This is a genomic window from Psychrobacter cibarius (assembly GCA_030686115.1).
Classification (GTDB): domain Bacteria; phylum Pseudomonadota; class Gammaproteobacteria; order Pseudomonadales; family Moraxellaceae; genus Psychrobacter; species Psychrobacter cibarius_C.
In genome coordinates this window covers 748,759-806,429 of sequence record CP131612.1, presented here as the reverse complement: position 1 = coordinate 806,429, position 57,671 = coordinate 748,759, and the positions used below count along the sequence as shown (strand labels likewise).

Here is a 57,671-nt window from a genome sequence, read left to right as displayed (position 1 = left end):
TACAGCGAAGTGTGCGTCAACATCAAGCAGATATAGGTATCGCTTTTGATGGCGATGGCGATCGCTTAATGATCGTCGATAATAGCGGTAAAGTTGTCACGCCCGATCACTTGCTATATTTATTAGCGCAAGTGGCGCTGACCGAACACCCTGAAACGCTGTGTTCTAAAGGCCCAGTCCATTTACAACTGCCTTTTCAAATCCTTTTTGATATTAAATGCTCCCATCATCTACCGAATCTCTTGTCTGAGCTTGGCGCAACACCTGTGCTCAGTAAAACGGGCAGCAGCTTTATGCGCCGACAGATGCAGCAGTCTGCTGGTCAAATTGTCTTTGCGGGTGAATTGTCAGGGCATTTCATATTTAACGATAGCCGCTTTATTATCTATGATGATGCCATGTACGCGGCCTTGCGATTGCTGCATTGGCTAGCGGCTTACGATGCTCACGGTAAAAAATCTCTGACTGATATTACAGAGCAATTGCCTGCTATGGTCAGTACGGCGGATCATTATTTGCCGATGCCTAAAACCCTTAAGAAAGACGATGCTATCGTCGTACAGCTGACCAAATTTTGTCAGTATTTACGTCAGCTCGTGGAAGCGACTGTAGCAGAAGATTCTCGTGATCATTGGATAGCTACTAGCCAGCCATCGCTTTGCCGTTGTTCGATGAGTCGGCAATATATGACGTCCAAGCAAGCCAAATGCTTATTGCCAGTGGGGACGAAGCTGAGCTGTATTGATGGCGTGCGTTTGGATTTCGCCCATGGTTTTGGGGTGCTCCGCCAATCAAACACCAGTCACAATCTTACCGCACGCTTTGCTGGTGATAGCATAGAAGACTTACGCGACATCCAAGCAAAATTTGCCGCTTTATGTCGCCCATTTGATAAAAAACTGGCAGAACAAATTGTCGCTATTCCTGCCGAATAGTTTTGATCAAAATAGTTACCGTCAAAGTAGTTGCTGTCAAATAAAAATATGACTTTTTAATACCATAACTTAGGAATTTATAATGACGCTTAATTTAGATGATGCCAAAAACACTGCTGAAGTATTGACCACAGCGCTGCCTTATATCCAGCGCTTTGTCGATAAGCTTATCGTGGTCAAATACGGCGGCAATGCGATGACGGATCCTGCGCTTGAGAGCTCATTTGCCCGCGACATCGTCTTGTTAAAAACCGTTGGCATTCATCCCGTGGTCGTGCATGGCGGTGGTCCACAAGTGGATAACTTATTAAAAGAGTTGGGGCGTCAGTCAGACCGTATCGATGGTATGCGTGTCACCGATAAAAGTACCATGGATATCGTCGAGATGGTCTTGGGTGGTAGCGTCAACAAATCTATTGTTAGCTTAATCAACAAGCACGGTGGCCGCGCTATCGGTTTGACGGGTAAAGATGCCAATTTAATCCTAGCCAAAAAACTGATGATGGAAAAAATTGGCGCAGATGGGATTGCTGTGCCCGTCGATTTAGGGTTTGTCGGTGATGTGGTCAGTGTCAATAAAGACGTGATTAACATGCTCATTGCCTCTGATTTTATTCCCGTCATCGCGCCACTTGGGGTCGATAGCGAAGGCAATACGTACAATATCAATGCCGACTTGGTTGCAGGTAAAGTAGCGGAATTTTTACAAGCTGAAAAGCTCATGCTTCTAACCAATATCAAGGGTGTGCTGGGTCGTGACGGCGAAGTCGTGACTGGACTCACACCAAAGAAAGTCGACAGCCTCATTGAAGACGGCACTATCTCAGGCGGCATGATTCCTAAAATCCAATGTGCACTTGATGCGGTACGTAGCGGCGTAAAAAGCGCGGTGATCGTCGATGGTCGTGTGCCACATGCCACGCTGTTAGAGATTTTTACCAATGAAGGGGTTGGTACATTAATCAGTCGTGATTTAGGTTCATCATTGGCCGAGTAGCAGGAGTAAATCATGGCATTGTGGCTTTGGTGTCTACTTTTTATCTTAGAAAGCCTGTATTGCTGGTGGATTATTGGCTATGGTGGCGCAAAATGGATAGAAGGCTGGAAGTCATTTTTCCTCATTGAGTGGTTTGCACTAGATTGGAATGCTGAACAAATTCGCTTTTACGTCTTGCTTATATGGCTCGCAAGTGTGATTTGGTTTATTCTAGGTGTTATAAAGCCTGAGCTAAGAGGTTCTTAGCTCAGGCTTTATTGATGGTAGCCGTATTCTTTTACGAAAAAACTTTATCAAACTCAGCTTCATCATAACCGCATAGTAATATATTCTTGTTTTTATCAGTCAGCTCACCTTCAACTATCGGACGCTTAATCATACTGGTATTTTCTACGAGCAAGTCAATGGCGTTATCTAGACTAGCATCAGCCGCTTGCTTTTGACTGTCGTCTAGTTTGCGCCATGTCGTACCGCGCTTATTGAGCACCTTATCGATGCCTAATTTATCTACCCAACGCTGAACGCTATCTTTATCGATACCTTGTTTTTTATAATCATGAAAATCATAGCTGACGCCCAACTCATCCAGCTTATTGAACGCCTTTTTCATCGTGCTGCACGACTTGATGCCGTAAATAGTGATGGTCATAAAAACTCCAAATCAATGATCATTATTCTGTTTATTATACCTAAGCCTATGGGTATTTGGTTTATGATAACCAAAACATTAAAAACCCGCTCAAATTTTCAAATTTGTATTCTTCGTCATGCGTAAACGCCCTATCATATCGTCGCAATTTTCGCCAAATTACGCTATGCTATGGCATTGTGAAATTTCACCCAATTTATTCGTATTAATCAATCTCGAGCTAACTATGAGCAATACTGTGACATCTGACCAAGCTGAAAACAATCATTATAACCCACAAGCGATAGAAGCGGCGCAGCAAGCCAAATGGGCAACTGACAAGCGCTTTGAAGTGAGCAATGAGCCAAGCGATAAGCCAAGTCGCTATATGCTGTCGATGTTCCCTTACCCAAGCGGTAAGCTGCATATGGGTCACGTGCGTAACTATACCATCTCTGATGTACTGAGCCGTTACTATCGCCTCAAGGGCTATGAAGTCATGCAGCCTATGGGCTGGGATGGTTTTGGCTTGCCAGCAGAAAACGCGGCGATTGCTAACCAAACGCCACCTGCCAAATGGACGTTTGCCAATATTGACAGCATGCGCGCGCAGCTTAAATTACTGGGTTTGTCTATTGACTGGTCACGTGAATTCGCCACTTGCAGCCCTGAGTATTATCAGTGGGAGCAATGGTTGTTTTTACAGCTATACAAAAAAGGCTTGGTCTACAAAAAACTGTCGACCGTTAACTGGGATCCTGTTGATAATACCGTTTTAGCCAACGAGCAAGTCATCGATGGTAAAGGCTGGCGTAGTGGCGCTGCGGTCGAAAAGCGCGACATTCCGATGTATTACTTTAATATCACTGATTATGCTGACGAATTACTTGATGACTTAGACCAATTAGAAGGTCACTGGCCATCAGAAGTATTGACCATGCAGCGCAACTGGATTGGTCGTAGCGCAGGCATGGAAGTACACTTCCCTTATGAGCTTGCTGGCGAGACCAATACGTTAGATGTGTTCACTACTCGCCCTGATACTTTAATGGGTGTGACTTATGTGGCGGTCGCAGCCGAACATCCGCTAGCGCAGTATGCGGCTGAGCATGATGAAGCCATTGCGCAATTCTGTGCTCTTTGCAAAAAAGGCTCAGTTGCAGAAGCAGACCTAGCTAAAGCTGAAAAAATCGGTATGGCTACTGGTCTTACGGTCACGCATCCACTCACTGGCGAAGAAGTGCCAGTATGGGTTGCCAACTATGTGCTTATGAGCTACGGCTCAGGCGCGGTGATGGCTGTCCCTGCTCATGATGAGCGTGATTATGAATTTGCGATTAAATACAGCTTACCCATTAAACAAGTCATCCATATCCCTGTCGGCTATTTCGATGCGTTAGAGGCAGATGCAAAGGCGAACGATACTGAGATTAATCGTGCTTATACCGAACGCAATACTTTGGTCAATTCAGGCGAATTTGATGGTTTAGACTTTGAGCAAGCATTTGAAGCGATGCTGACCAAACTAGAACCACAAGAGCTTGCTAAGAAAAAAATCCAATACCGTCTCCGTGATTGGGGTGTTTCTCGCCAGCGTTATTGGGGCTGTCCTATCCCAATGGTTAACTGTGAGCATTGCGGTACAGTACCTGTCGAAGAGCAAGATTTGCCCGTTGTCTTACCGACTGATGTCGTTCCTGATGGTCGCGGAAATCCGTTAAAAAACATTCCAGAGTTTGTCAATACGACATGTCCTAAATGCGGTAATCCTGCTGAGCGCGAAACCGATACCTTTGACACCTTTGTGGAGTCAAGCTGGTACTATGCACGCTTTGCAAGCCCAAATGATGCGCAAAGCATGGTCAACAAATCTGCCGCCAATAAGTGGCTGCCTGTCGATCAATACATCGGCGGTGTTGAGCATGCGGTAATGCATCTACTTTATGCACGCTTCTTCCATAAACTGATGCGTGATGAAGACTTGGTGTCAGGAAATGAGCCGTTTGCTAATTTGATGACGCAAGGCATGGTATTGGCAGGGACATTCTATCGCCTAAATGCGGATGGCAGTACCACCTACTATTTTGCAGAAGACATTGATATCGACTATGACGAACGTGGTCAACCGATTAAAGCCATCTTAAAATCTGATGGGCAGCCGGTGACCATTGGCAAAATCGAGAAAATGTCTAAGTCAAAAAACAACGGTGTCGATCCGCAAATTACCATCGATAAATACGGCGCTGATACCGTTCGTCTCTATACGCTCTTCACCGCGCCTGCGGATCAAACGCTAGAATGGTCAGATGATGCGCTCAAAGGCCCTTATAACTTCGTCAAAAAAGTATGGCGTATTGCTACTGAACACATGCAAGCGCTTACTGCCGCGAACCTAAGTATCGAGACGCTGAACAATGACGCTTTGAGCACTGATGGCTTAAGCAAAGAAGCCAAAAACTTACGCCGTAAAACTCATGAAACCATTGCTAAAATCGATAGTGATTTGGGTGATCGTTTGGCATTGAACACGCCTGTATCAAGTTTGATGGAGCTTGCCAACGAGCTGACTGGCTTTAAGGCCAATAGCAAGCAAGACCTACAGGTACAGCATGAGGCATTGACGGATCTGCTGATTATGCTATCCGTATATGCGCCGCACATTGGTGAACATTTACTTGAGCAATTGGGTTTAGAGACCATTACCTTGAATTATCCAGAAGTTGATAAAAGCGCTCTGGTACAAGATATGATCACGATGGTGGTACAGGTCAATGGTAAAATGCGCGGTAAAATGGATGTAGCCCCAAATAGCGATCCAGAACAGCTAAAAGCACAAGCACGTTCAATGGAAAGTGTGGCAAAATTCTTGACTGGCGACATCAAAAAAGAAATCGTCGTCCCTAATAAGCTGGTAAACATCGTGGTGGTAGGCTAGATTTTTTAGGCTCAGTACTTTTTATTAGTTTAATGATTAGTCTGAGCCTTTTTATAATATTAGGATAGCGATTATGTCGTATAAATATCGAGCAGGTCAGTCACCCAAAGCCAGCTTAAGCAAAAAAGACGCTTTTGCCAAAAAATCAAACGGACAAAAACTGGCGGCGGCTTTTCTGACTGCCCTGCCAATGTTTACGCTACTAGGTGCAACGGCAGCTATTAGTGGATGCGGCTTTCAACTGCGTGGCTATGATGCGCCAATGCTGCTTGATGTCGCCAAAACAGCCGTGATTCTAGAAGACAATCGCACCTCATTTCCGCTTAAGCTGCCATTGACAAGACGCCTAAAAACTTTAGGTGTTGAGGTCATTGACAACATGACAGCAGCTGATGTTGCGAACAATAACAAACAAGCAAGTGCTGAACCCATTGCCGCTATCACCATCAATAACGTCCGTTTTAAGCGTTATGAGCTGGTCGGTGTCTTGACAGAGATCCGTTTGGTACTTTCAGCAGATGTCAGCTATCAGACGATGGAAAATGGTAAACCAATTACGCTAAGCAACCCCATCCAAGTCGAGCGTAGCTATCAATATAATGAAGCATCGGTGAGCACTGATGATCAGCAAGGCGATCAAATTCGTGACTGGCTCTATGACAGTTTGGCACGCCGAATTACTGATCAATATGTCGCCATCTCCCTACCAAAGGTCAGCTCTTCTGGAGTCAGACAATCTGTGCAAAGCGGTAATGGCTCAACATCGATTGCGGTGGTGGTGCCAAACCCATAGTTTATAATGCGCAACACATTCCACGTTTATTTTCATCAATCTGTGTACTTATTACCCTATGCAAGATACCTTTATACAAGCCTACCCAAAGCTACTACAGCCTTCCGTTGCAGTCGCGGGCTTGTGGCTGGCGCATGGTGATGAGCCACTACTCAGTCAATGGCTCATCGATGCCTTACGCCCACATTGGCGCGCGCAGAATTACGCGATTAAGCGTATTGAGCTGATATCAGTCAAGAGCTGGCAAGAAGTATTGTCAGAGCTTGGTAGCCAGTCTTTATTTGATGATGCCAGTGCACTCATCGTGACGGGTAATCATAAGCCTGACAAGGCGGTCATCACTGAGCTTGAGCGCTTTGCCGTTGAAGCTCAAACAGGGACGCACAGTCATAGTTTATTATGGCTCACGCCCAAACAAGACAAACGATCGCAAAGCAGTAAGTGGTTTACGCCATTTGCTCAATATGGTCATGTCATTGATTGCAATTTATACAATGAGCAGCAACGACAGCAGCTACTGCAAATACAAGCTCAGCAGTTTGGTTTACGGCTATCGCAAGAGGCGTGGCAGCTGCTTATGTCGCATACTGAGCACCATCTGCTGAGCGCTTATCAGACCTTATGGCGGCTCTCCTATTTATTTGCGCCGCAGCTAGTCGCTAAGAATATTGAGGCTAGTCAACAGACTGAGCACTCTACACAACTTCCAAACAATGTTGCCTTAGACATTAAGGATCTACAAGCCGCGTTGGTCAGTGATGCACAGTTTAGCGTCTTTGATTTATCGGATGCAATGCTTGCCGGTAACAGCACTCAAGTCGCCAAAATCATGTTTCAGCTGAAAGCCACCGACGAGCCAACCACCTTGGTATTATGGGCGGTTAGTAAAGACATGCGGCAAATCATGCAGTTGATGGATGGGCAAGACCCGCAAGCGCTTGGTATCTGGCGTAGCAAACAAGGATTGTACCAGCAAGCTTGCCGTCGCCAGTCAAAAGCGCAAACGGCTGAATGGCCTGCCCTGCTTTATAAATGTGACCAAGCCATCAAAGGACTCGTGCGTCAGCCAGCGTGGGAGTTATTATTGCAGGCAGCGCTTGAGTTGTCAGGTAAGCGGTTGTTTGCCGTTTGATTGGTTGAAAAAATTCAATAACTTATTTAGCCAAGTAATTTTGTTAACTGAATAAGGAGCGTTCTGTAAAATTTCTGCTATATCAACCTCTTTTCTTTTACCCCACTCATCGCTTAATTCAGTCATAAGTTCGATTTGTTTACGAAAGTAAATTATTCTTTGATCCTCACCGATGACAGTGTTTTGCTGTTGATACTCACTCGCTATCATAGAAGTTGTAGTCTCAAAAAACCTATAGATAAAATCATCTACGTCCCTAGAAGACTTTCTAGTGAGTTCGCTACCTCGTTCACATACTACATAATGGTAATAGTCATCACTTATCTCTAAATGTGGTTCCCCGAATCCAGATGGCTTTTTTCTTAAGATCACATCATCAATATTTAGCCCTATTTTTCTACCATAATCATTAACTATATCTTGAACTTGCTGATGATTTAGCATCATAAAATCCTTGTTTCAATATGAATAACTTTACTATCCTAACCTACGTTCAGATTATTATATTTTTTTAAAAAACCACCTTAACCTTTCTTAAACTAATTACCATTCCCTTTTGGACTTCAAGCCTCTACTATATGTACACTTGATTTCATTGTGACTGGATTGTTGTTATGCGCAAAATAAGCAAAAAGTCTGCTATCAAATGGGGTGTCATCGCCTTAATCATCGTAGCATTAGGGGCTTTGGCCTATACTTTTTTAAAACCAGAAGAAGAAAAACCCAGTTATTTAACCGCACTTGTTGAGGTTGGTGATATCGAAAACAATGTTATGGCATCAGGTAAAGTTAAAGCACTTAATACCGTTGATGTCGGTGCACAGGTTTCTGGTGAGGTCACAAACCTCTATGTAGAAGTGGGTGACGAGGTGAAACAAGGCGATTTGATTGCACAGATTGATCAAGTGACTCAGAAGAACAGCCTGAGCAATGAACAAGCCAGTCTTGAGCAAAGCGAAGCCGCGCTACAAAGTGCGCAAGCAGAATCGTTAAGCAAACAAGCTAGTCTAAAAAGTGCCTATGCTGATCTTGCCAGCCGTCAGTCTGAGCTTAAACAAGCACAGTCTGATTTTGCACGCCTGCAAGGACTACTCGCTATCGATGCGATATCACAACAGGATTACGATACACAGGCAACAAAAGTTCAAACAGCGCAGGCAGCGGTCGCCAATGCACGCGCTGCTATTGATACGGCACAAGCCGCCATTGCAACAGCCACTGCAAACATTAATAGCCAACAAGCAGCATTACGAAAGTCTCAAACCAATGTCGCAACGGCTCAAGAAGACCTTAGCTATACAACGATTCGCGCGCCAATATCAGGTACTGTCGTCTCAGTGACCACAGAGCAAGGCACGACGGTCAATGCCAATCAAACAGCCCCGACCATCGTAACTTTAGCAGATTTGTCTACTGTTAGAATCAACGCACAAATCTCCGAAGCCGATGTTATCAATGTCAATGCTGGTATGCCCGCCTACTTTAATATCATCGGTAATCCAGACAAGCAGTATGATGCGACACTGACAGCTATTGAGCCGGCACCCGAGGAAATTAGCAAGACCAGCTCAACCGATTCTGCGATCTACTATGTTGGCTATGTTGAAGTAGCTAACCCTGAGCGATTATTTCGTATTGATATGACCGCCCAGATTTATATCATCATCGATCAAGCCAAAGACGCGTTGCTTGTGCCATCAGCAGCCATACAAGAAAGACCCGCGAGAAATCAAACTGAAGGTCAAGCAAAAACCAGCAAGATTGTACGCGTACTAAGTGATGACGGCACAGTAGAACCTCGCACAGTAGAAGTAGGCATTGATAACCGAGTAAATGCGCAGATTTTAAGTGGTTTAAAAGAAGGTGAGCAGGTTATCATCGGCGAAGGTAGTGCCAATGCTTCAGGTAAAGGTGGTGGTCGTACTCGTATACCTGGTGGTACTCCAAGGATGTAATTAATTCTTTGACTATGTTAACGATGAAAGGGCTTGAGCAACTTAGCCCTTTTCTCACGACACTCACTATCTTTGATTAAAGACATTGCTATGACTATATCTCAATCTGCTAAACAGCCGACCGACAGCACTAGCGCTTCGATAGAAACCAACTCACCGAATAATATCAATACTGCAGCTACCGCTGACAAGCCCATTATGGAGCTGTCGGGTATTATTCGAGAGTTTGCTGCCGGCGAGCAAACCATTCGCGTATTGCACGAGGTTAATTTAACGATTAATCAAGGTGAAATGGTCGCGATTATCGGGCAATCTGGCTCTGGTAAGTCTACACTAATGAATATCTTGGGTTGCTTAGATCAGGCGACAGCAGGTGACTATAAGATTTATGGCCAATCAGCAAACAAACTAGAGGCAGATGAATTGGCTGAGTTACGCCGAGAGCATTTTGGCTTTATCTTTCAGCGCTACCACCTGCTTGGTGACATTAGCGCCAAAGATAACGTTGCCGTCCCTGCCGTATATGCTGGTATGAACACTGAGGCACGAATCAATCGCGCAGAAAAGCTCTTGACCGATCTAGGCCTTGGTGAAAAGGTAAATAATCGTCCTAGCCAGCTCTCAGGCGGCCAACAACAGCGTGTTTCTGTTGCTCGTGCCCTGATGAATGGTGGCGATGTCATCTTAGCAGATGAGCCAACTGGCGCACTAGATAGTAAATCTGGCGAAGATGTGATGACGATATTACATGATCTAAATGCTAAAGGTCATACCATTATCATGGTCACTCATGATCCCAAACTTGCGGCTCAAGCCGAACGGGTTATTGAGTTAAAAGATGGCTACGTCATTGCTGATTATAAAACTGAGCATTATAAACCGACAACTCAACACCCAGAATCTATCCTCGGTGGACATCGTAAAAGTGCCTTCGGAAGCTTTGTGGATCGTTTGCTCGAAGCTTTTAAAATGTCCTTACTTGCCATGCGTGCACACAAGATGCGCACCTTGCTGACCATGTTAGGCATTATCATCGGTATCGCTGCGGTTGTGTCTATCGTTGGTCTTGGTCAAGGCTCTCAGCAGCAAATTCTCGCAAATATTAGCTCGCTAGGAACCAATACTATAACAGTGAATGACGGCTACCCTAGAGGCGACCCGCGACGTAAATATAATGACGACAACCTCACACCAGAAGATGCAGAAGCGGTCAGCAGTCAACCGTATGTTATCAATGTGAGCCCTCAAGTCAATACCAGCTCTAGTGTACGCTATCGCAGCGTGCAGGAAGACTCGACCATCAATGGTGTTGGTGAGTATTATCTAGAGGTCACTGGTGAGACGTTGGCATTAGGTCAAGGTTTCGATTCGCAAAGTATCGACCTTCGCAGTCAAGATATTATTATCGATGACAATGCCAAGAGTGCTTTTTTTGCAGATATAGATAACCCTATCGGAGAAGTCATACTCATCGGTAGTGTGCCTGGACGCGTGGTTGGCGTCCTTGAGGCAAGCGACAGTGGCTTTGGACCAAGTAGCACGACACCCGTCATATATATGCCTTATACTACTGTGATGTCACGTATAACTGGTAGTGCAAATATTGATAGTTTTATAGCACTGTTAGATGATAGTGTCTCATCTAGTGTCGCTGAGTCAGCTATTTCCGACATAATAGAAGGTCGCCATGGTAAAGATGATTTTAATATTATTAACTCAGATTCTATTCGTCAGACCATTGAATCAACGACAGGTACTATGACACTGCTCATCTCATCGGTTGCTGTTATCTCATTGATCGTTGGTGGTATTGGTGTGATGAATATTATGCTAGTATCGGTCACGGAACGCACTAATGAAATTGGTGTACGTATGGCAGTTGGGGCTCGTCAAAACGATATCATGCAGCAGTTTTTGATAGAAGCCGTACTCGTCTGTATTTTAGGCGGCTTATTAGGTATTGGAGTAGCATTTGCTATAGGTGAAATCATTAATAATTTTGCTGGTGATAGCTTTAAAGTGATTTACTCATCAACCTCTATTATTGCTGCCTTTATTTGTTCAACCTTGATTGGCGTTGTCTTCGGCTTTTTACCAGCACGCAATGCAGCCAAGTTAGATCCTGTTGAAGCACTGTCTAGGGACTAAAACGTCGCGACTGACGTTTTAAATAGGCATTTACTGCCATGAAACAGCCACCAATAAGCCAAATTATATAAAAAAACGCATTTTTTCGCATTAATTGCACTTTTTTTATATTACGGGGTTGTAATTGTCCTGATAGTGTATATAATGTGCTCTCACGTTTAGGGATAGAAATTATTTAAACGTTGAAACAAACTTAATGCCTCTTTTAATGTTGATTGACCTAATATTAAAAATTAAGTTTAAAGACATTTTTTAGATGTCTAGTTTTAATAAGTTTGCCTTTAAGGAAATTTATCTTGCAGAGTTAAAAAAGCCATGCTTTTTTTATACACTCTTCAGGGCCGATAGCTCAGTTGGTAGAGCAGTTGACTTTTAATCAATTGGTCCCGCGTTCGAGTCGCGGTCGGCCCACCATATTTAGTATTATGCTTGTTATGTACATTGCCCTATCAGGTATTGGCATAATAAGTAACAAAGTTTAAGAAGCTTTCTTTTAGAAAACTTCACCGAATTTACGAAGTTGTAAATTCACTTGCAGAGTTAAAAAAAGCCATGCTTTTTTATACACTCTTCAGGGCCGATAGCTCAGTTGGTAGAGCAGTTGACTTTTAATCAATTGGTCCCGCGTTCGAGTCGCGGTCGGCCCACCATATTTAGAAAGCCCAGTCATTATATTAATAATGACTGGGCTTTTTTTTGCTTAAAATTTCACTTTATTTTTTACGGTTTCGTTTAAAAATAGTGAAGTCAGTGTCTTTTCGCCACAGTAGCTTATGCTTAATCGTGTCTTTGATCGTCCGTGGATGCCTGGGTGCTTGCGTAATCAGCATATCAAAAGTTTCTGCATCTATTGCCAACTCACATCCATGTGCCATCATGACCATGGATGGTTTCAACGCCTTTATTCTTTGTAGTGACTGAATATAGACTTTAGGATCATAAATAGGAAAAGGCGCCACAAACTTATGACGCAGCTTGATAATGAGGTCGGCCGTATAGACTTGTCCACTTGGTACATGAAGTAGAGACAAGTCACGATCTGTATGTCCGGGTGTTTCCAGCACTTGCCATTCATCAAATTTTGGCACACTATCCCCATCTTTAACGGTCATATCAGGCGTGAGACGGGCAGGATAATACAGGTTTTTAAGGGAGCGACCTTGACGTCTCGCCACATAATGCGCAAGATTTATATCCACAAAATGCATGGCATGCCCACCGATACCGCTATACCATTGACGCTTTTTTTCTGCCGAAACAATGATACAGCCCGTCTCTTTTCTAAATTGATGAGCGCCGCCTGCATGATCAGGATGCATATGGGTCACCACGACGACTTTTAGATCGCTGATTGGTCGCTGTAACGTCGTTCTAATATAATCTAATACCATCGCCACATCAGGGCGGCAACCACCGTCCAGCAGCATAATTTTATCTGGATATACCGCAAGATAAGTACTTTGGATATATCCTTCTAAACGTACAATGTCACATAAACTCATTTGCATTCCCTGCTACATGATTGCTCACTGTTATAGCATCCCTACTATAGGAGACGCTTTTAACGCGCCTTAATAGGATTTAGTATAACGCCCACCATTCAACTTGTAATGACTTTGAGTGAACGCTTGTGGCTATAAATTGCTTTTTTATAAAACTTGCCATCAAAAAAAACCCAGCGCTAAAGCTGAGTTTTCGTTAAATTAGTAAAATTTTAAAAGTATCAGAAGTTTAAACTTAATACTACCTTATGCCAAGTCACGAACCTTTAGTTCACGTTCCCACAGACGAGATTTGGCATTCTCAATAAAGCTATCCAATTCAGCCAGTGGCGTCACGAAACTGTCTTTTTCGATAGGTAGCTTACTTAAGATAAATTCGTCAGTCGCGCCGCAATAAGCAATCGCTTTGCAATGTCCATAAGCATCGTTGAACCAATCTAGTGCTGAGCTGTCTTTTGCTAGCTTCTTAGCTTGCTCTGGCATAATGATACTAACAACAGCGTCAAACATCACTGATGGACCGCCAGCGAGACGCTCATCTGCTTGTATGCGAGTGTCGTCATCTAAGACAACTTCTTTATTGGGCGCAACGATTTTCACGCTAGCACCCTGCACTTTTGCCGCCTCTTCGAACTTTTTGATTTCACTATGCTTAGAGCCTTCTGCGACCAAGATACCAATCAAACGGCCTTTTAAACTCTTAGGCGTTAGACCAATCGTTTGTACTGCTTTCGAAGTTGCCATATCCTGTACAGGAGCAGCAGCATCAGCAGGCTCTGGCAGTTCCATACCTAGCGCTGTTGCCACACGATTTGCCAAGTCTTCATCGATATGCGGCAGATGACTCAGCATACGAGTACGTACATGCGCCGTATCTACTTTACCTAGCTCAAAGGCATAAGCAGAAGCAATGTGCGCTTGCTCAGCTGGTGTTTGGCTACGATAGAACATACGCGGCTGACTGTAGTGATCGGCAAAACTTTCTGCACGCACGCGACCTTTCACACCATCATCCAACTGCTCATGGAATGATTCAAAGCCACGTTTGGCACTTTCGCGCGGTCTAGTCGGATCTAAGCTTTGTGGTTCATAGAGTACACGAGTCTTAGGTACTTGCATCTGCATATGACCATCTTGCTGATTATTAGCAAACGGGCATTTCGGTGCATTGATTGGGATTTGGGCAAAGTTAGGCGAACCTAAGCGTGATAATTGCGTGTCTAGATAACTGAACAAACGACCTTGTAATAATGGATCGTTACTGAAGTCGATACCTGGTGGCAGATGCGATGGGCAGAACGCCACTTGCTCCGTTTCTGCAAAAAAGTTATCGGGATAGCGGTTCAGCACCATTTTACCCACGACTTTCACTGGCACCATCTCTTCTGGAATCAATTTGGTGGCATCTAGATGATCAAACGGGAACTTATCAGCTTCTTCTTCAGTAAATAACTGGACGCCAAACTCCCATTCAGGATAGTCGCCATTATTAATGGCTTCAAATAAATCACGGCGATGATAATCAGAGTCAGCGCCTGAGATTTTTACCGCCTCATCCCACGTGGTTGACTGTACACCTAATACTGGCTTCCAATGGAAACGGACAAAGGTGCTCTTGCCTTCTTTGTTGATTAAACGATAGCTGTGAATACCAAAGCCTTCCATCATGCGTAAACTGCGTGGTAGTGCACGATCACTCATCAGCCAAATTAAATTATGCATGGTCTCAGGACTTAATGACACAAAATCCCAAAACGTATCGTGCGCCGAAGCGGCTTGCGGAAATCCACGATCTGGCTCTGGTTTGACTGCATGAATCAAATCTGGAAATTTCATCGCATCTTGAATAAAGAAAATCGGCATGTTGTTACCAACGATGTCCCAATTGCCTTCTTCGGTATAAATTTTTACGGCAAAACCACGCACATCACGTGGCGTATCTTTTGAGCCTTTGTTACCTGCAACCGTAGAAAAACGGGTAAATAAAGGCGTCTGTTTACCTGTTTCAGTCAAAATTTTCGCCGTGGTATATTTTTCGAGCGACTCAGTGAGTTCAAAATAACCGTGAGCAGCACTACCACGTGCATGAACGATACGCTCAGGAATACGCTCATGGTCAAAATGATGAATCTTTTCACGCAATACAAAGTCCTCTAGCAATGTGGGGCCACGTGCGCCTGCTTTTAGAGAGTTTTGATTGTCAGAGATGACGACACCTTGTTGGGTCGTTAGCACTTTAGTGTCATCCCCTGCGCGCTGGTGAGTCTCACCGCCATTGCCACGTTCCGTATTCATATCTTTAGCGGGGTCAGTATTATCAATATTATTTTTCATTATGCATCCTAGCTAGTAATTAAAAGTAGGCTCTATTTCTTTAGAACCTTTGTATAGAGCTGTCTTTAATATTAGCCAAAAAATATGACTAATTCATGGCACTCCTTGTTGATATTTGGTTAAAGTTTGCAGCCGTGATAAAGCCATAATTTCAGCGTATTTAAAGAGAGCTTCAACGTTGACGATAGATTCTTGTAATGTAGTGATTTTTTAAGGTATGCTCTTAGGAAGCATTAAAACAGTTGATAAATAAAATGGGCATGGTTTTAGCCAACTATTTATCTTTTTTATACGATTATAAGGCGACCTACCATGTTATCAACTTCAAATACTCCGTCCAAAAAACCTTATCACTCATTGCTAATGGGTGCGTCAATCGGACTAATGGTACTGACTTTCAGCCAAACGGCTGCCGCTATTACGACCAAAAATATTACCTATACCGTGGATGATCAAGCATACGAAGGCTATTACGCCAAAGCCGACAAAGCGAATGCGCCTTTTATCTTACTCATTCATGACTGGGATGGATTGACAGACTATGAGCGTAAACGTGCTGATATGTTAGCTACTGAGGGCTACAACGTATTGGCGGCAGACATGTTCGGGCAAGGCGTTCGCCCTACTTCTATTGAAGAAAACAAACGCTTAACTGGGGAGTTATATGATGATCGCAATAAAATGCGCCGCATACTTCAAGGTGCGTTGAATGCTGGACGACTACAAGGTAATGATGTGCGTAAAGGTACTACCATGGGATATTGTTTTGGCGGTACCGTTGCTCTGGAGCTGGCGCGCTCAGGATTTGAGCAAAAAGCATTTGTACCCTTCCATGGTGCCTTTGATATTCCAACGGGTCAAAGTTATGACAAGACAACTGGAGAAATCTTGGTATTCCATGGCTCTGCTGATGAATCTGTCTCTCTAGAGAGCTTCGCAACTTTGGGTAAGACGCTAGAAGCCGCCAACGTACCGCATGAGATGGTGACATACAGTGGTGCACCACATGCCTTTAGCGTGTTCGGCAGTGATAGATATGATGCACGTGCAGATGAGCGCTCGTGGAAACGCTATTTGGATTTTTTAGCAAATGAATATAAATAACTTTAATTTATATCCTATAAGAACAGCGACCCTTAATTATTAACCAGCCTATCTCATTGATAAATGAGTCGATTAAAAGCCAAGGAAGCCAATTATGTTATTGAAGAACGACGTATTGCGTGCGCGTGTTAGATTGTTAGGCGCATTTTTAGGTGAGGCCATTTCTCGCCAATCTGGGGAGGATACCCTACGTACTATCGAAACATTACGCAAAGGCTTTATTCAGGAGCGCCGTGAGCATAATCCAGCACACAAACAGCAGCTGATCGATCTTATTGCCTCATTAGACAATCAAACCTTAAAAAACGTCATTCGCGCATTCTCTATTTACTTTTTCCTTGCCAATTTAACGGAAGAAAACTATCTGCGTGAGCAACGCCGTACTATGCGTGCCCAATCCAATCAAAGCTGGGAGGGCTCCTTTCGCCGCACCTTGTTAGAATGTCGTGAGCGGCAAATCGAACCTGCGCAAATCAAAGAGCTTATTGATCACCTTAAATTTATTCCTGTTTTTACGGCTCATCCTACCGAAGCCCGTAGACGCACCACCATGAATATTTTGCAGACTCTCTATGAGCATACCGATGCCATGAGCGACTATCCCGAAGGCAGCCTAGCCTTTATGCAAGCTAAGCAAAAGACAGCAGAAACCATTGACTTACTGTGGTCATCAGACGAAGTTCGCAGCCGAAAACCTTTGGTTTATGATGAAATAAACAACGGCTTACACTATTTTGATGCCAGCTTATTCACTGCCATTCCCAAAGTATATCGTAATATAAAAGACGCTATCGTCGATATCTATCCTGAGTTAATCGACTACCCTTTACCCGCCTTTGTCAGTTTTGGCTCTTGGATTGGCGGCGATAGAGATGGCAATCCATTCGTCACCCATGAAACCACTGAAATGGCGGTATTGATGCATGCTAATACCGTGCTACGCCATTACCAAGTATTGGTCAGAAAATTGCGTCGTGAGCTGATTCATAGCGATACTATCGTCGATATCGCGCCAGAGATTTATACCCGTATCAAAGACTACAGCACACTCGATCAAAAAGTCTTTTGCTACAATCCTGATGATTACAATAATGAACCGTACCGAAGATTGCTGTCCATTATTCTGGCTAAAATAAAAGCGACTAACCAGCATATCCAAAGCCAAGGCACAGATAAAGAGGCTGCACAAGAGGCTTACTCAACACCGACAGCCTTGTTAGATGATTTACGCCTTATTCGCAAAAGTGTCAATACTCATGACAAAGCACATGGCGAAGGCTTACTGCTTGATACCATTCGCCTAGTCAAAACCTGCGGCTTTCATTTGGCTGCGCTGGATATTCGTCAAGATTCAGGCTATCACGGCGAAGTTATTGCAGATATTTTTGCTAGCGCCTCGAATCTGCCCGACTATCACACCCTCAGCGAAACAGAGCGCCAACAATGGCTAACGCGTTTGCTAGAAAAGCCCGGTGCACCGCTGATTTATACCGACAATTTAAGCGCGCAAACACATGAACAGCTTGCTCTGATGAATTCTGTCGCTAAACTGCGCAAACTGGTCGGCGACGATACTTTTGGTAGCTATGTAATTTCGATGACCAACAACGCCAGTCAGCTATTAGAGGTGCTGCTACTGATGCGTTTTGCAGGCTTATCGGGTATTGATAAGAATGGGCATTTATTTTCTGCCCTACCGGTTGCGCCACTGTTTGAAACCATCGAAGATTTAAAAAATATCGATAAGATTATGCCAATGGTGTTGGACAATCCGCTGTATCGGGAGCTACTTGAGCACTCAGGAAACATTCAAGAGATTATGCTTGGCTACTCAGACTCTTCTAAAGACGGCGGCATTATTACCTCCGCTTGGCAGTTATATAGTGCCCAGCAAACCATCACCGATATCGCCAATCAATATGGTATCACCACCCGCCTGTTCCATGGTCGTGGTGGTTCCGTCAGTCGTGGTGGTGGCTCAACCCATCAAGCCATCGCTGCTCAGCCTGCTGGCACTTTACATGGACAGATCAAATTCACCGAACAAGGCGAAGTACTTTACGCCAAGTATGCCAATCCAGATACTGCCGTATTTGAATTAACCATGGGAATCACGGGGGCGCTAAAAGCCAGCTCGTCACGATTTGTCGAACAACCCAAACAGCTAGATAGCTATGAAGCGTTGTTTGCTGATTTGGCAGATGCAGGCGAACAGCAATATCGAGAGCTGACGGATAATACAGAGGGCTTCTATCAGTTTTATTCTGAGGCCACACCAGTACAAGAGATTTCATTGCTCAATATTGGCTCGCGTCCTGCTCACCGTAAAAAAGGACTACCGAGCAAATCGACGATTCGAGCGATACCGTGGGTATTTGGCTGGTCATTGGCGCGCTTTACCCTTCCCGCTTGGTATGGCGTGGGCAGCGCTTTAGATAGCGTCAAAAAAGACGAAGATTTAATGAAAGAGATGAATAAAAACTGGCCATTTTTCAATGTCTTTATCAGTAATATTGAAATGGCTTTTACCAAATCCGAGATGAATATCGCCCGCGCATACAGTCAACTATGTGCAGATGAAAGCTTACGTGAGCAGGTGATGCAGGCAGTGATTGATGAGCATGAACTGACGCACGCAGGTCTCAACTCCTTGCTAGAGCAGGCGTCTTTACTCTCAAACCAACAAGAATTGGCTCATTCATTGGAATGGCGTAACGCCTATTTAGATCCTATTAACTATATTCAGATTGAGCTACTCAAACGTATGCGCCAGCCTGATAGCGCTAGTGATGATAAATTGGAAAATAATGAGAGACTGGCTGTCGAAGATGCGTTAATTCGTAGTATCAATGCTTTGGCAGCAGGGCTACGCAATACGGGTTAGTATTGATACATACAGGAAGGTAGATATTTACTCAATCAAAATCGTACCAACGCTGAGTTGATTCATAGTGTTATCACAGTGAATCAATTCAGCTTTTTACGTTAATAAAGTTTTTCAAATACTAATATTTGATTGTTAGATGGCATCTCATAACGCCTACTTAACGTTAAATGATATGTATTTGCCAAATCTATAACGTCTTCTAAATGACGGATACCACTATTAGCATCGCGCTGCCGTAAGCTATGGTCAAACTGACGATTGCTTTCACTGCTATAACTGCCCTTTTCGTTAAAGGGTCCATAAACGATGAACTTACCATTGATAGGTAGCATATCGCCGACCAATTCAAATAACTTACTAACTAAAGACCAAGACATAATATGCAAAGTATTGGCGGTAAATACTACATCATAAGGGGCATCAACAGCTTTGTTTATTGGTACTGAATCACGCGACACATCAAAAATAAGCGGCGCATATAGATTGTGCGCAGGATAAGCAGTATGCCAAGCATTGATGGTGGCATGATGAGCCAACACATCACTGGTCTGCCAGTTTACATGCTTCAATCTCGGTGCGAAATACACACTATGCTGACCCGTACCCGACCCAACCTCTAACACGTGCTTAAAGTCTCTTAGCTCTTCTTGTAGAACTGTCAGAATCGGCTGTTTATTATTTTCACACGCTTGAGAAAATGCTATTCCAGCAGGAGCAATCGATTGGCTATTATCTAAATCATCATTCAACACTGCTAATATCCTTATATATCTTCATTACTGTAGCTTTGATATTAATAATGGCGACAAGCAAAGCGTCGAAAAAACTAATAAATACCCGCTTCTACCCCAGCTGCCAGTGTCATCGCTAGCTCTTCGACTTGATCAGTAAAGATTTCTTGCCAATCACCTTGTAAAATCAGCGCCTCTTGCACCCATGACCAGCGCAGTCCTGTGGTAATGGTTTTGAGCGCAAGCTTAGTACCTGTCCCATCATGACCTGCGCGAATATATAGTGCAAACGGCATACCTTGCTTTTTCTCTAAAACCTGATAATAACAGCGATCAAAAAAGTCTTTGGTCAGTCCTGCCATATACGCTAGATTTTCAGTCGTACCTAGCAGCAACGCATCGGCAGCCAATACATCTTCTGGCTGCGTGTCCTGCGGTAATTTTAAAACAACATTGATATCTATATCAGGATGACTAGCGCCATCATACGCCGCATGAGCCATTTTTTTGGTATTAGGCGATGGCGCATGCGCGACAATAAGTAAGGTTTTGCTAGCCATATTAATCACCTTTATAGAGGCTATTAACTTTTGGAATTAATAGTTTTTGGAATCAACAACTCTTAAGATTAATAGCTTTTAGAATCAATAGTTACTTTCTGAATGATATCAGGATGGATGCTTTTCGCAACCGGACAAGTCAGCGCAGTGTTATAGAATATTTTTTGCGTCTTCTCATCTAGCTGTTTATTAAAGGTGATAGCAACATGTACTTCACTAACTCGTCTTGGGTCAGCCGCCATTACTTTGGTCACTTCAGCAGTAGTGCCTGCAATATCGATATTCATATCGCGAGCTTTAATACCAATAATCGTCAGCATACAACTGGCTAAGCTCGTCGCCAATAAATCAGTCGGTGAAAACGCCTCGCCCTTACCTTGATTATCAACTGGTGCATCAGTGATAATCTCGTTATTTGATTGTAGGTGTATCGCTGTAGTACGTAGATCACCTTGGTAAGTTACTTTTGAGGTTGTCATTATTTTCCTTAATACTTATCGTTGTCGGGTTACCGTTTTTTAAAAGGATTTTAAATCTTGTCCTTTCTCAATAGACTCCATATCTTGCATAACCACTCCTTTCGATAATTGTCCTGATTCATCAAAAAAAGGATCTATTAAGACATTAATCTCTTTTTCATTAGCCCACCTCATAAACTTGTCGAAACATTCATCTGAATCAATTATATCAAGTTTATACAAACTATAGGAAAAGCCAATAGTTACCCAGTTTTTTAGGTAAAGCTTTAATTCCATTGGACTAGAAATAAGAAACGCCGTATTATCTACTAATAAAGGGTTGCTACTTTCTTTATTCACCAAAGATATTAAAGGTGCATAAAAATTCTTTATTTTATCGTTAAGTTTCGATATACCTCGAGTATATTGAGTAACTTCAAATTTTACACATTCAATTAATTCTACGGGTTGACTAGAGCTATTTTGAATATCATTATACATTCCTTGGGTTTGACCATCTAACGAATAACAAATAGGATTACCTTTATCTTTTGAATCTTCTATCCAATTATTGAGTTGTTTACATTCGAACTTTGCTCTTTCAGCGTTATAGCGTCCAACACGCCCTCGTTCTTGAACATACTGATAATCTCCATTACTTAAAATAGCCTTAATACAAAGCTGACCGTCTTTAGTAGATCCAGAATTAGAATTCCACAATACATTTTTCACTTGTTGACTGAACTTAGAGGAACCAATCCATACGGCTTGACCCTTATCAAGGCTAAGAAACCATTTTTGGTAATCAAAATCTTGTAACTCAGGATGTTCATCAAAACCAGGGTTACTAGAAGTTCCTAGAACTCTATCAGATACCCTAAGACATCTTTTGTGAATCATACCTGTGTCAAAAGGTAATCCTACTTCTGAAACCTCAATCAACATTGAACTACTAGAAAGTCCACCTTGGCAATGAATACACTTTGAAATTTCCCTATTATTTAATACTTTTTGCCGCACTTTCTCTGAATATACAATTGCTATAGTACTCGAGTCAAAATTAATATCATCATTTAACTCTGAGATGACCATCTTCTTTTCATGAATCCATTCGTTCTCAGTGATAAATCTTACTGCTCCCGAAAGTGTTGAAAATCGTCCATACAAATTGTGCCTAGAACCATCACTCATTTCAAGTTCATGATCATAAAATTTAATTCTAAATTCACCGTTGTCATCAAACCTATACAATTCTAGTAAAGCGATGTCAAACTCAGGTAGGAAAGAATCTACTATTACCACTTCTCTTCCTGAACAAATATTGTATTTATCCGGATCAAATTCTACACTGAACAAAGTTTCGTCGTATTTATCTATTTCATTATCAAAAAGTCCATTACTAATAAAATTATTTAAAATAGAATTTATTCCATCAATATCAATTGACTGTCTATTTTTAGACCAATCTAAAGTCTTTGATATTATATGTCCCCAGAGTAGTTTAGGAGTTGTACATAATCGACTTGAAATTGAGGCCAAAAAAGATTTCTCATATATTCCATTATTTTCGATAGCTATATCAATTACATATATACGACTTATCAAATGTTGAATGACTTTAGTATCATTTAACAACTTGTTTTGTTTTAATGATGTCTTAATACAATTTAAAAAACTTTGATATGTTGATTTTTCAGATATAGATAATGGGTTGTCAGTAGAAGCTTCATTATTAAGTCTTTCTGATGTTGTAATTTTTTTTAGCTCTGAAAGTATTGTTCTGGAAGAATCACTTGATGTAACTATAGCATAACAATCATTTTTATTTTGAGAGGCATAATATTGTCTAACAAACTGATCAATAGTTTTATAAAATTCAGAATCCACTTTTTCAGAGAATGATAGTTTCCTTTTAACTTGCAGATATGTTTTAGAACTTTCGTGAGTGATAACAATATCATCAACAGCATCCTCTGTTTCAAATGCTACTTTGCATATTTTCGTTTTATCATCGCGTTCTAAAATACTAGAGCAGTCTAAATCTAATCCCATCGCTAAAACAAAAAATGCAGCGACTCGTTGTTGAAAGTCAATTCCACTATTCGTAGCTGCTCCTCCACCTGTTCTTCTTGTCATCTTCACATCCTATAGAATTAGTTTTGATCAAAGATAAATAATTTAGAAATTAATATCTATACTACCAGTTTTGATAGATCAAATTAGTAATACAATATAAATAATATTTATTATTTACTTACTATAATCATTTTAAGCAAAAAAATCCCCCGCCTAGATAACTAGTCGGGGGATAATCAGGAATAGAGAGCTGACGATGACCTACTCTCACATGGGCGAACCCACACTACCATTGGCGCAATGATGTTTCACTTCTGAGTTCGGGAAGGGATCAGGTGGTGCCATCATGCTATTGTCGTCAGCAAAGGGGGTTAGATATGAGTCTGATGTTGTTATTATTGACTTCAAATGTTACTTTTTAGTCGACCAACAGTAACCTAACTGAATCAAGGTTAAAGGTGATATCGAAATATTCTCTCGTTTCTATAAGCTTTCGCTTATACAAGATAGATTAATTAGAGCTTTCATACAAACCACTTGGGTGTTGTATGGTCAAGCCAAACGAGCAATTAGTACAGGTTAGCTACATGCATCGCTGCACTTCCACACCCTGCCTATCAACGTCGTAGTCTTCAACGGCTCTTTAGGGAAATCTAATCTTGAGGTGGGCTTCCCGCTTAGATGCTTTCAGCGGTTATCCCATCCGAACGTAGCTACCGGGCAATGCCACTGGCGTGACAACCCGAACACCAGAGGTTCGTCCACTCTGGTCCTCTCGTACTAGGAGCAGATCCTCTCAAATTTCCAACGCCCACGGTAGATAGGGACCGAACTGTCTCACGACGTTCTAAACCCAGCTCGCGTACCTCTTTAAATGGCGAACAGCCATACCCTTAGGACCTGCTTCAGCCCTAGGATGAGATGAGCCGACATCGAGGTGCCAAACACCGCCGTCGATATGAACTCTTGGGCGGTATCAGCCTGTTATCCCCAGAGTACCTTTTATCCGTTGAGCGATGGCCCTTCCATACAGAACCACCGGATCACTAAGACCTACTTTCGTACCTGCTCGACTTGTGGGTCTCGCAGTTAAGCGCGCTTTTGCCTTTATACTCTACGACCGATTTCCGACCGGTCTGAGCGCACCTTCGTACTCCTCCGTTACTCTTTAGGAGGAGACCGCCCCAGTCAAACTACCCACCATACATTGTCCTCGGTATTGTTATACCTGAGTTAGAACCCCAACATGACCAGGGTGGTATTTCAAGATTGGCTCCACCGAGACTAGCGTCTCGGCTTCAAAGCCTCCCACCTATCCTGCACAAGTCAGGTCAAAGTTCAATGTAAAGCTGTAGTAAAGGTTCACGGGGTCTTTCCGTCTAGCCGCGGGTACACAGCATCTTCACTGCGATTTCGATTTCACTGAGTCTCTGCTGGAGACAGCGCTGCCATCATTATGTCATTCGTGCAGGTCGGAACTTACCCGACAAGGAATTTCGCTACCTTAGGACCGTTATAGTTACGGCCGCCGTTTACTGGGGCTTCGATCAAGAGCTTCGCTTACGCTAACCCCATCAATTAACCTTCCAGCACCGGGCAGACATCACACCCTATACGTCCACTTTCGTGTTTGCAGAGTGCTGTGTTTTTAATAAACAGTTGCAGCAGCCTGGTATCTGCGACTGCCAACAGCTCAAGGAGCGTGTCCTATCACCATCAGCAGCGTACCTTCTCCCGAAGTTACGGTACCATTTTGCCTAGTTCCTTCAGCAGAGTTCTCTCAAGCGCCTTGGTATTCTCTACCTGATCACCTGTGTCGGTTTAGGGTACGATTCGTTTATAACTATTGCTTAGAAGCTTTTCCTGGAAGCATGGTATTTGCCACTTCACTGTACAAGTACAGCTTGCTATCAGATCTCAGCCATATAACAACCCGGATTTACCTAAGTTGTAAGCCTACATCCTTTCACCTGGACAACCAACGCCAGGCTGACATAACCTTCTCCGTCCCTCCATCGCATTATAAACAAGTATCGGAATATTAACCGATTTCCCATCGACTACGCCTTTCGGCCTCGCCTTAGGGGTCGACTCACCCAGCCCCGATTAACGTTGGACTGGAACCCTTGATCTTCCGGCGTGCGAGCTTTTCACTCGCATTATCGTTACTCACGTCAGCATTCGCTCTTGTGATACCTCCAGCATGCCTTACGACACACCTTCACAGGCTTACACAACGCTCCCCTACCACTTGAAAACAAATTCAAATCCGCAGCTTCGGCTCCTAGTTTGAGCCCCGTTACATCTTCCGCGCGGGCCGACTCGACTAGTGAGCTATTACGCTTTCTTTAAAGGATGGCTGCTTCTAAGCCAACCTCCTAGCTGTCTATGCCTTCCCACCTCGTTTCCCACTTAACTAGGAATTTGGGGCCTTAGCTGGCGGTCTGGGTTGTTTCCCTCTCCACAATGGACGTTAGCACCCACTGTGTGTCTCCCGGATATCACTCATCGGTATTCGGAGTTTGCATCGGTTTGGTAAGTCGGTATGACCCCCTAGCCGAAACAGTGCTCTACCCCCAATGGTGTTCGTCCGAGGCGCTACCTAAATAGCTTTCGGGGAGAACCAGCTATCACCGAGTTTGATTAGCCTTTCACCCCTATCCACAAGTCATCCCCTGGCTTTTCAACGACAGTGGGTTCGGTCCTCCGGTGCCTGTTACGGCACTTTCAACCTGCTCATGGATAGATCACTCGGTTTCGGGTCTATACCCTGCAACTATGGCGCCCTATTAAGACTCGGTTTCCCTACGGCTCCCCTAAACGGTTAACCTTGCTACAGAATATAAGTCGCTGACCCATTATACAAAAGGTACGCGGTCACCCTAATAAATTAAGGCTCCCACTGCTTGTACGCACACGGTTTCAGGTTCTATTTCACTCCCCTCACAGGGGTTCTTTTCGCCTTTCCCTCACGGTACTGGTTCACTATCGGTCAGTCAGGAGTATTTAGCCTTGGAGGATGGTCCCCCCATCTTCAAACAGGATTTCTCGTGCCCCGCTCTACTTAATATGTTAACGCTAATGTTTCGAATACAGGACTATCACCTACTACGGTCAGCTTTCCCACGCTGTTCTTCTACATTAGCATTAATCGGCTTCTCCCCGTTCGCTCGCCGCTACTAGGGGAATCTCATTTGATGTCTATTCCTAAGGGTACTGAGATGTTTCACTTCCCCTCGTTCGCTTCTTGTACAAGTACAAGATACCTACCTTATGGTAGGTGGGTTTCCCCATTCAGAAATCTCCGGATCACAGGATATTGCCGCCTCCCCGAAGCTTATCGCAGGCTGTCACGTCTTTCATCGCCTCTGACTGCCAAGGCATCCACCATGTGCGCTTCATTACTTGACCATACAACCCCAAGTAGTCTAACTTATAAATAAGTGTTGACTTCAAAGTGTCATAAGATCTAATTATGATAACGATATCACCTATGTTTATACGCTTGATTCAGTTCTCTTTACTTTTTTTAGTAATCAACCCCTGGGATAACAACTGATGTCGTTAAGAGGTTGATTACTAAGGTTAAGAAGTGCGCGTGAACACGCTCTTCCTAACCCAGACTCATATCTATGTTTTTAAATAGTCTCTATGCTCTCGTCGAGTCACAGATTCTGTATAAAACAGAAAGAAGTAATCAGTTAAAATCACTTGTTTCTATTTATACTATTAGCACTTAAAGCTTATTCGTCTATAGTGGTGGAGCCAAACGGAGTCGAACCGTTGACCTCCTGCGTGCAAGGCAGGCGCTCTACCAACTGAGCTATGGCCCCATTATAAAATGGTGGGTCTAAGTGGACTTGAACCACTGACCCCCGCGTTATCAACACGGTGCTCTAACCAGCTGAGCTACAGACCCAATTACGCTTGTTAAAACGTAAGCTTAAACTAAAGAACAACTTGTTGTGAATTCTTGCTGACCGAATGCCATCTATAAGGAGGTGATCCAGCCGCAGGTTCCCCTACGGCTACCTTGTTACGACTTCACCCCAGTCATCAACCACACCGTGGTGAACGCTCCCCCGAAGGTTAAGCTATCCACTTCTGGTGCAATCAACTCCCATGGTGTGACGGGCGGTGTGTACAAGGCCCGGGAACGTATTCACCGCGGCATTCTGATCCGCGATTACTAGCGATTCCTACTTCATGGAGTCGAGTTGCAGACTCCAATCTGGACTACGATAGGCTTTTTGAGATTCGCATCACATCGCTGTGTAGCTGCCCTCTGTACCTACCATTGTAGCACGTGTGTAGCCCTGGTCGTAAGGGCCATGATGACTTGACGTCGTCCCCGCCTTCCTCCAGTTTGTCACTGGCAGTATCCTTAGAGTTCCCGGCTTAACCCGCTGGTAACTAAGGACAAGGGTTGCGCTCGTTGCGGGACTTAACCCAACATCTCACGACACGAGCTGACGACAGCCATGCAGCACCTGTATTCTAATTCCCGAAGGCACTCCCGCATCTCTGCAGGATTCTAGATATGTCAAGACCAGGTAAGGTTCTTCGCGTTGCATCGAATTAAACCACATGCTCCACCGCTTGTGCGGGCCCCCGTCAATTCATTTGAGTTTTAACCTTGCGGCCGTACTCCCCAGGCGGTCTACTTATTGCGTTAGCTGCGTCACTAAGTCCTCAAGGGACCCAACGACTAGTAGACATCGTTTACGGCGTGGACTACCAGGGTATCTAATCCTGTTTGCTACCCACGCTTTCGAGCCTCAGTGTCAGTATTATGCCAGAAGGCTGCCTTCGCCATCGGTATTCCTCCAGATCTCTACGCATTTCACCGCTACACCTGGAATTCTACCTTCCTCTCACATACTCTAGCTCTACAGTTTCAGATGCAGTTCCCAGGTTAAGCCCGGGGATTTCACATCTGACTTATAGAGCCACCTACGCTCCCTTTACGCCCAGTAATTCCGATTAACGCTTGCACCCTCTGTATTACCGCGGCTGCTGGCACAGAGTTAGCCGGTGCTTATTCTGCAGCTAATGTCATCGTCCATGGGTATTAACCATGGAGTCTTCTTCACTGCTTAAAGTGCTTTACAACCAAAAGGCCTTCTTCACACACGCGGCATGGCTGGATCAGGGTTTCCCCCATTGTCCAATATTCCCCACTGCTGCCTCCCGTAGGAGTCCGGGCCGTGTCTCAGTCCCGGTGTGGCTGATCATCCTCTCAGACCAGCTACAGATCGTCGCCATGGTAGGCCTTTACCCCACCATCTAGCTAATCCGACTTAGGCTCATCTAATAGCGAGAGCAGTAAACTGCCCCCTTTCTCCCGTAGGTCGTATGCGGTATTAATACGAGTTTCCCCGTGCTATCCCCCACTACTAGGTAGATTCCTAAGTATTACTCACCCGTCCGCCGCTCGTCAGCGAGAAGCAAGCTTCTCCTGTTACCGCTCGACTTGCATGTGTTAAGCCTGCCGCCAGCGTTCAATCTGAGCCATGATCAAACTCTTCAGTTTAATCTTGCTATGAAGCTCTTTAAAGAAGCTTCTAAACTTGGCTCATCTAATCTGGCAAAATCGCTAAAAATTATGTTCGTAATGAATTAACTTTGAGTTTTTCTGCTGTCTTAAATGATAATTTTTATAGTTAGAATGAACTCCGAAAAGGAGTTAAAACCAACTTTATTTTTTAGCATTCTGAATCAGCAAAAATCCACACAAGTTGTTCTTTAGTTATGCTTTTAAATAGTGCTCAATCACTGTCGTCCAGTAACTGATATATAGGGTAATTCTATTGCTATTTAGCCTTAATCCCTTACGGGTCAAGCTATCTAGCGAGCCGACTATCTTATCATAATGATTTGATTTGTCAAGTGAATTGGGTTATTTATATGTATCTTACATATAAGCTTCCAGCTCGTCTTGATGAGGGCGTATTATAGAGGGTTTGAATCTTTAGTCAAGGGCTATTTTAGCTTAATATTGAATAATCTTGGATATTAGACTAAATTGGCAGAATGGCGACGCTACTTTTGCTTTAACTGGGTAGTAGTGTATGTTTATTTGCGCTGGGCTGAGGTAAGCTCTTAAATAAGCATGCTTATTTCATCTCAATCATGTGGGTTTCTTTAACGAGCCGTTATCAATGATCATTAGCTAAAAAATTAGTTGGTCCTTCTTTATCTTATCGTGATGAATACACTGATAGCTGGTTTGATATATAAAGCGTATAAAAAAAGGAACTTACCCTACGGTAAATTCCTTAATATGACACGAACAGTCAATTCTAAAAATTTGCTTTTGCTTTAATCGTCGTAACAATACCCGACAGTGCATAGATAATACCAATAGCTAAAATACCGACAGGTATGTCATAGAGCACAATACTCATGACCAATACACCGATTATTAGAACCACAAAAGGTACTTTCTTTTTATCAAACTCTTTAAAGCTATAGTATTTGACGTTACTAACCATCAGTAAACCACAAATCACCACCCAAGCGGCGAATAAGAACATGACCGCCGTATCGTACTGACCAATCCATTCATTATGGTCGACAGCGACCATAACCGCTGCCGTTACTAATATAGCAGCAAGTGGACTGGCCAAACCGACAAAGTATTTTTTATCAACAATACCGACCTGAACGTTAAAACGTGCCAGACGGAAGGCAGCACAGGCAGTAAAGACAAACGCACAGCCCAAGCCAATGCGACCTAACGGCTGCAACGCAAAACTATAAACTAAGATCGCTGGTGCAACACCAAAAGCCAGCATATCGGCAAGCGAATCATATTGCTCGCCAAACGGGCTTTGCGCATTAAGCATACGCGCCACTCGCCCATCAGCACCGTCGAGAATAGCGGACAAAAAGATGGCTAAAGAAGCTTTGTAGAACTCGCCTTGCGTACTGGCTAAAATCGAATAAAAGCCAGATAGCAGTGACAAGGTTGTAATTAGGTTTGGCGCTAAATAGACACCGCGACTGACTACTCGCTGCCCTTCAGCAACTTCTGCTTCAATCACTTCAAAGGTCAAGCCATCATAACTCTCATTATCCGCTAAGCGAATATTGAAATCATGCTCATCAACAAAGGGCGGCTGGGCGGCTGCGCTGTCTTGTAACAATCCATCATTTAGAGGCGGATGATTTGATTCGTCTTTAGGTGATTGCACGTTAGTCATCTCAATATCCTTATTTGCCGGCATAGTTATTCACTAACATGGTTATTCGCCGACTAGCCAGCGTACATTGGTTGCGCTATCAGGCGTTAAATCTGGCGCGTCAGCCACTTTTAATGCAGGCTGTAAGAAGCGTAATATCTCACGTGCATGATTATCAAATTGCCAAGGTGGATTGATGACCAGTAAACCTGTACCGTTAAGACCAACCGCCACATCATTTGGATAAATATTCAGCTCACAAACCAACTGGCGGCGCATTTCGGTACGCTTCAGTTTTTTGTAAAACAATTCAACGGCTTCAACGTTCTTAATAGGGAACCAAAGCGCGTAAGTGCCTTGTGGCCATTTATTATAAGCAGCAACGAGTAAATTTATAAGGCGGGTAAAATCTTTGTGCTCTTGCTCATAAGGCGGATCAAGAAAAATCAGACCGCGCTTTTCTTTTGGTGGAATAACGGCGGTAATACCTTCAAAGGCATCACGATGCTGTATACCAATGGGTAACTTGTGCAACTGATAGTTTAGCGCATCATATTCGCTAGCTTTGGCTTCAAAAGCTTCACCACGCACGCACGCATCTGGATTTTTCTCGATATGATGGGCAACCCACCAAGGAGAACCAGGGTAGACTTTATTGTCATAAGTGAAACGCGCTTGCTTAATGCCTTCCATATAATCTTTGACGGCAGCGGGTGCCTTGTCGGTATTGGCATTTAGTAACGCTTGGATACCACCTTTGGCCTCACCTGTCTTGCGCGCTTCTTCACTGCTCAGTGAATACAGTCCGCGACCACCATAAGCATCAAGCACATAAAAAGGTTTGTTTTTTTGCCCCAATTGATTAAGGAGTTGTACCAATAAAATGTGTTTAACCACATCAGCAAAGTTACCAGCGTGGTAGGCGTGTTTATAGTTCATAATCTCAAAAGTTTAAATAAGAAAAATTACATCTATGGTAGCATAGGCAGAGTAAAAGATAACGATGGTTTTGGTAAAAAGGCATTGATTGGCTATGTATTGCTAGCTAACTGACCATAGTGAGACGAAATGACAGAGATTATTAGCAATCTTGATGTGACAAAGTTGATGATTGATCATCCGATAGGAGAAGATAATCCACCATTATTATTTCCTCATAGCGACGACCCAAGCCAAAAACTGCTGACTCAGCGCGTATTACACCAGTCTGATTTTGATATTAGTTGGCAAGATAAGCTGACTGATACACAACTGGATACATTCGTTGATGATGGGTGGATCGTTATTGATGAGGTCTTTGAAACGAAAGCGCTGTTAGCCTTGCAAGCAGAGAGTGGTTTTATTGACTATCGTGATGCAGAGCTGACAGCTGGGATTCGTGTTAGTGATATTCGCGGTGATCGCATCCGCTGGATTACAGAAAATTTCTTTGCAGGTTATTATTATTTGCAAAGTATCAATGCGCTTGCCGCCTTATTTAATCGCAGTTTATTTGCCGGTATTCGCCACAGTGAAGCGCATTATGCTTGCTATCCGGTGGGTTTTGGCTACCAATGGCATAGTGACAATCCAGCTGGGCGTGATGAACGCGTTATCTCTGCGGTGTTTTATCTCAATGATGAATGGGAACCAACTGACGGCGGCGCACTAGAAATCATTGATAAACATGGCGTTCATCATAACGTCATGCCTGTCGCCAATAGATTGGTGATATTTGAAAGTGACCTAAAACATCAAGTGCAAATTGCCCAGCGGCAGCGTTATTCTATCGCCACTTGGATGCGCCGCGATGGTTTGGTGCCTTTTGTTGAAGACAATATTTAAAACGCATTAGCAAGTAACAAGCAACGACTGATTTTATCGTGGCTGCCAATTTTAAAAAATTATCATCTTAATTTATAATAAAAAGGTTTATTCATGTCGGACTTTACTAAACAAACCATCCATCAACAACAAAACCATCAGCAGCAAACGCTAGATTTAAGTATTGCGCTACTTGAACGCCCTTCAGTCACACCAGATGATGATGGCTGCCAAGATATCTTGTCAGAACGATTATCACAAGCTGGGTTTGACTGCGAATTTATGTATTTTGGCGATAGAGATCAAAGCGGCGAACATGCAGAAGTTAAAAATCTATGGGCGCGCCGTGGCACCACTGATCCAGTTATCTGTTTTGCTGGTCATACCGACGTCGTGCCAACAGGTGATGAGAACAATTGGACGTATCCGCCATTTACGCCAACCATCGCTGATGGTTATCTATGGGCTCGCGGTGCGGCTGACATGAAAACGGGGATTGCGGCTTTTACCGTCGCTGCCGAGCGTTTCGTCGCTAATTATCCTGAGCACAATGGTTCAATTGCTTTTTTAATCACCTCGGATGAAGAAGGCCCGTCTATTAATGGCACGGTCAAAGTCATTGAGACCTTAGAAGCCCGCAATGAAAAAATCACCTATTGCTTGGTTGGCGAACCATCGAGCACAGATACGCTCGGCGATATCATTAAAAACGGTCGCCGCGGCTCATTGGGTGCGGAACTTACGGTCACTGGCAAACAAGGTCATGTTGCTTACCCGCATTTAGCTTGCAACCCTATTCATGCAACGATGGCAGCTTTGGCGGAACTGACTGCCGCTACTTGGGATAATGGCAATGACTACTTCCCTGCGACTTCCCTGCAAATCTCTAATATCAATAGCGGTACAGGCGCCACCAACGTCATTCCTGAGACGTTAAGAGTTATCTTCAATTTCCGCTTTTCTACGGAAACGACTGAAGATGAGCTAAAAGCAAAAACGCATGCTATGTTTGACAAGCATTTTACTAATAGTAAGGCCAGTTATGATATCCATTGGAAATTATCTGGTCAGCCGTTTTTGACCCCTGAAGGTAAGTTGGTTTCTGCCTGTCAAAAAGCGATCAAAAAGGTAACTGATACTGACACGACACTATCTACATCAGGTGGTACTTCTGACGGACGCTTTATCGCGCCGACTGGTGCACAAGTGGTTGAGTTGGGTGTGCGTAATGCCACGATTCATCAGGTTGATGAAAAGGTAGAAGTCGATGACCTAGGTAAACTTGCGCAGATTTATGAAGGGATTTTAGAGAATTTACTGTTAGATTAATCATTCGTTGAAGTAAGCAAAAAAAGCGCCAAGTCTGATAGCAGACTTGGCGCTTTTTTATTATTTTGACTAGGGCGTGTTGAACATTCATAATTTCAGCCAGATATAGGCACAAGCGAGAGCCACTGTGTTCTCATAACTTTGTTTGAGCTTATCAAATCTAGTTGCAACCGCCCTGTAGTTTTTTAACTTAGCAAAAGCATTTTCTACTAAGTGCCGAGCCTTGTACAAGTGCCAGTCCATATGGTTATTGGTGAACTTAGTATTCTGTTTTCTAGGAATATTATTGAAGCAACCCGCTTGTTCAATATGGTCTCGCAGCGGATCAGAATCATAGCCCTTATCGGCACATAGCATGTCTGTACCACTTAAATTAATCTTATCCACTAAATCTGGTGCTACCTTTACATCGTGAGTCGTGCCATCTGATAAGATAAAAGTAATAGGATTACCGTGAGCATCAACCGCTAAATGAATCTTGGTGGCGCGTCCTGCCACACTTTTACTAATGGCTTGTTCCACCTCATTGCTACCATTACTGTGCTGATGCGCTTTAATGTGTGTGCCATCGATAAATACCCATTCACAGTCTGAGTCTTTAATTAATAAAGCGAACAGTGCAATCAGTTTATTGCTACGAAACCAGCGCTGATAAGCCTTGTAGACGGTATTAGGCTTACCAAAGTAAGGTGGCAGATCACGCCAAGGACAGCCAACACGCATACGATATAATACGCCTTCGACTGTTTGTCTAAGATTTCCTTTGTCATAGATATTAAGTTCTAGTAATATAGGTCTTAGTCTTGTCCAGTGTTGATCTTTGAGCATTGTACGAGGCATAGCAAACGAGGTCTTTTTTGTGTGAGAACTTAAAGACTAACCGTTTGCTATTTTTTTGCCATCGTTTTATTCCCAATGTTCAACACGCCCTAATTTATTCAATACTAATTTTACTCAATACCAATATAGAGATCAACTTGACCATACTCTAGATTACCACCGATATAACGCTCAAAATCGACATCAAAAGTTCGTGTATGTTCACAGCTGCGATCATTAAAATAGGTCCAAGCCTTTTCCCAAGCATTCATCACCGTGTATGGCATTCTACCCTGCTCAGAGAATACCAAATACTTTCCTGCAGGAATATCTACTGTTACTAGGTTTGCAGCCTTAGATATATTTTCACTGTCTGATGGCTCTTGCTCACTGGCTACTTTCCAACTGGCAACCACGTCAAAAGCGCCGACCAAATCATCGCTCTCATAGTTATGGTAGACACCATAAATGTCTTCGCCTTTAGGCAAATCATTGGCATGGTTTTGGTAAAACTTTTGCCATAAACGACCCAGTTTAGCCGTGTCTTCGCTAATCTCAGCGTTATTGGTCGTACGAACGCTAATACCTTTACAAGTTATTGCTTCAGGCAACTCTTTAATTTGTGACGTCATGATCTGTAAGTCCTATATATTTATTCAGTTTTCTATTTGAGATGGTATTAAAAATAGCGCTTCAGGATATAAATCTAATCTGCTTCATCAATCCAATTCATTTGAATCGCTTCCAAGATGCCTTCGTTTGATTTTTGTGGATCATCATCAAAACCTTCAAGCTCAGTCACCCAGCGATGTAAATCAGTAAAACGGATGTACTGTGGATCGGTCTCTGGAAACTTTTCATACAGCTCAATAGCGATATCTAAGCTGTCTGTCCATTTTAATTTTTGCGGGGTCATGATGGCTCCTCAACTTTTAATCATTTTTAGACACGTCATCAAATCAATGGTCAATTTGACTGGTAATTTGATTGGCAACTTAATAACCGCTATCCTACCAAAATTCGCCTGCTGATTATAGACAAGTTCGTTATGCAGCATTTGTTGTTTTACTCGTTTCAGCAGATTTAATCGCCACTTGATGCTCATTCCAAGAATCAATGACCTCATTCAACCGCTCGCCTATCATATCCAATATCTCTGGCGCGCATTTGCCTTTTTTATTGGTCAATACAAACTTAGTCATACCAACGCCCATCAGCTGGTTTTTTACAAAAAAGCGCGTTTCAAAATAAACGTATTTTTTATCCCAGCCAACAAGCGTGCTACTTACCGTCATCTTATCTAAAAATTTAATTTCTTTTAGATAAACCATCTCTTGCATGGCGATAACCCAATTCAAGGGCTTAATACCTTTTTGATGACAGTGTGCCATCAGCCAACGAGTAACGTTCAGCTCAATAAAGGACAAATAACGATAATTAGGCAGATGATTTCGAAAGCCCATATCATGCGGCAACACTCGATAATGGCGAACAGTGGGTGCAATCAAGAGCTCAATACTAAGGCGCTCGCTTACTGATTGCTGCTTAAGTTGTTGTTTTAGCAAACTGACCATAATAAAAAAACGTATCAACATATTCATAAATAACTCTCTTAACGCTTATTTTGTGTAAATTTATTGGGTATAAATTATTGTATATAATATATAAACAGTGACTGGCTATAAATGCAGCGTACCTTAACGCAAAAAAGCCACCTAAGTGACTTTTTTATTTAAAAGCGGATATTTAATTATATTTAAAAACTAACTTTAAAGATTAATGACCTGCACCATTGATACTACGTACCATCTCTTCGACCATTTTCTTGGCATCACCAAAGATCATCATGGTTTTATCCATGTAGAACAGACTATTATCAAGCCCTGCATAACCTGTATTCATTGAGCGCTTGATGACCATAACGGTTTGAGCTTTAGTGACTTCTAGAATCGGCATACCAAAGATTGGCGACGATGGATCATCTTTTGCAGAGGGGTTGACCACATCATTTGCACCGATTACCAAGACGACATCTGTACTGGCGAAGTCTGAGTTGATCTCATCCATTTCTAAAATATCATCATAAGGTACGTCCGCTTCAGCCAATAGCACGTTCATGTGACCTGGCATACGACCCGCCACTGGATGAATGGCAAAGCGTACATTCACACCTTCTTCTTTTAGCAGCTCATACAACTCTTTTACCGCGTTCTGTGCACGACCTTGCGCCATACCGTAACCCGGAACAATAACCACACTACTGGCATTGGCCATTAAGAACCCAGCATCTTCTGCTGAGCCTGCTTTATAGTTCTTTGGTGCGCCATCATCAGCGCCTGCTGCTACGGCTCCTGTACCCATACCGCCAAACAAGACGTTGAGTAATGAGCGGTTCATGGCTTTACACATGATATAAGATAAAATCGCGCCTGATGAACCGACGAGCGACCCTGCGATAATGAGCATCGAGTTGCCGAGGGTGAAACCAATACCTGCTGCCGCCCAACCTGAGAACGAGTTCAATAGTGAGACAACCACTGGCATATCACCGCCACCGATTGGCGCAATCCACATCCAACCAAATATCACGGCAATCACTGCCATCGCATAAAACGCTGGTAATGAGTCAGTGACGAAATAGACGCCACCGAAAGCAATCATCGCAATGAATAATAATGCTTGGACGGGTTTTACCCAACCCCCAACCAATGTTTTAGCCCAGCTTTTTGCGGCTAATTTACCAAAGGCAAAGACCGAGGCTGAGAAAGTAATCGCACCGATGAAACAACCGATAAATAGCTCTACACGGGCAACGGCACCATGCTGCTGTTCAGTATGCAATACGGTTGCCAGTGCAATGGCGACCGCTGCCAAACCGACGAACGAATGCATCAAGGCAACGGTTTCTGGCATTTGTGTCATCGCGACTGTTTTCGCTTTCCACATGCCGACGAGGGCACCCAAAATCATCGCACCGATAATTAACCAAAGGACAGGGCCTTCTGCTAAGAAGAATGTCGTGACGACCGCAATCGCCATCGCTACCATACCAAAGCGGTTACCACGGATAGCGGTCTTTGGGCTGGATAAACCACGTAACGTTAATACAAAGAGGATAGCGCCTACTAAATAAAACCAATCAGCATTTGCCGCAATCATTGTTGAGAAGTCGTTCATGCGTCGCCTCCAGTTTCAAGAGCGGGTGCTTTTTTCACTTTCGGTTTGAACATCGCAAGCATACGTTCGGTCACGGCAAAGCCACCGAAGATATTGATACTGGCTAAAAATACGGCAAAAGCACCAAGGATACTGGTCGGTGTAAAGATAGAACCATCAATGGTGACGGTCTGTAGCATGGCACCAACGATGACAATACTTGATAGTGCATTGGTGACGGCCATCAATGGTGTGTGCAGTGCAGGCGTTACGCCCCAAACCACGTAATATCCGACAAAAATAGCGAGTACAAATACGGTAAAAATCGCTACAAATGGTGTGCTACTCATGGCCGCAGCAGCTGGCGCTGCCGCTAAAATAGTGGCAATCATCTAATCCTCCTAAAAATTTATTCGTTACTGGCAAATGTGTGGTGACAACGTTAGTGGTGACAAAGTTGTAATGACAGGCTGTAAAAACTTAGCCCGTTAAAACTAGCGTTTGGCCAGTCGTACCTGACCCTCATGTGTCACTGCCAGTGCGCCTTGAATCTCGTCTTCCATGTCTAATTTAAGTGCCAAATTAGCTGATGCGTCACTTGCTGAAGCGTCATCGCTAGCAGGCGCAATTAAGGTCGCGATAAAGTTAACCAAATTGTTGGCATACAAATCTGAAGACTGCGCGGCGAGCATCGATGGGATGTTGGCGGCACCAACGATACGCACACCATTGTCTGTAGTGATGGTTTCGTTAGGCACACTGCCTTCGACGTTGCCACCTGTGCCAGCAGCCATATCTATCAGCACAGAACCTGCCTTCATTTTAGCAAGGGTTGCACCGTGCACCAAACGCGGTGCGTTACGACCCGGAATCTGTGCAGTAGTAATGACAATGTCCGCATTGCTCAAGGCTTTATCTACAACAGCGGCTTGATCTTTGACATATTGCTCGGATGGCGCCCACGCATAACCACCAGTAGACTTGGCAGTCTCAGCCTCCTCTGCACTCATCGGCACATCCAGCCATTTACCACCCAATGACTCTACTTGCTCACGAGCTGTCGGACGTAAATCACTCGCTTCTACCACTGCACCTAAACGCTTGGCTGTCGCAATCGCTTGCAAGCCAGCAACCCCAACGCCTAAGATGACCACTTTAGCAGGCTTAACTGTACCGGCTGAGGTCATAAACATCGGGAAAGGACGTGAGTATTCATTTGCCGCGAGCAATACTGCTTTGTAACCAGCAAGGTTGGCTTGCGATGACAAGACATCCATATTCTGTGCGCGTGACAATGTGCGAGGTAAAAGTTCCATCGCAAAGGCAGTGACACCTTTGGTCGCATAAGTGTCGAGCTGAGTATTACGATATGGGTCGAGCATGCCAATGACAATCTGACCTGACGTTAAGCCTTCAATAGCTGCAGCAGGTAAGTCATTGACGGTGGTAATAATTCGAGACTGTGTAATGACCTCGGCGCTGCTGCTGGCAATATCGGCACCTGCAGCCTGATACAACTCATCCGCATAATATGCCGCTTGACCTGCACCTGACTGAATGACGACTTCAAACCCAAGCTTACGCAATTTTTTGATTGCGTCTGGGGTTATCGCTACACGGCTCTCGCTCGCGATATCTGCACTGATTACACCGATTTTCATACCGTCTCCTTACTTACGTCTAATGACTATACTTACGTCTCACGACTACCTTTAACACCCTCAACGCACATTTAAAAAGCACAGGGGACGAAAAAATCTTTGGTCATGGTTGGTTAACACTTAAGACCAAAGACTATCAATTTAATAAATGATGACTACTTTGCCATCATGCCTTTTTATTATAGAGACATCATCTGCCAACTTTCATTGCCTAATGATGACCCACAAGTAAAATAAAAAGTTAGGCATTTACACCATCTGCATAACTTTTATTGTTATATTAAAAATTTTTCCTTTTCAATTAAACGCTAAACTTGACAAGCTATCGGCTTATATTACTCAAATATCTGTCCTTTTTAAGGGTAACGTTAAAAAACACGAAGTAACGACGGGTAGGTCAAGATACAATGCTGCATATCGTATAATAAGAAAACTTGATACATAAATAGAATACCCATTGACTCACTATAATAAGGAATGACGATGTATTTTTTACTTTCTCCTGCCAAATCTTTAAATGAGAAAGATGCGGTGCCAGTGAACTTAGACAAATATTATAGTCAGCCAGAGCTCATCGAACATGCGCAAGCATTGATGAAAAACTTAAAATCAAAAGAACCTATTGATTTACAAGAACTGATGGGCATCTCTGATGATCTGGCACAGCTCAATGCCAAGCGCAATCAAGAGTGGCGTTGGAGCAACGATAAGCCATTTACTTTAGACAATGCCAAACCTGCAGGTTATTTATTCGATGGCGATGTTTACACTGGACTTGATATGTATCATATGGATAAAGACACCGCCATTTATGTCAATAAGCATCTGGGTATCTTGTCTGGATTATATGGCGTATTGAAACCGTTCGATTTGATTCAGCCCTATCGTTTAGAGATGGGTACCAAACTGAAAAATGAACGTGGCGATAACCTTTATGAGTTTTGGGGCGAGGAAGTAACTGCCATTATTAATGCACGTATGGCAGATAGTGATGATAAGATTTTGATTAATCTGGCGTCAAATGAATATTTCAAAGTGGTAAAGAAAAAAGCGCTAAATGCGGAAGTTATCACGCCACGATTTGAAGATGAAAAGAATGGTCAATACAAAGTGATTAGCTTCTATGCCAAAAAAGCACGCGGACTGATGATGAAGTATGCTGCTGATAATAAGCTAACCAATGCTGAGCAGCTAAAGCAGTTTGATTTGGCGGGATATTATTACTGTGAAGAGGCTTCTGATGATAAAACGTGGACGTTTAGACGGGATGCAGCCAGTCAGTAGTTTTAAAAAAATATCTAATTTGTATAAATAAACCCCGATAAGCTGAGCCTATCGGGGTTTTTCGACAGAATATTATCACCAGTTGCCGTAAAGATTCTTAATGATTATACGGTAAAACGCAATTTATCTCTTGAAACATCAAGCACGACAGTTTGATCATATACGTTATAGGTATGGAGACGATCGATATCGTTTTCCCAATTGGGTTCGATATAACGCACAAAGGTTTCTTTGTAAGATGTCGGTGTCAACTCTTCTACCAGATACAAAGCCACTCTACGTCCATACCTAATAGTGCCATCTTGAGCCGTACGAAACAGCTGACCATTTTTTCGGAATAATGCACCTGCTAATCGTGATCCACGCACATCAATTTTTAAAGGCGCCGAGGGATGAATGCTCCAGTTATCTGACTCCAACTTATCAGACGTATAAATATGCAATTCTAAATCCATCGTAAGGACTGAAATTGAACCATGCGTGGTAAAAAGATACCATAAGCCATTGTGCTCAATAACGGCACTATCTGCTGCCTGAACCCCAGACACCAACTCATGAACTTTTTCCCACTTCTGCGGAAAATCCGTCGCTTTTAATAGGTTAATACAATTGGTCTTGGCGGCTTCTGGAATCATATATACAGCGTTTTCATGCTCGAATACATTAGGAAAGCTTAAATGAGAGCTAATACCTAAATCGACTGTTCCAGAATTGATAACTTGATAGTGCTCATCCAGTTCTATCCACTCTATGCGGCCGATACCTTCTTTATAATTTAAGCTCTCAAAAAATATATAACGCCTTGAATCTCGCTCAATATAAAAAGGGTCAGCCCAAAAACATCCTTTTTCAGGCAATAGCTCAGTGTATGTTTGCATCGACTGATCAATAGAACCAATCAAAATACTCCAGTTATTGTGATAAAGACTCTTATAGAAAGTCTTTATCGTATAGTTTTTAAAAAAACTCATCAAATGCCGTATGGCAGTCAGTTGTTGGGGTTCTTCATAAATTGCATCGTTAAGCATTAAATTCGTCGAATCTCCACTTTTGACGCCAATTTTATTTTTATGGAAATACCAATACAATATCGATGCTGCGACACTATTTAATTTATGCTCGGTTAAATTATAGTCCCAGTAAAATAAAGAGCCATACCCTCTCCCAACGACTTTATCACCATTAAGACGCTCATTTAACAGATGTAGCGTGACTACGCTATTCTCCCATTGTTCGGCAAACTGCCAATACAATGCTGATCCGCGTCTTTGTTTGGTTTCATCGCCGTAACGAAATAAGAGAATACCTTTTTTTGAAACACTCAGAATTCTCCCTGCTAAGGTTCGAAAACCAAATTTGACCAGATAATCTAGATTGGCGGCTTCAAGTTTCTCAATCACTGAATCCTCAATCTCATCATAAATTTTATCCTGATTTACTATTGATATTACGATGGGCATCGTACCATTAGCCACCAAGTCATGAATAGAATAACGCTTGGTATTACTCTTATTTCGAGAAAGAAAAGAAAATAACTTTTGATTAATGGAAGGAATAACTTTGGATAGACGAGACATGTGAGATGCTTGTATTTTATCCCGTTGGACAGCAATACAAACCTCAACCTTGCCTTCATCGACGAGAGATTTTAATGGTTTGAACTTATACCATGCCAATGTTTCCTCTTCTACAAGAATCCCAAGCCTAATTTTTTTCATCATCATCACCTTGAATTGCACAAGAGTTTGTGGCTGGGCAGCCATAACACATATCCAATTATCCTTTGATAAAGTATCAGTCCATTGATTACATTTATTAATTATATTTAAATAATAACATATATAGAAAAACTTTATATATTCAATACTTTTGATAATGTCAGGTCGATTTTGTTGATCTAATTGGCATTTTACTTGTTGAAATCTTTAGAAATGCATCAAAGACCATGAGTAAATAGTAGGTAGAGTGTCACCACTAAGTCTGTGAAACAGCAACACCCTCACTATGTCTGTCAATTGGAAACCTTTCCAAGCATAAAACACTTATCCAGCACTATCAAATAAATGTATATAAAACCGTGAATACCTCATATACCAATGAGTAGCGCTATAAAAATTAGGCAAAAAAAAGCCCTGCTATCTTCCGATAACAGAGCTTCTAATGATCAAATAAACTTTATGACAAAATCATACTTCTAGCGAAAAGCGATTTATGGATTGACTAAAGCAGTACGACTAGGCGACCAAGTGAAGATTGTACTAATAGTACATCGAGCGAGGTTAACAACGTCGTACAAATTTAGTCGAGGCATAAATTACATCATGCCGCCCATTCCACCCATACCGCCCATTCCACCAGCACCGCCCATGCCAGCCATACCGTCATCACCTTGTGGCAAATCAGTAATCATGACTTCGGTCGTTAGCATTAAGCCTGCAACAGATGCTGCGTTTTCTAGCGCTGAACGAGCTACTTTAGCTGGATCAAGAATACCCATCTCTAGCATATCGCCGTATTCGCTAGAAGCTGCGTTGTAACCGTAGTTACCGCTGCCACTCTTCACTTCGTTGACCACAACTGATGCTTCTTCGCCAGCGTTGGTTACGATTTGACGTAATGGTGCTTCCATTGCGCGACGTAAGATATTGATACCCGCGTTTTGGTCATCGTTATCGCCACGTAGCTCAGACAATGCATTCATTGCACGAACTAAGGCAACACCACCACCAGGTACAACGCCTTCTTCAACCGCGGCACGAGTCGCATGTAGCGCATCGTCAACACGGTCTTTCTTCTCTTTCATTTCAGTTTCAGTCGCAGCGCCAACTTTGATAACGGCAACGCCGCCAGCCAGTTTAGCCATACGCTCTTGAAGCTTTTCTTTGTCGTAGTCAGACGTTGATTCTTCAACTTGACGTTTAATAGATTCAACGCGATTTTCGATGTCAGCAGAGTTACCAGCGCCATCAACGATCACGGTGTTTTCTTTACCGACAGTAACTTTTTTAGCCGTACCCAGTTGCTCAAGAGTAGCAGTCTCTAAACTTAGACCAATCTCTTCAGAAATTACAGTACCGCCCGTTAGCGTTGCGATATCTTCAAGCATGGCTTTACGACGATCGCCGAAACCTGGTGCTTTAACCGCACAAGTTTTCAAGCCGCCACGCATGTTGTTGACAACCAATGTTGCCAATGCTTCGTTTTCTACGTCTTCAGCGATGATTAGCAATGGCTTGCTCTGCTGCATCACTTGTTCAAGTAATGGCACGATTTCACGAATATTGCTGATTTTTTTATCAACCAACAAGATATATGGGTTTTCAAACTCAGCGGTTAAGCTGTCTTGCTTATTCGCAAAGTATGGGCTGATATAACCACGGTCAAACTGCATACCTTCGACAACTTCTAAGGTATCTTCGAAGCTTGAACCTTCTTCAACAGTGATAACGCCTTGCTTACCGACTTTTTCCATCGCTTGAGCAATTAGCTCACCGATTTTGGTGTCTGAGTTGGCAGAGATAGAGCCCACTTGAGCAATCGCTTTTGAATCGTCAGCTGGTGTAGCTAGCAAATGAATTTGCTCAACAGCAGCGCGAACCGCTTTATCGATACCGCGTTTTAGATCCATTGGGTTCATGCCAGCGGCAACTGATTTCATGCCTTCTTGCAAGATAGATTGCGCCAATACAGTCGCAGTCGTCGTACCATCACCAGCGACATCATTTGTGCGGCTAGCCACTTCACGGACCAATTGAGCGCCCATGTTTTCGAATTTGTTTTCAAGCTCGATTTCTTTGGCAACCGAAACACCATCTTTAGTGATGGTAGGCGCGCCAAATGATTTATCGATAACCACGTTACGACCTTTAGGGCCCAATGTCACTCGTACTGCATTTGCTAGGATGTTTACGCCATCCATCATTTGTTTACGGGCATCAATGCCGAATTTTACGTCTTTTGCCATGTTAAATTACTCCACTATTATAAGTATGAGAATGCAATTAAATGTTTCAATAATTTTTAAATAATATTGTCAAAATGCGCTGAGTATAAAAACACTCAAAAAGGACTAGCCTTCTAACACACCCAATACATCAGATTCTTTCATAATCAATAGTTCTTCGCCGTCAACTTTTACGGTTTGACCAGCATATTGACCGAACAAGACTTTGTCGCCAGTTTTTACATCTAACGCGCGAGTTTCGCCGTTGTCACGAATCTGACCATTACCAGTTGCTAGCACTTCACCTTGTGACGGCTTTTCTTGAGCAGAACCAGGAAGCAAGATACCACCAGCCGTTTTTGTTTCTTCTTCTATGCGGCGGACAACGATGCGATCATGTAAAGGACGAATATTCATCAATATGTCTCCAATAATTTGGTTATTTGCAGTAAGGGTTTATTTGAATTAATGGTCTCAATACCAATATCTATAGGCATTACTGCTTAAAACAGTATTCTAAAGATAAGCTTTGAGCTTGTATCAAAAAGTGGGGGCAAAGTGAGTTAGCTTCAAGTGTAAAGCCCAAAAATTTACAAGAATTTTGCATATCGTGGATTATTTAGTTGGTAATGACGTTTATGAACAGTCATTTGATTGGATTGCACCGTATTAAAGGCCTTAGCACGATTTTAAAAGCAGTCATATGAGTGCTAAATTTCAACACTGATAAGTTACCGCATATCATTTACAACTGACCGATTAACTTACTCCTACTTACTCAACTCACGCAAGTGACGCCTGATGATATCGCGCTCGATGCCAGCAACCTTGGCTACAATAGCAACACCACAGGGACAGCTGGCACTCTTGAAAAGATAGCAGGACATGACCATTATAGTCCTTGAGAAAATAACAATAGTTATAAGCAATGCCATAAATAACAATTAAGGAATGTCCATGAGTTTTTTATCAAACGATCAAAAGTCATTAACAACCGATACTAATAATACTAAACGTAGCAAGTCTAAGTTTTTAACCGCCCTAACCACTGGGGCCAGTATTGCTACGATTGGAGCGATAAGTATGACTGCACCAACCCTTGCCAGCGCAAAGAATATCGAACCTTCAAGCGCCAACTACAGCTTTACGGTTGAAGACAAATATAAAGGCACGGCTACTCGCACGCTTAACAAATCAGGCAATACTTGGAAATATAATGTCAATGCTCGGGTGGCAGGTGTTGCAAGTGCTTCGCAAAACAGCACTTTTACCATCAACGGTAATAATGTCATTCCGACTCAAGCCAGCACCACTTATAAGCTATTAGGCGTTGGTCGCACGCATAAATTAGACTTCAATCCAAGCAGTAAAAAGGTGGTGAGTAACTATAAAGGCAAATCGACGACCATGAACATGGCACAACAAGCTTTTGATGATTTAAGTTTGGAAGTGCAAATTCGCCAAGATTTATTGAACGGTAAATTCTCTGGCAACTATTACATGGCGAAAAAAGACAAAATAGAGAAAACCCCTTTCAAAAAATCTGGTAACACCAAGATTACCGTTCCAGCTGGTACATTTGATACCGTACGTGTCGACCGTATCCACGATGACAATAGTCGTTCTACCAGTTTTTGGCTGGCACCAAGCTTAGATTACCTACCAGTAAAAGTTAGCCAAATTAATGATGGCAAAAAGATGGATTTAGAATTAACCAAAGTAAATTAAGCTTTTTATTAAATAAACAGAAATAGCATAAAAAAGCGGCACTCTAAATAGAGCGCCGCTTTTTTTTGTCTTAAACTTCGCTAAATCAACTAACGCGGCTGCTTAACGACGTTGTTCATTGAAGGAAGACGCTTTAGTAGAATAAATAACCAAATATTGATTGCCAGTAATAAGACAAAATCAAACAAATAAACCACTATCTCTGCCCAGCTGCTGCCGTAAACGCGGGTAAACAGAACCACACCACTCGCCCCCAAATAAACCAAGGTAAGCATACTGCCTATCAATAGCACATATGGCGAACGACCCCGTAGTATCGCGGGCGTCAAAATAAATGCTGGCACTAGCCATAATGCTTGCCAAGCGATACCGCCAATGACATCAGGACTACTGGGATTAAAAACATTGATAAAAATAGGTAGCCCAAGCAGTCTATAGACCAGCCAAATCAGCCAAGTCACCATCAAGCGCTGACGAATGGGCGTAATTGGCTTTTTAAGTTTAGCAGCTTTGGCAGATTTTTTGGCTGGTGCGCTTATCTCACTATCGGAGCGGTTTGTGACCATTAGATATATTTATTTCCTAATTAATAGCGTTATATAAGACGTTGCATGCTATAAAAATCCGCTTAGCGTGTCCAGTTAGCTTGCGCCAATGCAGTAGCACTAATAGCCAAGCGACGACCTTGGGCGATAGCCAACTCGCGCTCATCTGCTGAGATAGGTTGATCATGCAACGCCCCACTCACGTGGCTGGCACCATAAGGCGAGCCACCACGATGAGTACGATTAAGCGCAGGCTCAGCATAAGGCACACCAACAAGGATCATGCCGTGATGCATCAACGGCAACATCATGGTCAGCAATGTCGTCTCTTGACCGCCATGCATCGAGCCAGTGGCAGTAAATACAGCAGCAGGTTTGTTCTGTAAATTACCTGCCAGCCAAATAGTGACCGTATTATCCCAAAAATATTTCATGGGAGCAGCCATATTACCGAAGTGCGTCGGGCTACCAAGCGCCAAACCCATACAGTCTTTTAGATCGTCCATAGTGCAATACAAGTCACCTTCATCAGGTATTGCAGGCTTGCTCGATGTGGTCTCGGGTGCAACCGTTGGTACAGTACGGATACGGGCTGTCATACCAGCATCCTCAATACCTTGAGCGATAGCATAAGCCAATGTCTTAGTCGTACCGTAATTTGAATAATAGAGCACCAAAACATAAGGGGCGGTCTGACTCATTAGCAATACTTCCTCATAAAACCATTAATGTTATTGTTGATTCTAATCACCTACAACCGCTTCTATGCAGTCTATTTCTTTAGCATAAAACCTCATTGATTATGTAGCTATAGTCGATTCAATTTAAAAATAGTACTAGTACAAGGCAACCGAGTGTAGATGTATATTAAATACCTCAAGCGAGGTTAACGCTGTAATAATTTTATAGTGGAATGACTATATACATAATCTGTGACAGATAACGCAATATAGGCATATATTATGCCCCAGTCATTCACCGACATGCAAACAGCCTTGGTACACATTGTCGCTAATAACCTGCTAGAAAGGTTGCTGCTGTGCATTTTGACACAATTAAACCGCAGATGGTAACAGCATATCTTTGTTACACTACTGTCACTCAAACACCTGCTAAATGGTCGATATGGAAAATTTATCAAAAAAAATCCCGTTTTTACATCAACGCTGGTTTCAATTTTTACGATTCTTGACTCGGCACTTTTTTGAAGACAATTGCCAGCAAAAAGCGGCATCGCTGACCTACACGACTATGTTGTCAATTGTACCCGTCCTAACCGTCCTATTGATGATCCTATCTTCTGTCCCCGCACTTGCATCCGTTAGAGCACAGATATATGAAGTGATTTATAGTAACTTGCTACCACAATCAAGCATGCAGGTCAGTGAGTACATCAATAGCTTTGCTGAAAAATCCTCAAATCTAACCATCATTGGGGCGATGGTGTTACTTTTTACGACCATTATGACGTTAACAACCATCGAGCGCGCATTTAACCAAATCTGGCGGGTAGAAAATCGCTCTGGCGGTATGAAAAGTATGCTGCGCTACTGGACCATCGTCACGTTAGGACCGTTAGTACTGGGTACGGCATTTCTTGCTTCAAGCGCGGTACAAAGCTTGAGTTTTTTAAATCGACAAATTGCTGGTTATGGCATTGACTGGTCTTTTTGGGTACAAGCCGTATCCATTGGTATCACTGTCGCAGGCTTTATTGGTATGTACTGGTTCATCCCAAAAGCACGCGTACCCGCGAAAAATGCAGCCATTGCTGGTCTCTTCGTCGCTATCGTATTCGAGCTGATGAAGCACCTGTTTGGTACAGTAATGGCAAATTTCACCAGTTATGAAGCGATTTACGGGGCTTTTGCGGCACTGCCCATCTTCTTATTATGGATATATTTGTCTTGGAATTTAATTCTATTAGGTGTTGAGATTAGCTATACCTTGACGATTTTTGAGACTAAAGAGGTCTATCCACGCCACCCGCTCCTAAGTTTGCTCGATATGCTAAACCTCGTTTATACCCATCATTTAAAAGGCGAAGCGGTAAGCGAACAAGCGCTACGTAACGTGCTAGGACGCAAAGAGCTACCAAAATGGTATACCTATATTAATTATCTGCAAGACAGCAATCTAATCACCATGACTGAAGATAATGATTATGTGCTCAAGAGAGATTTGAGCAAAATGACATTATGGGATTTTTATCGCACGCTACCTTACCCCTTGCCTATCAAAGATGAGCTAGATGAGATGGGGCCAGAGGATCAAAAACCTTGGCTTAGCTTGCTAGTCAACCGTTTTGAAAATACGGAAGCTTATGCCAAGCAACAGTTAGATCTACCGTTAAATGCTATTTTTGCCAATAGTGAGCCACGTAAGAAAGCTGATTCTAATGGGAAAGGCATCAAAGGCGGTCAATCAAATTTATTTAGAAAAACCTCGGCGACCACTGCAGCATTAGACAAGAATGAGCCGATCAAAGACACCCCACACTTTGACCCAATAGCTTATGATAAAGACAGTGATATTGAATGCGATGAGCGGGACAATGAGATTCTTATTCCTAAAGATTTGAATGACTCTCAAATTAAAACCAATGGTAATCTCTTTAATTATAAAGACGATATCATTACTGAATCAGATAACCCAAAGACGAATTAAGAAAAGCGTTAGTAACGAATGAGGCATATTGAATAATAAAAATTAGTTTTCACTAGAGGTTGTAATATAACTTATTATTATACATCGAACAAAAGTCGTACGAGATGCTAACACAGCTGTTATATTGCCTTAAACTATTATTAGGGCAATAAATTGAAAAACACAATAGCATTTCCAGTAAAAGCGCTAAGCATTTGTGTCGTATCCATTATGCTTTCTGCTTGTGGTGAAGGTGATGGCAGCACATCATCACTTGTACCACCAACCGTTAATCTACCAGTAGAAACGCCGCCTGTTAAACCACCCGTCACTACGCCTGTTAAGCCGCCAGTAACGAGTATTCCTGCAACACCGCTTGAGCCTAGCACGCCTGTTAAGCCACCGGTAACTACGCCTATTAAACCACCAGTAACGAGTATTCCTGCAACGCCACTTGTGCCAGCTACGCCTATTAAACCACCAGTAACGAGTATTCCTGCAACGCCACTTGTGCCAGCTACGCCTATTAAGCCACCAGCAACGAGTATTCCTGCTACGCCAATTGGGCCTAGCACGCCTGTTAAGCCACCGGTAACTACGCCTATTAAACCACCAGTAACGAGTATTCCTGCAACGCCAATTGGGCCTAGCACGCCTGTTAAGCCACCGGTAACTACGCCTATTAAACCACCAGTAACGAGTATTCCTGCAACGCCACTTGTGCCAGCTACGCCTATTAAGCCACCAGTAACGAGTATTCCTGCAACGCCACTTGTGCCAGCTACGCCTATTAAGCCACCAGCAACGAGTATTCCTGCTACGCCAATTGGGCCAAGCACGCCTATTAAGCCGCCAGTAACGAGTATTCCTGCTACGCCGCTTGAGCCAAGTACGCCTGTTAAACCACCGGTAACGAGTATTCCTGCTACGCCGCTTGAGCCTAGCACGCCTGTTAAACCACCAGTAACGAGTATTCCTGCTACGCCACTTGAACCAAGTACGCCTATTAAATATCCAGAACCAAAAAAGGATATTGCTGATTTTTATTTATTAGGGTTTTTTGACCACGATGGTAGAGCGGGAGAAATTCGTGCTATTCGTCCAGACTTGGTTGGCGATTTTCAAGCGATGATACAGTTTGGGCAGAATCATACCGTTGATCCACAGGGTAACGAAGCAAAAAACATGCCGCGCCTGACGGCAGAAAAAGAGGCGCTATTATTGGTGACGCCTACGCTTGAAATGGGTGATATTAATAAATTAGCGGCTGAAATTTACAAAGACGGGGTTTTATTACGAACTATCAATTTAGCCGATCCGACTCAAATCCCAGACACGGATCAGACTAACACTGACCAACGTCCTCGCGTTGCTTACAGTAAGCGCGCATGGTCAACCAAACTCAACTGGGATGAGGTACAAGGTGGTCTCAAAATTCGCATTGTGGATGACCAAAATCGTAGCGGTGAATTGTCAGAAGATAACATAGATTTTGCCGCCCCTGGTGAGTTGGTATTGACCAATATCCGTCTGGGCATGTTAACGGATGCACCTCAATCTTGGGGTCATTATATGCTACGCGATCCAGAAAGAGCGGGTTCAGACTACTTCCAAACCATTCCAGCAGCACAAATGACCGTTGCTAGCTATGATGACATGAAGCTCGAACGAGTAATGGTCGCCAATGGCACTATTTATGATTCAGTCAGTGACTCAAATGATGCTGGCGTTTATGCTGGTGATATGCGCGAAAACACCGCGAAATCAACCTTTGGTGTTGGCATTAATTTAGCCAATTGGGGCGTCACCAGTGCTTCAATGCAAAGTCAAGAGCAACCGCAATTGACCCAGAACGTCAATGCGCATCACGCTCGCGGTAAATATAAGAATGGTGAATATAACCACGGCTTAAGCGGCGGTAATGGTATGTTGACCCTAATCGACTCTCAAGGTAATGAGTTCAGCCACGAAATCGGTCATCATTATGGCTTGGGTCATTATCCTGGTGAACAGAACGGCGATTTCTTTTGGGCCGAGCATCATTCCAATAGTGGCTGGGGCTATAATGGCATCAGAAACAAAATGCGCAGCAACTTAGACTGGCCACGACAGGTCGAGGGTGATGGCCTCACTGGTAAACCTCTTTTCTTAGCCACCTATGGCTATGGTCGCGATGCGATGTCTGGTGGATCACAGAGTGGCGCTTATTCAAACTATACTCACTATACGGGTTATAGTACAAAAATTAAGATCCAGCCAGCATTTGATAAAGCAGTATTTGACGCTGATTCACCAACTGGCTATAAGAAATGGAATGCCGATCTCAGAAAGATGGAAGTCATCCAGCCTAAGGTATGGCAAGGTTCTAAAAACGTTTGGTACAACAGTACCGACGGTAATTACTTAAAACCACGCTTACAAGGCGTGCCAGTCTTTACCATTTTAGGCGGTTATGACCCTGTCGCGCAAAAGGGTATTATTTATCCAGAAGCACGTGGTAACTGGGGCAACGTTTTTGAGTTACCGACACCGAATAACTCACTTGAATCAGCAAGCTGCTGGTTAAGCGTTACTTATAGTAATAACACGATTAATGATATTGCGTTGGCTCCTAATCGAATGAATGGTAATGCTAATAAATTCCATATCAATTTAGCCATCGCTGAAGATCCGAAAAAAGTAGATTTATACTGTAAAAAAGCCAATGAAGCACAAGTACAGCTCTCAACCATTGATATTCGTCAATATAATGATACGATTAAACCCGCGGTTACCTTTGGTAAAGAACAGGGCTATACGGCACTAAGAAAGATAGAATTGCCAATCTTAGAGCAGAAACTTCTTGCTCAAGCAGAACATTCGACTATTAGTTTAGACGCCAACGGTCAGTTATTATATGATTCTTACAAAGAGTATCGTGATGAGCTTAGCCCTTTAGCACTCCAAACATTAGAGCGTTATGAGAAGCAGCAAGAAACTCTAAATCGTCTCAACCGCTGGGTCAATGTCTATCGTACGGATTTAATCAAAAAAGAGCCTGAAGCACTTACCGAATTTCAAAAGTTTGTTGTAGATTTAGAGCTACAAGATGATAAACCTTTAGATAATGTGACTACTATCCGTAATGGCAACAACTGCCTTAAAGTTGAAACTCTAGAAGGTGGTAAGTTAAATAGCTTTATTAGTGGCCCAAGTGGCTGTACTGGTGACGACTCTGAACAGTGGATTTACGATCTTAAAGGTAAAATTCACAGCAAAATGGCATTAGATCAGTGCTTAACAGAACAAGGTTCTTGGGTGGTTTTGGGTGCTTGTAGCTTGGACTCGCCAGCGCAAGTTTGGGAGATGAACGGTACTGACCAAATCAAACAAGGTGGCAAATGCTTTGATTTGCGTACTGGTAATTTAGTAGATAATCGCGGAAGCTTAATTACTTACAATTGTAGTGGTGGCTGGAATCAGAAGTGGGCGACGTTAACCAAAAACCCAAGCTTTATCTTAGCAACCACTGGTAATAATCTACCGTTAATCGTAGATAGTCTGCAAAAACAGCCAGTATCGACGGATGATATGCAAACGCGTTCATTAAGTATGGACAGTAAAGAAGAGCCATCAGTGCTAGCAAAAGTAAGCACTGCGATAAGCACTTGGATTGACAATCTAGTCAATTAACAAAACAATCCATCATGCTAAAAATAAGCTCCTATGATAGGGGCTTATTTTTTACTAAATTTTTGTGCGCAATCTGTTATATGATAAGCTAATTTACTTTTAAGCGTTTTTATTCGTCAAATAAAATCCTAGCTTAGTAATAAAAAATGGGTCACTTTTTAGGTCATTTGTGGAGCATATAATATTGAATAAACACCCTGAAAGTGGCTGGTTTAACCCTGCATTGCTGACAATAACGCACAGACTAAAGCAGTTCGCCCAGTTATGGTCGCTACAGACACTGACCGATATGCCTGATCGACTAAGAAACCTATGGCAGCAGCTTATTGGCTCTTATTGGTTTATTCCGACTGCGTGCGTCATTGCAGGTATATTGCTAGCGCCTTTATTGGTCACTATCGATCAACACTTTGACCGCGAAACCGTCAGAGAGATTACCTTTGCTTTTACCGGTGACGACGATGCTGCGCGCGCCATCATGACTGCCATCGCAGGCGCAGTACTGGGCGTGGCAGGCACAACCTTTTCCATTACAATCGCCGTGCTGTCGATGGCCTCTTCGCAATTTGGCCCACGGCTGTTGCGCAATTTTTTAACCGATACACCCAATCAATTTGTGTTGGGGGCGTTCATTGGCACGTTTAGTTATAGTTTATTGGTGTTAAAATCCATCCATAAATATGACGTGGCTTTTGGTGTGCCACAGCTCGCAGTGACTTTTGCGATTATCATGGCAATTATATGTGCGCTGTTGCTGGTGTACTTTGTACAGCATATGGTACATGCCATTCAAGCTTCCCATGTGATTCAAAACGCCAGCAATGATGCGATTAATAATATTCACTATTGGTATCGTGATCATTGCGATATTCAGCATCAACGCGATATAGAACATCATGACATTGAACAGTTTCATCATTGGTCAGCGGTGCCCATCTATCCACCAAGCTCAGGTTATGTTCAACAATTTTACCTTGAGTCACTGATTACACTGACACAAGACTATGGCGGCGTGGTGCAAATGCGTATCAATCTTGGTGATTATGTCACTGATAAAAACGTCATCGGCTACTTTTACCAGCGTCCAGCAGATCATCCAAACAATCGACAAAAAACAGCGACGCCATCTTTAGCTGTTGTACCGCGTGCCCCTGACGGGCTTTTTTGGCAACGCTTTGCAGGCTGTATACGTATCGAACAACGACTGGCTCATTCTAACGATATTGCTTATAGCTTGGGACAAATGACTGAAATCGCCGTACGAGCATTGTCTCCAGGTATCAATGATCCAAAAACAGCGGTCAACTGCGTACAATCACTGACCAGTTGCTTAAGTATTATGATGCGTCGTCAGCCGCCCAGTCCCTATCATTTTTATACACCGGCACAAAACGATGATTCATCGAAAGCCGAAGTTAAACAGCGACGCTTGGCTATATTAGCCATAGTTACTCATACTCCCAAAATATCTGATTTTATCAATACATCACTAGGCGAGATACGTCGGTATGCAGCAGCAGATTTGATGGTCTTAAAAGCGCTATGTCAGGCGATGGTCAATCTAAGTTATGCTCGCGTAAATAACGCACAGCAGCAAACCCTATTGCATGAGATAAAAATGATTGAGCGCGCAGGAGAAGAAAACCTAAGCTATCAAGAGCTGATAGATGACTTGAGCGCGATGTGCCAACAAGCCCAACAGTTCATACTTAGCAACGATGCTCATCATCAGTATTTTAACTATGTTAGCGCGTTTGACACCCATATTCGCCAAGCATTACAAACGCAATCAAAATAAAAAGACAAACGATAACTAAACTAAAATCAAACCTATTTAGTGTATGTAAGCGCTAAGCTTATGACAATTTTAAACTCACTTGAGAATTTTTTCATGGCCCCTACCAGTAGCCTAACCATACTTGAAATCAGCGCGATATTCTTATCAATCACAGCCCTATTAACTTACGTTAACCATCGTTTTATTGGTCTACCGACCACGATTGGCGTGATGGTTATCTCCATTTTATTATCTATTGGCGCGATATTTTTGGGATTTTTGGGATTTGATCAGCTGATTGATTATGAAGTAAGCTTGTTAGAGCAGCTTGATTTTACCGAAGTCTTATTAGATGGCATGCTCTCTATGCTGTTATTTGCAGGGGCGCTGCACGTCAATATCAGCGATTTAAAACGTTATAAACTGCCTATTGGCATCCTTGCTTGCGTCGGTACCATCGTCTCTGCGATGCTTATCGCCACGGCGCTTTATTTTATGCTGCCGCTGCTTGGTTTCGGTTTGCCGTTTCTTTGGTGTTTGCTATTCGGTGCTCTAATATCACCGACCGACCCCATTGCCGTGATGGGCATCCTTTCATCGGCTGGCGCGCCAAAAAGTATAGAAACGGTCATCGCAGGCGAGTCGTTATTTAACGATGGTATCGGCGTTGTCATCTTTGTATTGCTGCTAGGGATTTTATCCAGTGGTGATATCCCAACCGCCAATTATGTGGCGCATACTCTAGCGGTTGAAGCTGGTGGCGGCATTATTTTTGGCTTAGTACTTGGGGCGATTCTGTATTACATGCTGAAAAGTATCGATAGCTATCAAGAAGAAGTGTTGTTAACGCTTGCTGGTGTGATAGGTGGTTATGCACTCGCCAGCCATTGGCATTTATCAGGACCACTCGCCATGGTGATGATGGGGTTGATGGTTGGGAATCGCGGACGAGCATTGGCGATGAGCGATAAAACGCGGCATTATATTGATTTATTTTGGGAATTAATCGATGAAATTCTCAATGCTATTTTATTCGTACTCATCGGTTTAGAAGTAGTGATGATTGCGTATTCGGGTAATTTATTTATCGCCGCTGGTTTGACAATTGTCATTGCCCTACTTGCGCGTTTTATCGTTGTAGGTATGACGACCAAAACCTTTCATCGTCAGCTCGATTTACCGACTGGTGCATGGAAAGTGCTGACATGGGGCGGATTACGTGGTGGTATTTCGGTTGCCTTAGTGTTGCAGCTGCCGCTGGGAACCGAACGCGATATCTTGCTGGCACTCACTTATGCAGTGGTGATATTCTCTATCTTGGTGCAAGGTTTGAGTATTGGTAAAGTCGCCAAAAGCATTCGCACTGATAAAAGTACAGCAAAACCATAATTTGTAACCAGTTTTAAGCCAATCGTTTTAGCAAAAGAAAGCCAGCATAAGAGAGTATCTTATGCTGGCTTTTTCATACACATTCAGTTTTTTTATAACCGCTATATAAGCCTTTTTTATATCAAGCCTTTACGCTTCATATTACGATAGACCACGACCACGATAAGAAGGTTCGAGACTAATATCCCAAGCTTAAACCAATCAAATGGACTAACGATTAGATAGTAAAGCTCAATAGGAATAAACACCCCATAACCCAGCACACCAAACCAATACGCCCATGTTTTATCTTGCCATAAGCCATAAGCCTCAAGGAAACGCAGACTGGCGTAAGCAAAGATTAATAACAAGAATAATGACCAGTTTTTACTTGCCTGCTGGGCAATCCGTACTGCACTGTCAACTTGCGGTGCCAGTAGCTGTCCAAAAGTCTGTTGCCAAGAATCAGTCGCCGTCGTTAGCCAATGGTCAAGATCAGTATGCCATGACCATAAAGCCCCTGCCCCTAATAGTGCACCGACCCCTTTAACCACCTCATAGATTGCCACCGCTTTGATAGATTCACTGGCAGTACTGTGCGACTTGATGGTTTGGTTGTGCAAGTGATGATCGCTATCCTTCGAGGATGGTTGCAGACTATCATCCTGCCTAGGCAAATTAGCCAAAGAAAGTCTCCACAACGCAGCCTTGCAACTGCTGATTAAAGAATGGGGTGTTTTTACCATTGGACAGCATGGATTGTGCGGTCACTTGCCACTCTAACTTAGGATCCACCAGTACTGCGCCGCCGATTTTTTCATATTGCTCACTAATACCAGCGATTTTCGCCGGATTGAGACAGATTTTATCGACAAGTTGCTCTAAGGTTAACACCTCATCATTGACTAGCTGACAAGCCAGCGCCATAAAGGTATCAAAATTTGAGATGCCTGGTGTGCTCTCAGCAAATGGGGCTTTTTTAGCGGTACTGTTCAATGGTTCATGATGGCTACATATCGCATCAATGGTGCCATCTTTTAGACCACGGCGGATGGCTTGCTGATCGGTATTACTACGCAGGGGTGGTAATACATAGGCTTGGGCGTTAAAACCCTCTAAATTATCATCGGTCAAATACAACTGATGCATCGCCACATCACAAGTCACGGGCAGACCTTTATCTTTTGCCCAGCGCATCAATTCGATTGAAGATTTACAGGATAATTGACTAAAGTGAGCAGCGATGCCTGTTTCTTCAACCATCAGCAACTGCGTTGACAAGGCAACCGTTTCAGCGATCCAAGGAATCCCTTGCAAGCCGTGATATGACGCGATATAACCTTCATGCGCCACGCCATCACCAGATAGACTTGGCTCATCAGGATAAAAAAATACTTTCATATTAAAAGTCGCGGCGTATTCCAGTGTACGCAGTAATACTAAATCATTGCGAAAAGGGCGGCGCGCATTAGAAACGGCTATACAACCGCCTTTTTTAAGCCCAGCGATATTTGATGGGCGCTCACCTTCTAAACCAGCAGTCAACGCACCTAAAATATGCAAATATATGCCGCCATCACC

General features: G+C 43.1%; 42 protein-coding genes, 4 tRNA genes and 3 rRNA genes (2 of these 49 only partly in view). 20 read left to right on the top strand and 29 right to left on the bottom strand.

Translation table 11 applies throughout. From position 1 onward, the window contains the following. The 3 genes from Q6344_03475 to Q6344_03465 form a co-directional block, all read left to right on the top strand. Window positions 1-935 carry the 3' portion of a phosphomannomutase/phosphoglucomutase gene (locus tag Q6344_03475; protein ID WLG14412.1) on the top strand. 844 nt of this gene lie to the left of the window's left edge, so the window shows 935 of its 1,779 coding nt (coding positions 845-1,779); its start codon lies beyond the left edge, outside the window; its stop codon occupies window positions 933-935. 82 nt (window positions 936-1,017) lie between these two features. After that, a complete protein-coding gene (argB, locus tag Q6344_03470) occupies window positions 1,018-1,932 on the top strand; it encodes an acetylglutamate kinase (GenBank protein WLG14411.1) in 915 nt (304 codons plus the stop codon). 12 nt (window positions 1,933-1,944) lie between these two features. Continuing rightward, window positions 1,945-2,178 (top strand): hypothetical protein, encoded by a 234-nt coding sequence (locus Q6344_03465; GenBank protein ID WLG14410.1) that lies wholly within the window; start codon window positions 1,945-1,947, stop codon window positions 2,176-2,178. Between the two features lie 31 nt (window positions 2,179-2,209). Here the strand turns inward: Q6344_03465 and Q6344_03460 are convergent, their stop codons facing one another. Next, window positions 2,210-2,581, bottom strand: a complete 372-nt coding sequence (locus Q6344_03460; protein ID WLG14409.1) for a Spx/MgsR family RNA polymerase-binding regulatory protein — start codon at window positions 2,579-2,581, stop codon at window positions 2,210-2,212. Window positions 2,582-2,807: 226 nt separating this feature from the next. Here Q6344_03460 and leuS point away from each other — a divergent pair, with 226 nt between their 5' ends. The 3 genes from leuS to Q6344_03445 all read left to right on the top strand — a co-directional run bounded on the left by leuS (window position 2,808) and on the right by Q6344_03445 (window position 7,420). Further along, a complete protein-coding gene (leuS, locus tag Q6344_03455; protein WLG14408.1) occupies window positions 2,808-5,495 on the top strand; it encodes a leucine--tRNA ligase in 2,688 nt (895 codons plus the stop codon). A gap of 73 nt (window positions 5,496-5,568) precedes the next feature. After that, the gene (locus Q6344_03450) at window positions 5,569-6,288 is read left to right on the top strand and encodes a hypothetical protein (GenBank protein WLG14407.1); all 720 of its coding nucleotides are present in this window, start codon (window positions 5,569-5,571) and stop codon (window positions 6,286-6,288) included. Between the two features lie 58 nt (window positions 6,289-6,346). Beyond that, window positions 6,347-7,420, top strand: coding sequence for a DNA polymerase III subunit delta (locus tag Q6344_03445; protein WLG14406.1), 1,074 nt, complete (start codon window positions 6,347-6,349; stop codon window positions 7,418-7,420). Here the strand turns inward: Q6344_03445 and Q6344_03440 are convergent. Further along, window positions 7,394-7,867, bottom strand: coding sequence for an Imm63 family immunity protein (locus tag Q6344_03440; GenBank protein ID WLG14405.1), 474 nt, complete (start codon window positions 7,865-7,867; stop codon window positions 7,394-7,396). The two genes, Q6344_03445 and Q6344_03440, sit on opposite strands and share 27 nt — an antisense overlap. A gap of 167 nt (window positions 7,868-8,034) precedes the next feature. On the opposite strand from Q6344_03440, the gene Q6344_03435 reads away from it, so the two are divergent. From Q6344_03435 to Q6344_03420, 4 genes are all read left to right on the top strand, one after another. Further along, entirely contained in the window at window positions 8,035-9,375 is a 1,341-nt protein-coding gene (locus tag Q6344_03435; protein WLG14404.1) for an efflux RND transporter periplasmic adaptor subunit, read from the top strand. 198 nt (window positions 9,376-9,573) lie between these two features. Then, window positions 9,574-11,523 carry a MacB family efflux pump subunit gene (locus tag Q6344_03430; GenBank protein WLG15133.1) on the top strand — a complete coding sequence of 650 codons (1,950 nt, stop codon included), beginning with the start codon at window positions 9,574-9,576 and terminating at the stop codon, window positions 11,521-11,523. A 338-nt stretch (window positions 11,524-11,861) separates the two neighbouring features. Continuing rightward, window positions 11,862-11,937, top strand: a tRNA-Lys gene (locus Q6344_03425). Window positions 11,938-12,097: 160 nt separating this feature from the next. Beyond that, window positions 12,098-12,173 (top strand) — tRNA-Lys (locus Q6344_03420). 63 nt (window positions 12,174-12,236) lie between these two features. On the opposite strand, the gene Q6344_03415 is transcribed toward Q6344_03420, so the two are convergent. Further along, window positions 12,237-13,025, bottom strand: coding sequence for an MBL fold metallo-hydrolase (locus Q6344_03415; GenBank protein WLG14403.1), 789 nt, complete (start codon window positions 13,023-13,025; stop codon window positions 12,237-12,239). Between the two features lie 246 nt (window positions 13,026-13,271). Further along, complete coding sequence (locus Q6344_03410; GenBank protein WLG14402.1) at window positions 13,272-15,359, bottom strand: catalase; 2,088 nt, start codon at window positions 15,357-15,359, stop codon at window positions 13,272-13,274. Window positions 15,360-15,671: 312 nt separating this feature from the next. Here Q6344_03410 and Q6344_03405 point away from each other — a divergent pair, with 312 nt between their 5' ends. Beyond that, window positions 15,672-16,463: a dienelactone hydrolase family protein gene (locus tag Q6344_03405; GenBank protein ID WLG14401.1), complete on the top strand. Its 792-nt coding sequence runs from the start codon at window positions 15,672-15,674 to the stop codon at window positions 16,461-16,463. A gap of 94 nt (window positions 16,464-16,557) precedes the next feature. Next, on the top strand, window positions 16,558-19,347 hold the full coding sequence (gene ppc, locus Q6344_03400; GenBank protein ID WLG14400.1) for a phosphoenolpyruvate carboxylase: 2,790 nt from the start codon (window positions 16,558-16,560) through the stop codon (window positions 19,345-19,347). Between the two features lie 101 nt (window positions 19,348-19,448). Here the strand turns inward: ppc and Q6344_03395 are convergent, their stop codons facing one another. From Q6344_03395 to rlmJ, 11 genes are all read right to left on the bottom strand, one after another. Next, the gene (locus Q6344_03395; GenBank protein WLG14399.1) at window positions 19,449-20,102 is read right to left on the bottom strand and encodes a DUF938 domain-containing protein; all 654 of its coding nucleotides are present in this window, start codon (window positions 20,100-20,102) and stop codon (window positions 19,449-19,451) included. A gap of 74 nt (window positions 20,103-20,176) precedes the next feature. Then, on the bottom strand, window positions 20,177-20,641 hold the full coding sequence (locus tag Q6344_03390) for a flavodoxin family protein (protein ID WLG14398.1): 465 nt from the start codon (window positions 20,639-20,641) through the stop codon (window positions 20,177-20,179). A 68-nt stretch (window positions 20,642-20,709) separates the two neighbouring features. After that, complete coding sequence (locus Q6344_03385; protein ID WLG14397.1) at window positions 20,710-21,120, bottom strand: OsmC family protein; 411 nt, start codon at window positions 21,118-21,120, stop codon at window positions 20,710-20,712. A 39-nt stretch (window positions 21,121-21,159) separates the two neighbouring features. Then, window positions 21,160-23,235, bottom strand: coding sequence for a hypothetical protein (locus Q6344_03380; GenBank protein ID WLG14396.1), 2,076 nt, complete (start codon window positions 23,233-23,235; stop codon window positions 21,160-21,162). A gap of 188 nt (window positions 23,236-23,423) precedes the next feature. Beyond that, window positions 23,424-23,538: ribosomal RNA gene (gene rrf, locus Q6344_03375) — 5S ribosomal RNA — on the bottom strand. Window positions 23,539-23,723: 185 nt separating this feature from the next. Further along, window positions 23,724-26,586 (bottom strand): 23S ribosomal RNA (locus Q6344_03370). A gap of 346 nt (window positions 26,587-26,932) precedes the next feature. Continuing rightward, window positions 26,933-27,008: transfer RNA gene (locus Q6344_03365), tRNA-Ala, on the bottom strand. Between the two features lie 9 nt (window positions 27,009-27,017). After that, window positions 27,018-27,094: transfer RNA gene (locus Q6344_03360), tRNA-Ile, on the bottom strand. Window positions 27,095-27,169: 75 nt separating this feature from the next. Then, window positions 27,170-28,708: ribosomal RNA gene (locus Q6344_03355) — 16S ribosomal RNA — on the bottom strand. The 16S, 23S and 5S rRNA genes sit together here with 2 tRNA genes alongside, the layout of an rRNA operon. 769 nt (window positions 28,709-29,477) lie before the next feature. Next, window positions 29,478-30,380 (bottom strand): CDP-diacylglycerol--serine O-phosphatidyltransferase, encoded by a 903-nt coding sequence (pssA, locus tag Q6344_03350; GenBank protein WLG14395.1) that lies wholly within the window; start codon window positions 30,378-30,380, stop codon window positions 29,478-29,480. Between the two features lie 42 nt (window positions 30,381-30,422). Then, window positions 30,423-31,298, bottom strand: a complete 876-nt coding sequence (gene rlmJ, locus Q6344_03345; GenBank protein WLG14394.1) for a 23S rRNA (adenine(2030)-N(6))-methyltransferase RlmJ — start codon at window positions 31,296-31,298, stop codon at window positions 30,423-30,425. Between the two features lie 129 nt (window positions 31,299-31,427). Here rlmJ and Q6344_03340 point away from each other — a divergent pair, with 129 nt between their 5' ends. Both Q6344_03340 and dapE read left to right on the top strand, forming a co-directional pair. Next, window positions 31,428-32,183, top strand: a complete 756-nt coding sequence (locus Q6344_03340; protein WLG14393.1) for a 2OG-Fe(II) oxygenase — start codon at window positions 31,428-31,430, stop codon at window positions 32,181-32,183. A gap of 93 nt (window positions 32,184-32,276) precedes the next feature. Next, on the top strand, window positions 32,277-33,491 hold the full coding sequence (dapE, locus tag Q6344_03335) for a succinyl-diaminopimelate desuccinylase (GenBank protein WLG14392.1): 1,215 nt from the start codon (window positions 32,277-32,279) through the stop codon (window positions 33,489-33,491). Window positions 33,492-33,578: 87 nt separating this feature from the next. Here the strand turns inward: dapE and Q6344_03330 are convergent, their stop codons facing one another. From Q6344_03330 to Q6344_03300, 7 genes are all read right to left on the bottom strand, one after another. Further along, entirely contained in the window at window positions 33,579-34,331 is a 753-nt protein-coding gene (locus tag Q6344_03330) for an IS5 family transposase (protein ID WLG14391.1), read from the bottom strand. A gap of 110 nt (window positions 34,332-34,441) precedes the next feature. Next, complete coding sequence (locus Q6344_03325; protein WLG14390.1) at window positions 34,442-34,942, bottom strand: GyrI-like domain-containing protein; 501 nt, start codon at window positions 34,940-34,942, stop codon at window positions 34,442-34,444. 74 nt (window positions 34,943-35,016) lie between these two features. After that, window positions 35,017-35,226 carry a Fe-S cluster assembly protein IscX gene (iscX, locus tag Q6344_03320; protein ID WLG14389.1) on the bottom strand — a complete coding sequence of 70 codons (210 nt, stop codon included), beginning with the start codon at window positions 35,224-35,226 and terminating at the stop codon, window positions 35,017-35,019. 130 nt (window positions 35,227-35,356) lie between these two features. Continuing rightward, entirely contained in the window at window positions 35,357-35,911 is a 555-nt protein-coding gene (locus Q6344_03315; GenBank protein ID WLG14388.1) for an acyl-CoA thioesterase, read from the bottom strand. Between the two features lie 175 nt (window positions 35,912-36,086). Then, window positions 36,087-37,469: an NAD(P)(+) transhydrogenase (Re/Si-specific) subunit beta gene (locus Q6344_03310; protein ID WLG15132.1), complete on the bottom strand. Its 1,383-nt coding sequence runs from the start codon at window positions 37,467-37,469 to the stop codon at window positions 36,087-36,089. Window positions 37,470-37,483: 14 nt separating this feature from the next. Continuing rightward, window positions 37,484-37,816 (bottom strand): proton-translocating transhydrogenase family protein, encoded by a 333-nt coding sequence (locus tag Q6344_03305; protein WLG15131.1) that lies wholly within the window; start codon window positions 37,814-37,816, stop codon window positions 37,484-37,486. Between the two features lie 144 nt (window positions 37,817-37,960). Continuing rightward, window positions 37,961-39,127 (bottom strand): NAD(P) transhydrogenase subunit alpha, encoded by a 1,167-nt coding sequence (locus Q6344_03300; GenBank protein WLG14387.1) that lies wholly within the window; start codon window positions 39,125-39,127, stop codon window positions 37,961-37,963. 483 nt (window positions 39,128-39,610) lie between these two features. Here Q6344_03300 and yaaA point away from each other — a divergent pair, with 483 nt between their 5' ends. After that, window positions 39,611-40,411, top strand: coding sequence for a peroxide stress protein YaaA (gene yaaA / locus Q6344_03295; GenBank protein WLG14386.1), 801 nt, complete (start codon window positions 39,611-39,613; stop codon window positions 40,409-40,411). Between the two features lie 104 nt (window positions 40,412-40,515). Here the strand turns inward: yaaA and Q6344_03290 are convergent, their stop codons facing one another. The 3 genes from Q6344_03290 to Q6344_03280 all read right to left on the bottom strand — a co-directional run bounded on the left by Q6344_03290 (window position 40,516) and on the right by Q6344_03280 (window position 44,771). Continuing rightward, the gene (locus Q6344_03290) at window positions 40,516-42,174 is read right to left on the bottom strand and encodes a hypothetical protein (protein WLG14385.1); all 1,659 of its coding nucleotides are present in this window, start codon (window positions 42,172-42,174) and stop codon (window positions 40,516-40,518) included. A gap of 551 nt (window positions 42,175-42,725) precedes the next feature. After that, entirely contained in the window at window positions 42,726-44,375 is a 1,650-nt protein-coding gene (gene groL / locus Q6344_03285; GenBank protein ID WLG14384.1) for a chaperonin GroEL, read from the bottom strand. A gap of 105 nt (window positions 44,376-44,480) precedes the next feature. Continuing rightward, window positions 44,481-44,771, bottom strand: a complete 291-nt coding sequence (locus Q6344_03280) for a co-chaperone GroES (GenBank protein WLG14383.1) — start codon at window positions 44,769-44,771, stop codon at window positions 44,481-44,483. A gap of 540 nt (window positions 44,772-45,311) precedes the next feature. On the opposite strand from Q6344_03280, the gene Q6344_03275 reads away from it, so the two are divergent. Then, entirely contained in the window at window positions 45,312-46,082 is a 771-nt protein-coding gene (locus Q6344_03275; GenBank protein WLG14382.1) for a DUF3108 domain-containing protein, read from the top strand. Between the two features lie 89 nt (window positions 46,083-46,171). Here the strand turns inward: Q6344_03275 and Q6344_03270 are convergent, their stop codons facing one another. Both Q6344_03270 and wrbA read right to left on the bottom strand, forming a co-directional pair. Continuing rightward, entirely contained in the window at window positions 46,172-46,648 is a 477-nt protein-coding gene (locus Q6344_03270; GenBank protein WLG14381.1) for a hypothetical protein, read from the bottom strand. 62 nt (window positions 46,649-46,710) lie between these two features. Then, the gene (wrbA, locus tag Q6344_03265; protein WLG14380.1) at window positions 46,711-47,328 is read right to left on the bottom strand and encodes an NAD(P)H:quinone oxidoreductase; all 618 of its coding nucleotides are present in this window, start codon (window positions 47,326-47,328) and stop codon (window positions 46,711-46,713) included. A 424-nt stretch (window positions 47,329-47,752) separates the two neighbouring features. Here wrbA and Q6344_03260 point away from each other — a divergent pair, with 424 nt between their 5' ends. The 4 genes from Q6344_03260 (at window position 47,753) to Q6344_03245 (ending at window position 56,111) form a co-directional block, all read left to right on the top strand. Then, window positions 47,753-49,294: a YihY family inner membrane protein gene (locus Q6344_03260; GenBank protein ID WLG14379.1), complete on the top strand. Its 1,542-nt coding sequence runs from the start codon at window positions 47,753-47,755 to the stop codon at window positions 49,292-49,294. Window positions 49,295-49,447: 153 nt separating this feature from the next. Continuing rightward, window positions 49,448-52,945 carry a M66 family metalloprotease gene (locus Q6344_03255; GenBank protein WLG14378.1) on the top strand — a complete coding sequence of 1,166 codons (3,498 nt, stop codon included), beginning with the start codon at window positions 49,448-49,450 and terminating at the stop codon, window positions 52,943-52,945. Window positions 52,946-53,129: 184 nt separating this feature from the next. Continuing rightward, entirely contained in the window at window positions 53,130-54,743 is a 1,614-nt protein-coding gene (locus Q6344_03250; GenBank protein ID WLG14377.1) for a DUF2254 domain-containing protein, read from the top strand. Window positions 54,744-54,836: 93 nt separating this feature from the next. After that, on the top strand, window positions 54,837-56,111 hold the full coding sequence (locus Q6344_03245; protein ID WLG14376.1) for a sodium:proton antiporter: 1,275 nt from the start codon (window positions 54,837-54,839) through the stop codon (window positions 56,109-56,111). Window positions 56,112-56,227: 116 nt separating this feature from the next. Here Q6344_03245 and Q6344_03240 read toward each other — a convergent pair whose 3' ends face one another. Together Q6344_03240 and Q6344_03235 are read right to left on the bottom strand one after the other, a co-directional pair. Then, window positions 56,228-56,776, bottom strand: coding sequence for a DUF2127 domain-containing protein (locus Q6344_03240; protein WLG14375.1), 549 nt, complete (start codon window positions 56,774-56,776; stop codon window positions 56,228-56,230). Further along, window positions 56,769-57,671 carry the 3' portion of a dihydroorotase gene (locus Q6344_03235; protein ID WLG15130.1) on the bottom strand. It continues 279 nt past the right edge of the window, so only the last 903 of its 1,182 coding nucleotides appear in the window; its start codon lies beyond the right edge, outside the window; the stop codon is at window positions 56,769-56,771. Before Q6344_03235 ends, Q6344_03240 begins: the two co-directional genes overlap by 8 nt.

Coding starts and splice junctions, on each gene's coding strand:
- argB (WLG14411.1), top strand. CDS start 1,018: ATGACGCTTAATTTAGATGATGCCAAAAACACTGCTGAAGTATTGACC.
- Q6344_03465 (WLG14410.1), top strand. CDS start 1,945: ATGGCATTGTGGCTTTGGTGTCTACTTTTTATCTTAGAAAGCCTGTAT.
- Q6344_03460 (WLG14409.1), bottom strand. CDS start 2,581: ATGACCATCACTATTTACGGCATCAAGTCGTGCAGCACGATGAAAAAG.
- leuS (WLG14408.1), top strand. CDS start 2,808: ATGAGCAATACTGTGACATCTGACCAAGCTGAAAACAATCATTATAAC.
- Q6344_03450 (WLG14407.1), top strand. CDS start 5,569: ATGTCGTATAAATATCGAGCAGGTCAGTCACCCAAAGCCAGCTTAAGC.
- Q6344_03445 (WLG14406.1), top strand. CDS start 6,347: ATGCAAGATACCTTTATACAAGCCTACCCAAAGCTACTACAGCCTTCC.
- Q6344_03440 (WLG14405.1), bottom strand. CDS start 7,867: ATGATGCTAAATCATCAGCAAGTTCAAGATATAGTTAATGATTATGGT.
- Q6344_03435 (WLG14404.1), top strand. CDS start 8,035: ATGCGCAAAATAAGCAAAAAGTCTGCTATCAAATGGGGTGTCATCGCC.
- Q6344_03430 (WLG15133.1), top strand. CDS start 9,574: ATGGAGCTGTCGGGTATTATTCGAGAGTTTGCTGCCGGCGAGCAAACC.
- Q6344_03415 (WLG14403.1), bottom strand. CDS start 13,025: ATGAGTTTATGTGACATTGTACGTTTAGAAGGATATATCCAAAGTACT.
- Q6344_03410 (WLG14402.1), bottom strand. CDS start 15,359: ATGAAAAATAATATTGATAATACTGACCCCGCTAAAGATATGAATACG.
- Q6344_03405 (WLG14401.1), top strand. CDS start 15,672: ATGTTATCAACTTCAAATACTCCGTCCAAAAAACCTTATCACTCATTG.
- ppc (WLG14400.1), top strand. CDS start 16,558: ATGTTATTGAAGAACGACGTATTGCGTGCGCGTGTTAGATTGTTAGGC.
- Q6344_03390 (WLG14398.1), bottom strand. CDS start 20,641: ATGGCTAGCAAAACCTTACTTATTGTCGCGCATGCGCCATCGCCTAAT.
- Q6344_03385 (WLG14397.1), bottom strand. CDS start 21,120: ATGACAACCTCAAAAGTAACTTACCAAGGTGATCTACGTACTACAGCG.
- Q6344_03380 (WLG14396.1), bottom strand. CDS start 23,235: ATGACAAGAAGAACAGGTGGAGGAGCAGCTACGAATAGTGGAATTGAC.
- pssA (WLG14395.1), bottom strand. CDS start 30,380: ATGACTAACGTGCAATCACCTAAAGACGAATCAAATCATCCGCCTCTA.
- rlmJ (WLG14394.1), bottom strand. CDS start 31,298: ATGAACTATAAACACGCCTACCACGCTGGTAACTTTGCTGATGTGGTT.
- Q6344_03340 (WLG14393.1), top strand. CDS start 31,428: ATGACAGAGATTATTAGCAATCTTGATGTGACAAAGTTGATGATTGAT.
- dapE (WLG14392.1), top strand. CDS start 32,277: ATGTCGGACTTTACTAAACAAACCATCCATCAACAACAAAACCATCAG.
- Q6344_03330 (WLG14391.1), bottom strand. CDS start 34,331: ATGCCTCGTACAATGCTCAAAGATCAACACTGGACAAGACTAAGACCT.
- Q6344_03325 (WLG14390.1), bottom strand. CDS start 34,942: ATGACGTCACAAATTAAAGAGTTGCCTGAAGCAATAACTTGTAAAGGT.
- iscX (WLG14389.1), bottom strand. CDS start 35,226: ATGACCCCGCAAAAATTAAAATGGACAGACAGCTTAGATATCGCTATT.
- Q6344_03315 (WLG14388.1), bottom strand. CDS start 35,911: ATGAATATGTTGATACGTTTTTTTATTATGGTCAGTTTGCTAAAACAA.
- Q6344_03310 (WLG15132.1), bottom strand. CDS start 37,469: ATGATTGCGGCAAATGCTGATTGGTTTTATTTAGTAGGCGCTATCCTC.
- Q6344_03305 (WLG15131.1), bottom strand. CDS start 37,816: ATGAGTAGCACACCATTTGTAGCGATTTTTACCGTATTTGTACTCGCT.
- Q6344_03300 (WLG14387.1), bottom strand. CDS start 39,127: ATGAAAATCGGTGTAATCAGTGCAGATATCGCGAGCGAGAGCCGTGTA.
- yaaA (WLG14386.1), top strand. CDS start 39,611: ATGTATTTTTTACTTTCTCCTGCCAAATCTTTAAATGAGAAAGATGCG.
- Q6344_03290 (WLG14385.1), bottom strand. CDS start 42,174: ATGGCTGCCCAGCCACAAACTCTTGTGCAATTCAAGGTGATGATGATG.
- groL (WLG14384.1), bottom strand. CDS start 44,375: ATGGCAAAAGACGTAAAATTCGGCATTGATGCCCGTAAACAAATGATG.
- Q6344_03280 (WLG14383.1), bottom strand. CDS start 44,771: ATGAATATTCGTCCTTTACATGATCGCATCGTTGTCCGCCGCATAGAA.
- Q6344_03275 (WLG14382.1), top strand. CDS start 45,312: ATGAGTTTTTTATCAAACGATCAAAAGTCATTAACAACCGATACTAAT.
- Q6344_03270 (WLG14381.1), bottom strand. CDS start 46,648: ATGGTCACAAACCGCTCCGATAGTGAGATAAGCGCACCAGCCAAAAAA.
- wrbA (WLG14380.1), bottom strand. CDS start 47,328: ATGAGTCAGACCGCCCCTTATGTTTTGGTGCTCTATTATTCAAATTAC.
- Q6344_03260 (WLG14379.1), top strand. CDS start 47,753: ATGGAAAATTTATCAAAAAAAATCCCGTTTTTACATCAACGCTGGTTT.
- Q6344_03245 (WLG14376.1), top strand. CDS start 54,837: ATGGCCCCTACCAGTAGCCTAACCATACTTGAAATCAGCGCGATATTC.